50 protein-coding genes and 2 tRNA genes (2 of these 52 cut by a window edge) are annotated in these 56,968 nt (G+C 71.9%); 32 read left to right on the top strand and 20 right to left on the bottom strand.

Going from position 1 to position 56,968, the window contains the following annotated elements; all coding sequences use genetic code 11:
• Positions 1–431 carry the beginning of a MocR-like pyridoxine biosynthesis transcription factor PdxR gene (gene pdxR, locus ABZ806_RS00875; RefSeq protein ID WP_500214356.1) on the bottom strand. It extends 937 nt beyond the left edge of the window, so only the first 431 of its 1,368 coding nucleotides appear in the window; it begins with the start codon at positions 429–431; its stop codon lies off the left edge, out of view.
• A gap of 69 nt (positions 432–500) precedes the next feature.
• Here pdxR and ABZ806_RS00880 point away from each other — a divergent pair, with 69 nt between their 5' ends.
• The 5 genes from ABZ806_RS00880 to ABZ806_RS00900 all read left to right on the top strand — a co-directional run bounded on the left by ABZ806_RS00880 (position 501) and on the right by ABZ806_RS00900 (position 2,777).
• Positions 501–1,151, top strand: coding sequence for a pyridoxamine 5'-phosphate oxidase family protein (locus ABZ806_RS00880; protein WP_500214357.1), 651 nt, complete (start codon positions 501–503; stop codon positions 1,149–1,151).
• A gap of 53 nt (positions 1,152–1,204) precedes the next feature.
• Entirely contained in the window at positions 1,205–1,801 is a 597-nt protein-coding gene (orn, locus tag ABZ806_RS00885; protein ID WP_500214359.1) for an oligoribonuclease, read from the top strand.
• 54 nt (positions 1,802–1,855) lie between these two features.
• Positions 1,856–1,931: transfer RNA gene (locus tag ABZ806_RS00890), tRNA-His, on the top strand.
• Between the two features lie 121 nt (positions 1,932–2,052).
• Entirely contained in the window at positions 2,053–2,619 is a 567-nt protein-coding gene (locus ABZ806_RS00895) for a response regulator transcription factor (protein ID WP_500214361.1), read from the top strand.
• An 85-nt stretch (positions 2,620–2,704) separates the two neighbouring features.
• A tRNA-Lys gene (locus ABZ806_RS00900) sits at positions 2,705–2,777 on the top strand.
• 181 nt (positions 2,778–2,958) lie between these two features.
• Here ABZ806_RS00900 and ABZ806_RS00905 read toward each other — a convergent pair.
• Positions 2,959–3,627: a TetR/AcrR family transcriptional regulator gene (locus tag ABZ806_RS00905; RefSeq protein WP_500214363.1), complete on the bottom strand. Its 669-nt coding sequence runs from the start codon at positions 3,625–3,627 to the stop codon at positions 2,959–2,961.
• A 209-nt stretch (positions 3,628–3,836) separates the two neighbouring features.
• Between ABZ806_RS00905 and ABZ806_RS00910 the strand changes: the two genes are divergently transcribed.
• From ABZ806_RS00910 to ABZ806_RS00930, 5 genes are all read left to right on the top strand, one after another.
• Positions 3,837–5,090, top strand: a complete 1,254-nt coding sequence (locus ABZ806_RS00910; RefSeq protein ID WP_500214365.1) for an ABC transporter substrate-binding protein — start codon at positions 3,837–3,839, stop codon at positions 5,088–5,090.
• Positions 5,091–5,105: 15 nt separating this feature from the next.
• Positions 5,106–7,127 (top strand): branched-chain amino acid ABC transporter permease, encoded by a 2,022-nt coding sequence (locus ABZ806_RS00915; protein ID WP_500214367.1) that lies wholly within the window; start codon positions 5,106–5,108, stop codon positions 7,125–7,127.
• Positions 7,117–7,878 carry an ABC transporter ATP-binding protein gene (locus ABZ806_RS00920; RefSeq protein WP_500214369.1) on the top strand — a complete coding sequence of 254 codons (762 nt, stop codon included), beginning with the start codon at positions 7,117–7,119 and terminating at the stop codon, positions 7,876–7,878. The genes ABZ806_RS00915 and ABZ806_RS00920 overlap by 11 nt, the downstream gene beginning before the upstream one ends.
• Complete coding sequence (locus ABZ806_RS00925; RefSeq protein WP_500214371.1) at positions 7,875–8,585, top strand: ABC transporter ATP-binding protein; 711 nt, start codon at positions 7,875–7,877, stop codon at positions 8,583–8,585. Before ABZ806_RS00920 ends, ABZ806_RS00925 begins: the two co-directional genes overlap by 4 nt.
• 384 nt (positions 8,586–8,969) lie before the next feature.
• Complete coding sequence (locus ABZ806_RS00930) at positions 8,970–10,526, top strand: alpha-L-arabinofuranosidase B (protein WP_500214373.1); 1,557 nt, start codon at positions 8,970–8,972, stop codon at positions 10,524–10,526.
• Between the two features lie 70 nt (positions 10,527–10,596).
• Here ABZ806_RS00930 and ABZ806_RS00935 read toward each other — a convergent pair whose 3' ends face one another.
• The 7 genes from ABZ806_RS00935 to ABZ806_RS00965 all read right to left on the bottom strand — a co-directional run bounded on the left by ABZ806_RS00935 (position 10,597) and on the right by ABZ806_RS00965 (position 16,066).
• Positions 10,597–11,832 carry a styrene monooxygenase/indole monooxygenase family protein gene (locus ABZ806_RS00935; protein WP_500214375.1) on the bottom strand — a complete coding sequence of 412 codons (1,236 nt, stop codon included), beginning with the start codon at positions 11,830–11,832 and terminating at the stop codon, positions 10,597–10,599.
• A 17-nt stretch (positions 11,833–11,849) separates the two neighbouring features.
• Positions 11,850–12,443 carry a GTP-binding protein gene (locus tag ABZ806_RS00940; protein WP_500214467.1) on the bottom strand — a complete coding sequence of 198 codons (594 nt, stop codon included), beginning with the start codon at positions 12,441–12,443 and terminating at the stop codon, positions 11,850–11,852.
• A 46-nt stretch (positions 12,444–12,489) separates the two neighbouring features.
• A complete protein-coding gene (locus ABZ806_RS00945) occupies positions 12,490–12,831 on the bottom strand; it encodes a DUF742 domain-containing protein (RefSeq protein ID WP_500214377.1) in 342 nt (113 codons plus the stop codon).
• Positions 12,828–13,271 (bottom strand): roadblock/LC7 domain-containing protein, encoded by a 444-nt coding sequence (locus tag ABZ806_RS00950; protein ID WP_500214379.1) that lies wholly within the window; start codon positions 13,269–13,271, stop codon positions 12,828–12,830. The genes ABZ806_RS00945 and ABZ806_RS00950 overlap by 4 nt, the downstream gene beginning before the upstream one ends.
• Positions 13,268–14,293: a sensor histidine kinase gene (locus tag ABZ806_RS00955; protein ID WP_500214380.1), complete on the bottom strand. Its 1,026-nt coding sequence runs from the start codon at positions 14,291–14,293 to the stop codon at positions 13,268–13,270. Before ABZ806_RS00955 ends, ABZ806_RS00950 begins: the two co-directional genes overlap by 4 nt.
• Before the next feature lie 402 nt (positions 14,294–14,695).
• Positions 14,696–15,544, bottom strand: coding sequence for a peptidoglycan DD-metalloendopeptidase family protein (locus ABZ806_RS00960; RefSeq protein ID WP_500214382.1), 849 nt, complete (start codon positions 15,542–15,544; stop codon positions 14,696–14,698).
• 21 nt (positions 15,545–15,565) lie between these two features.
• The gene (locus ABZ806_RS00965; protein ID WP_500214384.1) at positions 15,566–16,066 is read right to left on the bottom strand and encodes an ArsR/SmtB family transcription factor; all 501 of its coding nucleotides are present in this window, start codon (positions 16,064–16,066) and stop codon (positions 15,566–15,568) included.
• 240 nt (positions 16,067–16,306) lie between these two features.
• Between ABZ806_RS00965 and ABZ806_RS00970 the strand changes: the two genes are divergently transcribed.
• The 6 genes from ABZ806_RS00970 to ABZ806_RS00995 all read left to right on the top strand — a co-directional run bounded on the left by ABZ806_RS00970 (position 16,307) and on the right by ABZ806_RS00995 (position 26,427).
• The gene (locus ABZ806_RS00970; RefSeq protein ID WP_500214386.1) at positions 16,307–19,495 is read left to right on the top strand and encodes a glycosyl hydrolase 115 family protein; all 3,189 of its coding nucleotides are present in this window, start codon (positions 16,307–16,309) and stop codon (positions 19,493–19,495) included.
• Positions 19,492–20,877 (top strand): glycoside hydrolase family 10 protein, encoded by a 1,386-nt coding sequence (locus ABZ806_RS00975; RefSeq protein WP_500214387.1) that lies wholly within the window; start codon positions 19,492–19,494, stop codon positions 20,875–20,877. The genes ABZ806_RS00970 and ABZ806_RS00975 overlap by 4 nt, the downstream gene beginning before the upstream one ends.
• Before the next feature lie 174 nt (positions 20,878–21,051).
• Entirely contained in the window at positions 21,052–22,833 is a 1,782-nt protein-coding gene (locus ABZ806_RS00980; protein WP_500214470.1) for a glycoside hydrolase family 15 protein, read from the top strand.
• A 21-nt stretch (positions 22,834–22,854) separates the two neighbouring features.
• Complete coding sequence (locus ABZ806_RS00985) at positions 22,855–23,907, top strand: glucose 1-dehydrogenase (protein WP_500214389.1); 1,053 nt, start codon at positions 22,855–22,857, stop codon at positions 23,905–23,907.
• Between the two features lie 129 nt (positions 23,908–24,036).
• Positions 24,037–24,993: a DUF5954 family protein gene (locus ABZ806_RS00990; protein WP_500214390.1), complete on the top strand. Its 957-nt coding sequence runs from the start codon at positions 24,037–24,039 to the stop codon at positions 24,991–24,993.
• Between the two features lie 138 nt (positions 24,994–25,131).
• Complete coding sequence (locus tag ABZ806_RS00995; RefSeq protein WP_500214392.1) at positions 25,132–26,427, top strand: phosphodiester glycosidase family protein; 1,296 nt, start codon at positions 25,132–25,134, stop codon at positions 26,425–26,427.
• A gap of 122 nt (positions 26,428–26,549) precedes the next feature.
• Here the strand turns inward: ABZ806_RS00995 and ABZ806_RS01000 are convergent, their stop codons facing one another.
• Positions 26,550–27,761 carry an NAD(P)/FAD-dependent oxidoreductase gene (locus ABZ806_RS01000; RefSeq protein WP_500214394.1) on the bottom strand — a complete coding sequence of 404 codons (1,212 nt, stop codon included), beginning with the start codon at positions 27,759–27,761 and terminating at the stop codon, positions 26,550–26,552.
• Between the two features lie 47 nt (positions 27,762–27,808).
• Positions 27,809–28,426 carry a GTP cyclohydrolase I FolE gene (gene folE / locus ABZ806_RS01005; RefSeq protein ID WP_500214395.1) on the bottom strand — a complete coding sequence of 206 codons (618 nt, stop codon included), beginning with the start codon at positions 28,424–28,426 and terminating at the stop codon, positions 27,809–27,811.
• 278 nt (positions 28,427–28,704) lie between these two features.
• Here folE and ABZ806_RS01010 point away from each other — a divergent pair, with 278 nt between their 5' ends.
• Genes ABZ806_RS01010 through ABZ806_RS01030 form a run of 5 tightly spaced genes read left to right on the top strand, consistent with a single transcriptional unit; the run spans position 28,705 to position 37,662 of the window.
• Entirely contained in the window at positions 28,705–30,252 is a 1,548-nt protein-coding gene (locus ABZ806_RS01010; protein ID WP_500214397.1) for a TIGR02677 family protein, read from the top strand.
• On the top strand, positions 30,249–31,415 hold the full coding sequence (locus ABZ806_RS01015) for a TIGR02678 family protein (RefSeq protein WP_500214399.1): 1,167 nt from the start codon (positions 30,249–30,251) through the stop codon (positions 31,413–31,415). The genes ABZ806_RS01010 and ABZ806_RS01015 overlap by 4 nt, the downstream gene beginning before the upstream one ends.
• Positions 31,415–35,494 carry a TIGR02680 family protein gene (locus ABZ806_RS01020; protein WP_500214401.1) on the top strand — a complete coding sequence of 1,360 codons (4,080 nt, stop codon included), beginning with the start codon at positions 31,415–31,417 and terminating at the stop codon, positions 35,492–35,494. Before ABZ806_RS01015 ends, ABZ806_RS01020 begins: the two co-directional genes overlap by 1 nt.
• Complete coding sequence (locus ABZ806_RS01025) at positions 35,491–36,714, top strand: TIGR02679 family protein (RefSeq protein WP_500214403.1); 1,224 nt, start codon at positions 35,491–35,493, stop codon at positions 36,712–36,714. Before ABZ806_RS01020 ends, ABZ806_RS01025 begins: the two co-directional genes overlap by 4 nt.
• Before the next feature lie 27 nt (positions 36,715–36,741).
• Positions 36,742–37,662, top strand: a complete 921-nt coding sequence (locus ABZ806_RS01030; RefSeq protein ID WP_500214405.1) for an SEC-C metal-binding domain-containing protein — start codon at positions 36,742–36,744, stop codon at positions 37,660–37,662.
• Positions 37,663–37,665: 3 nt separating this feature from the next.
• Here the strand turns inward: ABZ806_RS01030 and ABZ806_RS01035 are convergent, their stop codons facing one another.
• From ABZ806_RS01035 to ABZ806_RS01045, 3 genes are read right to left on the bottom strand one after another with little or no spacing between them, the layout of a single operon-like run.
• The gene (locus ABZ806_RS01035) at positions 37,666–38,436 is read right to left on the bottom strand and encodes an NYN domain-containing protein (RefSeq protein WP_500214407.1); all 771 of its coding nucleotides are present in this window, start codon (positions 38,434–38,436) and stop codon (positions 37,666–37,668) included.
• Positions 38,437–38,492: 56 nt separating this feature from the next.
• On the bottom strand, positions 38,493–38,699 hold the full coding sequence (locus tag ABZ806_RS01040; protein WP_500214409.1) for a DUF397 domain-containing protein: 207 nt from the start codon (positions 38,697–38,699) through the stop codon (positions 38,493–38,495).
• The gene (locus ABZ806_RS01045; protein ID WP_500214410.1) at positions 38,696–39,583 is read right to left on the bottom strand and encodes a helix-turn-helix domain-containing protein; all 888 of its coding nucleotides are present in this window, start codon (positions 39,581–39,583) and stop codon (positions 38,696–38,698) included. Before ABZ806_RS01045 ends, ABZ806_RS01040 begins: the two co-directional genes overlap by 4 nt.
• A 206-nt stretch (positions 39,584–39,789) precedes the next feature.
• On the opposite strand from ABZ806_RS01045, the gene ABZ806_RS01050 reads away from it, so the two are divergent.
• A complete protein-coding gene (locus ABZ806_RS01050) occupies positions 39,790–40,524 on the top strand; it encodes an ATP-binding protein (RefSeq protein WP_500214412.1) in 735 nt (244 codons plus the stop codon).
• Between the two features lie 209 nt (positions 40,525–40,733).
• Positions 40,734–41,201 carry a hypothetical protein gene (locus tag ABZ806_RS01055; protein ID WP_500214414.1) on the top strand — a complete coding sequence of 156 codons (468 nt, stop codon included), beginning with the start codon at positions 40,734–40,736 and terminating at the stop codon, positions 41,199–41,201.
• On the opposite strand, the gene ABZ806_RS01060 is transcribed toward ABZ806_RS01055, so the two are convergent.
• Together ABZ806_RS01060 and ABZ806_RS01065 are read right to left on the bottom strand one after the other, a co-directional pair.
• Positions 41,191–42,231, bottom strand: a complete 1,041-nt coding sequence (locus ABZ806_RS01060) for a phosphotransferase (protein WP_500214415.1) — start codon at positions 42,229–42,231, stop codon at positions 41,191–41,193. The genes ABZ806_RS01055 and ABZ806_RS01060 overlap by 11 nt on opposite strands.
• A complete protein-coding gene (locus tag ABZ806_RS01065) occupies positions 42,228–43,187 on the bottom strand; it encodes a DUF7064 domain-containing protein (protein ID WP_500214417.1) in 960 nt (319 codons plus the stop codon). Before ABZ806_RS01065 ends, ABZ806_RS01060 begins: the two co-directional genes overlap by 4 nt.
• A 160-nt stretch (positions 43,188–43,347) precedes the next feature.
• On the opposite strand from ABZ806_RS01065, the gene ABZ806_RS01070 reads away from it, so the two are divergent.
• The gene (locus ABZ806_RS01070; protein ID WP_500214419.1) at positions 43,348–44,478 is read left to right on the top strand and encodes an acyl-CoA dehydrogenase family protein; all 1,131 of its coding nucleotides are present in this window, start codon (positions 43,348–43,350) and stop codon (positions 44,476–44,478) included.
• Positions 44,475–45,374, top strand: coding sequence for an acyl-CoA dehydrogenase family protein (locus tag ABZ806_RS01075; protein WP_500214420.1), 900 nt, complete (start codon positions 44,475–44,477; stop codon positions 45,372–45,374). Before ABZ806_RS01070 ends, ABZ806_RS01075 begins: the two co-directional genes overlap by 4 nt.
• Here the strand turns inward: ABZ806_RS01075 and ABZ806_RS01080 are convergent.
• The gene (locus ABZ806_RS01080) at positions 45,358–46,929 is read right to left on the bottom strand and encodes a FadD3 family acyl-CoA ligase (protein ID WP_500214422.1); all 1,572 of its coding nucleotides are present in this window, start codon (positions 46,927–46,929) and stop codon (positions 45,358–45,360) included. The genes ABZ806_RS01075 and ABZ806_RS01080 overlap by 17 nt on opposite strands.
• A 49-nt stretch (positions 46,930–46,978) precedes the next feature.
• Positions 46,979–48,355, bottom strand: coding sequence for a GH1 family beta-glucosidase (locus tag ABZ806_RS01085; RefSeq protein ID WP_500214423.1), 1,377 nt, complete (start codon positions 48,353–48,355; stop codon positions 46,979–46,981).
• 105 nt (positions 48,356–48,460) lie between these two features.
• Here ABZ806_RS01085 and ABZ806_RS01090 point away from each other — a divergent pair, with 105 nt between their 5' ends.
• The 6 genes from ABZ806_RS01090 to ABZ806_RS01115 all read left to right on the top strand — a co-directional run bounded on the left by ABZ806_RS01090 (position 48,461) and on the right by ABZ806_RS01115 (position 55,025).
• Positions 48,461–49,084, top strand: coding sequence for a TetR/AcrR family transcriptional regulator (locus ABZ806_RS01090; protein WP_500214425.1), 624 nt, complete (start codon positions 48,461–48,463; stop codon positions 49,082–49,084).
• A gap of 81 nt (positions 49,085–49,165) precedes the next feature.
• Positions 49,166–50,833 carry an amidohydrolase family protein gene (locus tag ABZ806_RS01095; protein WP_500214427.1) on the top strand — a complete coding sequence of 556 codons (1,668 nt, stop codon included), beginning with the start codon at positions 49,166–49,168 and terminating at the stop codon, positions 50,831–50,833.
• Positions 50,830–52,071 carry an MFS transporter gene (locus tag ABZ806_RS01100; RefSeq protein WP_500214429.1) on the top strand — a complete coding sequence of 414 codons (1,242 nt, stop codon included), beginning with the start codon at positions 50,830–50,832 and terminating at the stop codon, positions 52,069–52,071. The genes ABZ806_RS01095 and ABZ806_RS01100 overlap by 4 nt, the downstream gene beginning before the upstream one ends.
• A 10-nt stretch (positions 52,072–52,081) precedes the next feature.
• Entirely contained in the window at positions 52,082–53,851 is a 1,770-nt protein-coding gene (locus tag ABZ806_RS01105) for a sulfatase (protein ID WP_500214430.1), read from the top strand.
• Positions 53,852–53,856: 5 nt separating this feature from the next.
• Positions 53,857–54,660 carry a formylglycine-generating enzyme family protein gene (locus ABZ806_RS01110; RefSeq protein WP_500214472.1) on the top strand — a complete coding sequence of 268 codons (804 nt, stop codon included), beginning with the start codon at positions 53,857–53,859 and terminating at the stop codon, positions 54,658–54,660.
• A 131-nt stretch (positions 54,661–54,791) separates the two neighbouring features.
• Positions 54,792–55,025 (top strand): hypothetical protein, encoded by a 234-nt coding sequence (locus tag ABZ806_RS01115; protein WP_500214432.1) that lies wholly within the window; start codon positions 54,792–54,794, stop codon positions 55,023–55,025.
• 85 nt (positions 55,026–55,110) lie between these two features.
• Here ABZ806_RS01115 and ABZ806_RS01120 read toward each other — a convergent pair whose 3' ends face one another.
• Positions 55,111–55,704, bottom strand: coding sequence for a TetR/AcrR family transcriptional regulator (locus ABZ806_RS01120; RefSeq protein ID WP_500214434.1), 594 nt, complete (start codon positions 55,702–55,704; stop codon positions 55,111–55,113).
• The gene (locus tag ABZ806_RS01125; RefSeq protein ID WP_500214435.1) at positions 55,694–56,473 is read right to left on the bottom strand and encodes an SDR family NAD(P)-dependent oxidoreductase; all 780 of its coding nucleotides are present in this window, start codon (positions 56,471–56,473) and stop codon (positions 55,694–55,696) included. Before ABZ806_RS01125 ends, ABZ806_RS01120 begins: the two co-directional genes overlap by 11 nt.
• Positions 56,474–56,655: 182 nt before the next feature.
• Here ABZ806_RS01125 and ABZ806_RS01130 point away from each other — a divergent pair, with 182 nt between their 5' ends.
• Positions 56,656–56,968 carry the 5' portion of a hypothetical protein gene (locus tag ABZ806_RS01130; protein WP_500214437.1) on the top strand. It continues 230 nt past the right edge of the window, so the window shows 313 of its 543 coding nt (coding positions 1–313); it begins with the start codon at positions 56,656–56,658; the stop codon falls past the right edge of the window.

The following is a 56,968-nucleotide window of genomic DNA, read 5'->3' on the forward strand; positions in this document are numbered from 1 at the left end:
GGGTCCTGGCGCTGCTGCGGGGGCATGCCGGCGGCCAGCCGCCATGCCCTGCGCCACGCGGGCGTGTCCAGGGCACCGATCCAGGCCATCCCCGGCCTCAGATCGATCTCGTGGGGGGTCGCCACCCTTCGCGCCTGCCTCGTCACCGGTTCCGGTGGCCTCGGCGCAGGCGCGGCGGCGACGCCTTCGGTCACGTACGTTCCGGACCCGTGCCGCCCTTCCAGCCACCCTTCCGCGTACAGCTGCTCGTAGGCTTCCGTCACCACCGTCCGGCTGACGCCCAGCAGCCTGCCCAGCGCCCTGCTGGACGGGAGGCGCTCCCCCGCGGCGAGCCGCCCCTCCGCCATCGCGTCCCGCAACTGGCCGACGAGCTGGGCGCTCATCGGCTCCTTGGCGTCCCGGTCAACGGCGAGGGGCAGATCGATCAGCAAAGTGGTCTCCGGCTATGCGCATCAAGTGGCCATACCGACCAGGCCACTTCCCTCCTAGCGTAAACCGGTATGAGCGCACTCTCCTCGACCGGCCGCACACGCCTCACCAGGCTCCCCGAGCGTTCGGGCACCGACCGCTCCGCCCTCTACGACATCCTGGACGCGGGCCTGGTCTGCCACCTCGGCCTCATCGTCGGCGGCGCACCGCGCGTCCTCCCCACCGGGTATGGCCGCCTGGACGACACGCTCTACATCCACGGCTCCACCGGAGCGAGCAGCCTCATGGCGGGGCCGTCCCAAGACGTCTGCGTCACCGTGACCCATCTCGACGGGATCGTCCTGGCCCGGTCGGTGTTCCACCACTCCGTCAACTACCGAAGCGCCGTCATCTACGGGACGCCCCAGTCGGTGACGGAAACCGACGCGAAGCTCACCGCGCTACGGGCCATCACCGAGCAACTGGCCCCCGGCCAATGGGACGCCACGCGCGCACCCACCCGCAAGGAGCTCGCCGCGACGACCGTGCTGGCGATCTCCCTCTCCGAGGCGTCCGTCAAGGTCCGCCAGGGCCCGCCCAGCGACGACGAACCCGACCACGCCCTCGACGTCTGGGCCGGCGTCCTGCCCGTCCACCAGGCGTTCGGCCCGCCGCGCCCCGACCCGCAACTCCGCCCCGGCATTCCCGTTCCGGGACATATCGCCCAGCGCGCGACCACCTAAATCCCTCCGGCTCCATGCCCCGCGCAGTCGTCCATGGCCGTAGGGTGAAACCCATGAACGAGCGGCTGGTCTGGATCGACTGCGAGATGACAGGACTCGACCTGCGCAACGACGCGCTCATCGAGATCGCCGCGCTGGTCACCGACAGCGAGTTGAACATCCTCGACGAGGGCGTCGACGTCATCATCAAACCGCCGCCCGAGACCGTGACGCAGATGACCAAAGTCGTCCGCGACATGCACACCACGTCCGGCCTCCTCGACGCCCTGCCGACCGGCATCACCCTCGCCGAGGCCGAGGACATCGTGCTCGGCTACGTCCGCGGCCACGTGAAGGACGCCAACAAGGCGCCCCTGTGCGGCAACAGCATCGCCACCGACCGCTCCTTCCTGGCCCGCGACATGCCCGCCCTCGACGGCCACCTGCACTACCGCATGGTGGACGTCTCCTCCATCAAAGAGCTGGCCCGCCGCTGGTACCCGCGCGTCTACTTCGCCAGCCCGGAGAAGAAGGGCGGCCACCGCGCCCTCGCCGACATCACCGAGAGCATCCAGGAACTGCGCTACTACCGCGCCGCCGTCTTCGTCCCGCAGCCCGGCCCCGACTCCGACACGGCCCGCTCCATCGCCGCCAAGGTCGCCTCCGGCTGACCCACCCCCGCGGAGCCGCTACACTACTGGGAGCCGGGAGCGATCCCGGCCACGGTGGGTGTAGCTCAGCTGGCAGAGCACTTGGTTGTGGTCCAAGATGTCGGGGGTTCAAGTCCCCTCACTCACCCCAGGTACGGGCCCCGGTCGATCGGCCGGGGCCTTCGTCGTGTGCGGCGCGGTCCATCGACTCTCGAAGATCGTCCCGTTATGCTCCGTCCCTATACATGTCAACGACACGTCAAGGGCAACGGATGAGTGTCGACGAGACGGCCGCACTGCGCGTCCTCGTGGTGAACGCCGATCCCCGGGTCCGCGCGGACGTGATCTCCCTACTGGACGGCGGCGACGAACTCCAGGTCGTCGCCGACACCCCCGACCCCGAGACCGCCCTCACCCTCGCCGCGCGGCTGCGCCCCGACATCGTCCTGCTCGACGCGCCCTCCGCGGCCCACACCGCGGCCCTCAGCGCCGCCTCCCGCGTCTTCCTCCTCTCCGACGACCGGCCCGCCGTCGAGACCGCCCTCCGCGCCGGCGCCAGCGGCCACCTCGTGCCCGGCTCCTTCACCGTCCGCGACCTCATCCGCGGCGTCCGCGACGCCTCCCGCACCACCCTCGGCCTGTCCGCCCGCGAATCCGAGGTCATGGACCTCATCGCCACCGGACGCTCCAACGGCGAGATCGCCCGCCAGCTCTTCCTGTCCGAGAAGACCGTGAAGAACCACGTCAACCGCATCTACGCCAAGCTCGGCGTCAGCTCCCGCGCCACCGCCATCGCCCTCTGGCGCGGCATGGTCAGCGTCCTGCCCGCGCGGGACTAAACCGATTCGCACAGCTCCGCGGCCCCTGGTACTGTTCTTCCTGTCGCAAGGGACCCCGGCCCCGGCCGAGGCCCCACACGAACAGGCGCCGTTAGCTCAATTGGCAGAGCAGCGGACTCTTAATCCGCGGGTTCGGGGTTCAAGTCCCTGACGGCGCACTCGCTCATCCTTGTTCGTAAGCCCCTTCGGGGCTTACTTACCCGGTCCTTGCCTTTATTGGGGGGACGACCCCCCCATACCCCCCGATCTGGGGGTCACCCCCCAGGCCCCCCACGTGGGGGCTTTTGTGAGGCTCGGCCCGCTCGCGTGGCTTCGGATCGCTTCTTGGGTGCCTTGCTTTTAGGGGTTGGCCTCGGTGTGCGGCGGGGCTTCGGTTGTCAGGCCCAGTGAGCGGATCCAGATCTTGTCGAGTGTGTCGATGAGGACTTCCGCGTCGTAGTCGACGCCTTCGTACGACCAGGCCATGACCACTCGTTCGACCATCAGGGTCAGGGCGTGGGCGGTGTGGCGCGGGTCCAGATCGCTGTAGGCGAGGCCGGCTTTCTGCCACTCGGCGATGGCGCGCGTGACCCTGCTCTGGAAGTGGTCGGCGACCTCGTCCCACTGGGCCTTCAGCCGCTCGTCCTCGTCGCGCGCCTGGTAGACGGCCTGGAGAACGTGGGCGTTGCGCCGGAACGCCTGGATGTAGACCCGGTTGACCTCTCGGACGCGGCGGGCGGGGTCCTGCTGCGCGCTGATGCGGTCGGCCGCGATCCCCGTCAACTCGGCGGAGATGCCCTTCATCAGCTCATAGAGCAGATCGTGCTTGGACCGGTAGTAGTTGTACAGCGTCCCCGATCCGACCTGCGCCTCAGTGCTGATGTCGGAGAGCCGGGCGTTGTGGAAGCCGTCCCGTTCGAAGACGACGCGCGCCGCCTCGCGAAGGCGCTGGGGCGTGGTCTCGCGGCGCCGGTCGACGCGGGTGCGGCCGCCGCTCGCTCCGCCGGCCTTGGCGGCGGGCTCGGGCACGCTGCACCTCTTTTCGGTGATCGCTGAAAGTAACGATCTTACCAGCCGCCGTGAGCACGGCCGAGGTCTCGTCCGAAAAACAGAGGTTGACCTCATTCTCAGTTTTTCGCTACCTTCAGCCCTGCGTGACACGGTTCACACCCCCGAGCTGCGGGCCTGCCGGGTTTTCACGGTCTGTGCGCATGCGAACCAGAGAAGCGAGGCCAGCGATGAACCTGGGTATGCACAAGGGCACGACTCTGCGGAAGGTCCTGCTCAGCGGTGGGGTGGGCCTGCTGCTCACGGCCGCCGCCTGTTCCGGAGGCTCCGACGACTCCTCCGACGACCCGGCCCTCACCGGCGCGCCGATCAAGGTCGGCCTGTTCAACCCGGACAAGGGGGCGGTGGCGGTCCCCGCGGTGAAGTCCGGGATGGACGCCGGCGTGAAGTACATCGCCAAGGAACTGAAGGGCGTGAAGGGCCGGCCGATCGTGGTCGAGTCCTGCTCGATCGACGGCACCCCCGAGTCCACGATCGGCTGTGCCAACAAGTTCGTCCAGTCCGGCGTCGTCGCGGCCTTCGACGGCTTCAACCTCAGCTCCAGTGCGGGCATCCCCATCCTCGAGGCGGCCAAGATCCCCCTGGTCGGCCAGATCCCGTTCGACCAGACCACCGGCAGCAAGGCGTCCGGACGCGTCTTCTTCGGCTCGCCCCAGGCGTCGTTCCTCGTCGGCGCCCTGCAGGGGTTCAAGGCCGAGGGCAAGACGTCGGCGACCCTGACGCTGGTGGACACCCCCGCCTCGCACAAGACCGTGGACACGCAGTTGAAGCCGCTGGCCGGAGCCATCGGGATCAAGGCGGACGGCCTGTACTTCTCGCCCACGAACCCGAACTTCAGCGCCCTGGCGGCCACGATCAACTCGACCAGGCCCGACGTCGCCGGCCTGATCGCCTCGCCGAACGCCTCGGTGTGCACCCAGCTGATCAAGAGCCTGCGGTCGGTCGGCTACAAGGGCGACATCTTCGTCGCCGCGTGCATGAACTTCATCAAGTCGGACCCGGCGAACGCGCCCGGGGCGACGCTGTACTCGTCGGTGTGGCTGCCCGGTACGGAGAAGTACGCGCCGAAGGCGGCGGCCGACAACCTCAAGGCGGCGACCGGATACATCTCGAAGACCAGCGGCCCCGCCGATTTCTACGCCTACGCCCAGTTCGCCACCGTCGTGGACTTCGCCAAGGCCCTGGCGGCCGCGCCGTCGCTCGACAACCTGACCGGGCAGACCGTGCTGTCCACGCTCAAGGGCCTGAAGGACTTCCCGGCCTTCCTCGGATCCCCGCTCACCTGCGGCAAGGAGACGACGCCGAACTGCACCACGCAGATGCTGCTGTTCTCCGTGCAGAAGGACCTCTCGCTCAAGCCCGTCACCGGTAACTGGATCACCCCGGCGCCGGCGATCCTGGCGAACATCCCCGGCGCCGGCTGAGCCCGCGAACCCGCTATGAACGATCTTCTGCAATTCGCCGTCATCGGCTTCTCCACCGGAGCCGTCTACGCGGTGCTCGGGGCGTCCCTCGTCAGCATCTACGTCGCCACCGGCGTCATCAACTTCGCCCAGGGGTCGGTGGCGCTGTGGGCGGTGTGGCAGACCACGGCGCTCTGCACGAACGGTGTCCTGGTCCTGCCGGTGGGAAGCGTGCGGCTGGGTTCCGGGCCGATGGACGTGTGGCCGGCGGTGCTCATCGGCGCCGCCGGCGGGCTGCTGTGGAGCCTGGCGGCGCACTTCCTGGTGTTCCGTCCGCTGCGCCGGGCCCCGGCCCTCGGGCAGGTGGTCGCATCGGTCGGGGTGATGCTGTTCATCCAGGCCCTGGTCCCGCTCCGGTTCAACACCGCGGCCCTCGGCACCGACCCCGGCGGCCTCCTCCCCCTCCCGGCGCTCACGGCCGGGACGTTCACGCTCGGCGGCGCGACGATCGCGGTCGGCAACCTGATCCTGGCCGCGGCCGCGATCGGGATCGCGGCCGCCCTGGCCGGCTACTTCCGGTTCACCAGGATGGGCATCGCCACCAGGGCGGGCGCCGAGGACGAGCAGGCCCTGCGGCTGATGGGGTACTCGCCGGACCGGCTCGCCGCGTTCGTGTGGGGCGCGACGGGCTTCGCCTCGGGGCTGATCGTGATCCTGGCGGCGCCCGCGATCGGCGGCCTGGACCCGACCAGCTACATGCTGTACGTCGTGCCCGCCCTCGCCGTCGCGCTGGTGGGCCGCCTGACGTCGATCGGGGTCGCCTGCGGCGCCGGCCTGGCCCTCGGCTCCGTCCAGCAGATCCTGCTGTTCCTGACGGCCAAGAGCTGGTGGCCGTCGTGGGCACAGGCCGGCGTCGGCGACGCGATCCCGTTCGTCATCGTCGTGGTGGCGCTGTTCCTGCTCGGCCGCGGCATCCCGGAACGCAGCGCCCACGACGCCGGCGCGCAGGCACCGGTGCGGATTCCGAAGCTCCGGCCGCTGTGGACCGCCGCGCCGGTCGCCGGCACGGCGGTCGCCATCGTCCTCACCACGGGCCAGTGGCGCTTCAGCCTGGTGATGTCGATCATCCTGACGCTGATCGCCGCGTCGGTCGTGCTGCTGACCGGCTACCTCGGGCAGATCTCGCTGACCACGATGGCCTTCGCGGGCGCGGCCGGGTTCGCGCTCTCGAAGCTGACGACCAACGCGGGCGTCCCCTTCCCGCTGTCGATGCTGCTGGCGGCCCTGACCGCGACGGCCCTCGGCATCGTGGTCGGCGTACCGGCGCTGCGGATCCGCGGCGCCCAGCTCGCGGTGGCCACCATCGCGGCGGCACTCGCGATCGAGAGCTTCGTCTTCAACAACCCGGCGATGACCCCCTACACGGGCAATCTGATCAAGGACCCGTCCCTGTTCGGGTTCTCGCTGGCCGTCCGCGAGGGCACCGACCTCATCACGCTGCGGTTCTCGTTCATGGTCCTCGTGATCGTCGTGGTGCTGCTGCTCCTCATGACGCGGCTGCTGTCGGGGGCCACCGGGCGGGCGTTCCTCGCCGTGCGGTCCAACGAACGCGCCGCGGCGGCGGCGGGCGTCAACGTCCCGGCGGTCAAACTGCTCGGCTTCGCGCTGTCGTCGTTCCTGGCCGGAATCGGCGGATGCCTGATCGGCTACAGCCGGGGCCAGCTCTCGGCCGCCTCGTTCACCGTCCTCGTCGGCCTGGCCGTCCTGGCGACCACCTACGTCGGCGACATCACCCGGGTCTCGGGCGCCGTCTTCGCGGGCATCGCCGGACCGCTCGGGCTGCTCTACCTGGTGTTCACCCAGACGATCGACCTGGGCCAGTACTACACGCTCATCGTGGCGGCCGCGATGCTGCTGCGCGTCGTCGTCTTCTCGCCGCACCGCGATGCCGTCCCCGAATGGCTCCTCGTCCGGCGGGCCCGGCGGGCCCGGTGGGCCCCGCCCGGCCCCGCGCAGCCGGCCGCCCCCGACGCGAAGGAGTCCGCCGATGCCCGGTGACCCGAGCCCGCTGCTGCTCACCCGCGACATCTCCGTGCGGTACGGAGGCGTCCGGGCCAACGACCAGGTGTGCATCGACGTCGGCGCCGCGGAGATCGTCGGCCTGATCGGGCCCAACGGCGCGGGGAAGACCACCTTCGTCGACGCCGTCACCGGCTTCGCGCCCCACAGCGGCACGATCGAACTCGGCGGCGTCCGGCTGGACTCGGTGCCCGCGCACCGGCGGCGCCGGCTGGGCCTCGCCCGGACCTGGCAGTCGGGGGAACTGTTCAGCGACCTCACCGTGGCGGAGAACCTCGCCGTCTCGGTCGATCCGCCCGGGTTGCGGGGCCTGGTGGCCGACCTCGGCCGGCGCCGGACGCGGGCCGGCGAGGACATCGAGAAGGCCCTGAGCCTGGTGGGCCTGGAGGCGATGGCCGGACGCCGTCCAGACGAGCTCTCGCTGGGCCGGCAGAAGCTCGCCGGCGTGGCACGGGCCCTGGTCGGCTCCACCCGCGTGCTGCTGCTCGACGAGCCCGCCGCGGGGCTGGACACCGAGGAGAGCGCCGAGTTCGGGCGCGAACTGCGCCGGATCGCGGACTCCGGTCCGGGCGTCCTGCTGATCGACCACGACATGACACTGGTCCTGGACGTCTGCGACCGGGTCTACGTCATGGACTTGGGCGCGATCATCGCCTCCGGCACGCCCGCCGACGTCAGCGGCGACGCCCAAGTGATCGCCGCCTACCTGGGAAGCCCGGTGACCCCGTGACCGAGACGACCGACGCGCTGGAGATCCGCGGGCTCAGCGCCGGCTACCGCGGGGTCCCCGCCATCCGCGACATCGACCTGACGGTCGCGGCCGGATCGATCCTGGCGCTTCTCGGGCCCAACGGCGCGGGGAAGTCCACCACGCTGCGCGCGGCCGCCGGTCTGCTGCCCGCGCTCGGCGGGACGGTGACCGCCGCCGGCACGCCCGTCACCGGGAGCGTCGAGCTCGCCACCCGGTCGGGGCTCTGCCTGATCCCGGACAACCGGGGGGTCTTCCACCGCCTGACCGTCGCCGAGAACCTCCGGCTGGCCAGGGCACGGGGCGGAGTCGAGCCGGCCCTCGACCGGTTCCCGCAGCTGCGGCCCCTGCTGAACCGGCGCTGCGGTCTGCTCTCGGGCGGGGAGCAGCAGCTCCTCGCGATCGCCAAGACCCTGCTGCTGCGGCCGAGGGTCCTGCTCATCGACGAGATGAGCATGGGGCTGTCCCCGGTCGCCGTCCAGCAGATCCTGCCGGAGCTGCGGCGGCTCGCCGACGAGGACGGCACGGCGATCGTGCTCGTCGAGCAGCACATCGACCAGGCGCTCGGCGTCGCCGACGAGGCCGTCGTGCTCCACCACGGCCGGGTGGCGCTCACCGGCCCCGCGGCCGATCTCCGCGAGGACCGGGACCAGGTCCAGCGAGCCTACTTCGGCGACAGGGAACGGTGACACGACCCTTAACGCCCGCCGGCGGGCGGCGGTTCTCCCGGCCGGCCGCCGCCGAGCGCCCCGGAAGTGCATGTTCGAAATCAAGCCTTGACACGGCTCGCGGCATGGTATGCACTCACACCACCGCCTCCTAACAACGACCCGCTCAGGGAGGACGATATCGGCAACTAAATGTTAGCGATAACATTTCATCCTGGTTCTTACTGGCCGCCAGGGGCGCGTATCCCTCTCCCATTGGCGCTCAGGCATGCACGTCGCCTCCTCCTCGATGACGGAGGTCATCGCATTGCCTATGTGAGCGCTAACTCACGACCGCTCCCGGTGCCACGGCAATGCCGCGTTCTCGCGAAATGAAGCCCAGCAGTAGGAAGGAAGGTCCGGACGATGATTCGGTTACTGCTCACGCGCTGGAAAAAGGCCGTGCTGTTCGCGGCGGCAATCGTCGCGCTCGGCGCCGCCAACGTGGTCGGGACGCCGGGTGGGGCGCTGGCGGCGGGGACGCTGCCGTGCGACATCTACGGCTCCGGCGGCACGCCGTGCGTCGCCGCGCACAGCACGACCCGGGCGCTGTTCGGCTCGTACGGCGGACGGCTCTACCAGGTGCGCCGCGCCTCCGACGGCGCCACCCGCGACATCGGCGTGCTCAGCGCCGGCGGCTACGCCGACGCCGGCTCGCAGGACTCCTTCTGCGCGGGCACCGCATGCGTGATCACGATCATCTACGACCAGACGTCCCGGCACAACGATCTGACCCCGGCGCCGCCGGGCGGCGTCGGCGGCCAGGACGACCCCGTGCCCGCGGACGCGCTGCCGGTCACGGCGGGCGGCCACACGGTCTACGGCGCGTCGTTCTCCGGCCGCATGGGATACCGCGACAACTCGACCTCGGGCATCGCGACCGGCAGCCAGCCGGAGGGGATGTACATGGTCACGTCCGGGACGCATTTCAACAGCGGCTGCTGCTTCGACTACGGCAACGCCGAGACCAACAACCTGGACACCGGCAACGGCCACATGGACGCCATCTACTTCGGCACCCTGTGCTGGTTCTCGCCGTGCAACGGGTCGGGGCCGTGGGTGATGGCCGACCTGGAGAACGGGCTGTTCCAGTCCGACAGCGGCGGCAGTGAGAACCCCGGTTACACCGGCAACCGGAATCCGTTCGTGACCGCGACACTGAAGAACAACGGGACGAACTACTTCGCGTTCAAGGACGGCAATGCCCAGACGGGCGGGTTGTCCACGCGCTACTCCGGTGCGCTGCCGACATCGCGTCCGGGCTATTCGCCGATGCACAAGGAAGGCGCGATCATCCTCGGCATCGGCGGCGACAACAGCAACAGCGCCATCGGCAACTTCTTCGAGGGCGTGATGACCTCGGGGCTGCCCGGCGACGCGGCGGAGAACGCCGTCCAGGCCAATATCGTGTCGGTCGGCTACGGCAGTCCGAGCCCGGTCGCGGCGGGCAGCCTCACCCCCGGCTCGACCATCTCGCTGCGCGCGACGACGGCCTGCTGCACCTCCCGCTACATCCGCCATCAGGACGACAACGCCGTCACCTCGGAGATCTCGTCCGGCAGTTCCGCGCTGGACAAGAACGACGGGTCGTGGATCGTGCGGCGGGGGCTCGCGAACAACTCGTGCGTGTCGTTCGAGTCGCGCAACTACCCGGGTGACTTCCTGCGGCATTACAACTACCAGCTCTACCGGCAGCCGATGGACGGAAGCGCGCTGTCCCGCGCCGACGCCACGTTCTGCCCGCAGGCCGGCAAGAGCGGGAGCGGGACGTCCTTCGCCTCCTACAACTACCCGGACCGCTTCATCCGCCATTACAACAACACCGTGTACATCGCCGGCAACGGCGGTTCCCACGACTTCGACGCGTCCGCGAGCTGGGCCGCCGACGTGACGTGGGCCGTCAGTTCTCCCTGGGCTCCCTGACCGGCCGAGACGACGAGAGCCGCCCCAGGCCCGGGGGCGGCTCTCGTCCTGTGCCCTACGTGTTCTCAGGTCACTTCTGGTCCATGACCGTGGCCAGGTACTCCTCGGTTTTGGCGGGGTCGAGAAGCCAGTTGGCGAAGTCGCCGGGATTGGCGTAGCCGTAGGCGAAGCGGTAGGCGACCGCCTCGTTCTCGGCGGCGATCGCGAGGACCTTCTGGACGTGCTCGGGCAGCGGCCCGAGCATCATGTTCGTGTAGGCGGTGGGGTACTGCGCGTACTGCCAGTAGGTCTCGAAGGTCTGCCGCATCCAGGCGGGGTCGAAGGGCCGGTCGCCGTGCCGGAGGATCGCCTGGAAGTAGGTCTCGGCGCACCGCACCGCGTTGTTGGAGCCTTGGCCGGTGCACGGATCGTTGGCGACGACGACGTCCGCCATGCCGAGGACGTGCGCGGTCGGCGACAGCGTCCCGACGGGATGCCGGACGACGGGTGCGTAGCCCCCGTACAGCGTGCAGCGCGCGTCGGTGGGTTCGGCGTCCACCGTGCGTTCGTACTCCCACGGCACGTACTGCCGCATGAGGTCGAGGGTGCGGGCGAGGTGGTCGGCGGGGCTCGGACGGTCGTCCCAGCAGTCGAACGGGCCGCCCGGGACCGCCTCCCACAGCAGGATGTCGCAGGGACCGCTGCCCGTGTAGCCCGGCATGAAGAACATTTCACCGACCCCGGGCGTGGCGGTGATGCGCACGTGCGGCTCGGGGTGGTCGGGCCACGGCGTCATCCCGTGCAGGTAGATGCACGACAGTTTCCGCTGCGGTCGGTCGTACGGCGAGCGGCTCGCGTCCCGGTCGAACAGCTCCACCAGCTCGCCCTTGCCCGCCGCGATGATCGTCAGGTCGTAGAGCGCGGCCAGGCCCTCCAGGTCGGACGTCATCACGCTGTGGTAGACGGCGGTGCCGCCGCGCTCCTCGAACAGCTCCAGCCAGCCGGCCATCTTGACCCGCTGGTCCACCGACTGCGCGTAGTGGTCCCAGCGCCCGAGGGTCTGGAACGCGCGGGTGCCGGGCGGGGCCGCGACGGTGGCGCGCTGCGCGACGATCCGGGGGGCGCGGTCCTCCCACAGGTTCAGGCCGCGGTCGCGCTCGATCTGGAGCTGCGGCCAGAAGATGCACTGCGTGGACATGATGCGGCCGCCGCGGATCTCGTCCGGCGTCCGCGCCGACATCACCGTGACCTCGTAGCCCTCGGCCTGCAGGCTCAGGGCCAGCTGCAGGCCGGCCTGCCCCGCTCCGACGATCAGGATCCTGCGCATTGTCTCCTCCTCGGGAGTCAGCGGGCGGCCGGCTCGCGGCCCGTGGTGCGGCCCGTGGTGCGGTCCAGGGTGTGGCCGAGCGTCCTGGTCAGGACGTCGACGGCCGAGGCCCGGTCGCGGGCGTCGCAGCTGACGAGGGGGACGTCCGCGTCCAGGCGCAGCGCCTCCCGCACCTGCCCGAGCGGGTGGGTCTGCCGCCCGTCGAACAGGTTCGCCGCCACGATGAACGGGACGTCGGAGTCGTTCTCGAAGTAGTTGACGGCCGCGAACGAGACGTCCAGCCGCCGGGTGTCGACCAGGACGACGGCGCCGCTCGCCCCGCGGCACAGGTCGTCCCACATGGGCCAGAACCGCGGCTGGCCGGGCGTGCCGAACAGGTACAGCACCAGGTCGGACGCCAGGGTGACGCGGCCGAAGTCCATCGCGACGGTCGTGGTCGTCTTGCCGGCGCCGCCACCGCCCCTGGCGCCGTCGTCGAGCGCGTCGACGGTCTTGGCCGCCTGCGTCATCCACGCCTCGGTGTTCACCGGCGGGATCTCCGAGATGGCCTCGACGAGGGTGGTCTTGCCGACGCCGAACCCGCCCGCGACGACGAGCTTCACCGAGGTCATGCCGCGGCGCGGCGCAATGCCGGGCGACGGCCTCGGCCCGGACGGGTCAGGCGAGCTCGCGTAGACCATCGATCACTCTTCCCAGGACGTGCGGGTCGTACGGCGAGGCGCCCTCCGCGAGGATCTCGATCCGGTCGCCGGCGGCCAGGTCGGCGAGGAGGACGCGGGTGACTCCGAGCGGCACCCCGCAGTGCGCGGACAGTTCGGCGACCGACTCGGCGACGGCGTGCACCCGCTCGTACAGCGCCCTGGCCTCGGGCAGCAGCCGCTCGGCGAACGCCGCGTCGTAGCCGCCGCCGGAGACGAGGGTGTGCACCAGCAGGTGGCGGCGGCCGCGCGTCCGCCCGCCGGTCAGCACGTAGGGCCGCACCCACGGGTTGGCGCTCATGACGTCGCCCGCTCGGTCATGCGGCGCAGGTCGTCGCGCATCTGCGGGGTGAGGACGTGCCCGACGGCGTGCACGAACTTGGTCATCTCGTGGGCGACGCCGCCGAGGTTCGCGCCCTCGCCGACCAGGACCACCAGGCCGGCGAGCTGCCCGATGCCCATGAACAGCAGGTGCCCGGACGCGAACTTCAGCATGACCTGGTCGCAGCCGCCCGCGCCGACGTGCTTGGCGATGTTGTTGCCGAGGCTGATCATGCCGCTGGTCAGCGCGGCCATCGGATCGACGAACTCCGACGGCATCGGGCCGGACTGGACGAGCGCGAGGCCGTCCGACGACACGATCAGCGCCAGCGTGACGCCGGGGGTCGCGGCGGCGAACTGCTCCAGCAGCCAGCCGAAGTCCTGGGGGCCCTTGGGCCCGGTGGCGGCGATGCTCGTCACTGCCGTCCTTCCTCCCGTTCGCCCGCGGCGGGCTCGTCTGCGTCACGGCGCGTCCCGGCGGAGAAGGCGTCCAGGTCGGCGGCGAACGAGCCGGCGCCGGACGCCGCAGGCCCGCCACCGGACGCCGCGTTCTGGGCTTGTGCGGGTCTCGGGCCGACCGGGCGCAGGCTCGCGCGTTCCCGCCGCGGCAGCCCGCCGAGATCGGTCGCCGTCCCGCCGACGGGGGTCGCCGCCTCCGGCTCCGGGCGTTCCGCGCCGCGCGCCATGGCGAGATGCGCCATCCCCGCGAACGCCTCGCCGGAGCGCGGGCCGGCGGAGGCGCCGGGCTCGTCCGCCGGGATCTCGCAGAGGAGCACCGGCGGGACGGTCACCATGGCGACGGTCCCGCCCGCCCTGGCCGCGAGCCGGACGCCGACGCCGTGCCTGCGCGCCAGCCGGTGTACCACGGGGAAGCCCGTGGACCGGGCGATCTCCCCCGTCATCGGTGGCACGGGCCCGGCGAGCGTGGCGTTCAGCCCGTCCAGCTGGGCGGGCGCCATGCCGATGCCGGAGTCCTCGATCCGGATCATGACGCCGCCGTCGTCGAGCAGGCGGGCGCTGACGGTCACGTTCCCCGGCGAGTACCTGGTGGCGTTGTCCAGGAGCGCGGCGACGAGGGAGGCGAGGTCCTCCGCCGCGTAGGCGGGGACCGCGAGGTCCACCACGCGCAGGATCGAGACCTGCCGGTACTGCTCGATGGACGATTCGGCCATCCGCACGACGTCCAGCAGGGAGGTGTCCGGGCCGGAGAGCGACTCGCCGTCCCGCCCGGCGAGCACCCGCAGGTCGCGGGCGGCACGCCGCATCCGGGTCACGCCGTGGTCGATCTTGTAGAGGGCCTCCAGGCGGTCCGGGTCCTCCTCGCTCTCCTCCAGCAGGTTCATCGCCGGGCGCATTTTCTCGGCGAGGACGAGGAAGTGCAGGCAGAATCGTTCGCACAACTCCGGCCACGCGTCCGGATCACTCTGCGGACCGGGAATCATGACGTCCGGAACCGCCATTTGCGGCGGCGGCGAAACGGGTTCCGGAGCGGGCGCGCGGTAATCGGGCGGCAGATGGACCGCCGGATATCCGGTCGCCGGCCTGCGCCTCCACCAGTTCACCGGCGCGCTCCGGCCGGTAAGGCGGACGCGTCGACGTACCGGCCGATCCGGCGTTTCCTCACAACGGCCTCTCCACCTGGGCGCGAGCAGCGGGCAGCACGGCAGGGGCGCGGTGGGGGCGAGCGGGAACCGCCGTCTGCCGGGGCACCGGTAAGAGTGGCACAACGGCGGCCGACGATCAACGCATTCGGGCGGCCTGAGCGTTATATACGGCAATTGGCGAAATCTAACGTTTGTCGCCCATAACCCCCGCCCGGAATGCCGAATCCGCAGGTAGTGCGCTCAGCGGCCGGGCGACAGCGACTCCGCACCCGTGGCGGTGAACGGGGCGCGGGCACTGGGGACGCCGGTCTCGGCCCGGCCGCCGGTCTCGTAGCGGAAGGCGAACGGGATGCCCGCCGCGGCGAGCGGCCCGGGGCGGTCCATGAGGTGGAAGTGCAGGTGCGGCTCGGAGGTGTTGCCGGAGTTGCCGACCTCGCCGAGCACGTCGCCCGCCCGGACGCGGTCGCCCTTCCCCACGCGGACGGACCCGCGGCGCAGGTGCGCGAACACCGCGTACACGCCGCCGCCCAGGTCGAGGGTGACGGAGTTTCCGACGACGAACCGCCCGCCCGACAGGGTCAGCAGCGAGAGCAGCTGCCGGAAGACCATGCCCTCGACCAGCAGGTACAGGAAGCCGGGCCAGGAGTTCCGGCTCCAGTGGTCGCGCTGCCATCCGCTCGCCTGGACGACGACGCCGTCCGCCGGGGCGTGGACGTCCTGCCCGAACGCCGGGAACGTCTCCGGGCGCGCCGCGAGCGGCCACCGGCGGAGCGCGGTCCACGCCCGTCCGGGATCGGGCACGTGGACGAGGTCGATCGCGTACGTCTGGCCCAGTTCGTGCGTCCCGTGGCTGGGCACCTTGTCGGCGGGGCTGTTGACCGCCGTCCAGCGTCCCCGCACCGGGCTGCGCACCACGACGGGCTCGCGGTCCGGGCCGCCGCCGGCCACGAAGAACAGCACGGTCCCCGCGACGATCAGGACGAGCCCGGCCCACCAGACCGCGCCGACGCCGTGCAGGGGTTCGGTGAAGCACACCAGCAGTCCGAGCAGCAGGAGCACCGTCCGGAAGCGGGCGATCGTCCTGAGCATCTGTCTTCTCCGATCGGTCGGTCAGCGGCGGGCCGCCGCCAGCACGGCGAGCAGCGGCACCACCCGTTCGCCCGGGACGCTGTACTGCCCGCGCGCGGTGGTGCGCAACCAGCCGGCCGCGACGAGCTGCCGCAGGTGGTGGTAGAGCTGGCCGGTCGTGCCGAGGCGTTCGTGCGCGGCCAGCTCGGCGGTGGTGCGGGAGCCCTGGAGGATCTCGCGGAGCAGCAGCAGCCGCACCGGATGCGCCAGCGCGCTCAGCGTCTCGGCGGCCTGCGACCAGTCGTCGGCCAGCAGGTCGTCCACCGGGTGGCCCTGCTGCCACTCGTAGTGCTCGCCGGCCGGCAGCGTCACCGCGCCGGTGAACAGCACGCCGCCGGGGTCGGCGACGCGGTCCTTCAGGCCGTCCAGCGCCCAGAAGGCGCCGTCGGGACGCTCCCCTTCGGCGGCCGGGCGCGGCCCTTCCAGCCGTGCCACCCGCTCCTCCAGGCGCGCGACGCGTTCCGCCAGGGTCTCCTCAGCCACGACTCCAATATTACGTAATTACGTAGAAGTGGCAAATCCAACGGCGGACGCGCACGGGCGGCGTCGTGATTCGAAATCTTTCGAAGTGATGATCAAGCTTCAGGGTTGTTTTGTGGCGTTCTGACCACTGAAAGCCGGTGGAAACGGTTGACGGTAGGGGCGCTCGGGGTTACTTTCCTGTCTACTCTCGAAAAGATATCGAAAAGTTTCGAGGCCGCTCCCCCACTGAGGAGACCGCCGATGGGCAGATCCCCGCGGACGTGGAAAGTCCTCCTGACCCTGGTCCCTACCGTCGTCGCCTTCACCGCCGTGCCCGCCGCCGCGATGGCGGCCGCCGGGCCGGCGGGCCGCGGAAAGCCCCGCCACGCCGATCCGGCGTCCTACATCTCGTTCCGCGACGGGCGCGGGTACTTCCCGCTCGTCGAGCACGGCAGGGCCGCGCCGCTGGTGGTCAGCGGCGCGGACTTCCCCGGCGTCGTGCGCGCCGTCGGCGACCTCCAGTCCGACATCGAGCGCGTGACCGGCGTGAAGCCGCAGGTCACACAGGACGAGACGCCGTCCGGGCGGGACGTCGTCATCGTCGGGACGATCGGCAGGAGCCCGCTCATCAACGACCTCGTCTCGTCCGGGAAGCTCGACGTGAAGGGCATCGCGGGCAAGTGGGAGACGACGCTCGAACAGGTCGTGGAGCACCCGATGCCGGGCGTGCGCCGCGCGTTCGTGATCGCCGGCAGCGACCAGCGCGGGACGATCTACGGCGCGTACGACGTCTCGAAGAACATCGGCGTCTCACCCTGGTACTTCTGGGACGACGTCCCCTCCCAGCACCGGCGCGCGCTGTATGTGAAGCCGGGGCGGCACACCCAGGGCACGCCCGCGGTGAAGTACCGGGGCTTCTTCATCAATGACGAGAACCCGGCGCTGAACCGGTGGGCGCCGAAGTTCTTCGGGAACGGCAAGGCGCCCGGCTATCCGAACGGCTTCAACCACGAGTTCTACGCCAAGATCTTCGAGACGATGCTCCGGCTGAAGGCCAACTACCTGTGGCCGGCGGTCTGGGGACGGGCGTTCGCCGAGGACGATCCGCTGAACCACGCGACCGCGAAGAAGTACGGCGTGGTCATGGGGACGTCCCATGAGGCGCCGATGATGCGCGGCATCGAGGAGTGGAACCGGCACGCCGTCCCGGCGCAACGGGACGCGGACGGCGACATCGTCAAGCCCGGCCACGACCCCTACGGGGGCACGGGCGAATGGAGCTACCGCCGGAACGCCGCCGCCATCGAGAAATACTGGAAAGACGGCGTCCAGCGGATGGTCGACGAGGAGTTCGAAGGCGTCGTCACGCTCGGCATGCGCGGGAACGGCGACGTCGGCCTCCCGGACGGCGACGGCATCGAACTGATGCAGAACATCATCGCCAAGGAGCGCGGGATCCTCGGCGAGGTCACCGGCAAGGACCCGGCCGCCACCCCGCAGGTGTGGACGCTCTACAAGGAGGTCCAGCGGTACTGGGACCGGGGGATGCGCGTGCCCGACGACGTCACGGTCGTCTTCACCGACGACAACTGGGGCAACATGCGCAAGATGCCCGACCGGAGCCTGCCGGCGCGCAGCGGCGGGTACGGGCTCTACTACCACTTCGACTACGTCGGCGGCGGCCGGAACTACAAGTGGGTCGACACCGCGCAGCTCGGCAACACGTGGGAGCAGTTGCACCAGTCGTACCAGTACGGCATCCGCAACCTGTGGGTGGCGAACGTCGGCGACATGAAGAACGACGAGCTGCCGCTCCAGTTCTTCCTCGACTACGCGTGGAACCCCGACAAGTGGCCGCTGCAGAGCCTCAGGGAATGGGAGCGGCAGTACGCGGCGCAGAACTTCGGTACCGAGCACGCGGACGAGATCGCCGACGTCCTCGACGAGTACGGGAACCTCCAGGCGCTGCGCAAGCCGGAACTGCTGAACCGCCGCATCACCGTCGACCCGGACAAGGACCTTCCGACCGACTCCAGCGCGGTCGTCTACGACGACGAGCAGACGCCGTTCTACCTGAACCAGTACCGAGAAATGGCGACTGTCACCGCCCGGTGGAAGCGGCTGGCAGCGCAAGCTGAACAGATACGGGAACGGCTGCCCGACGCATACCAGGACGCCTACTACCAGCTCGTCTACTACCAGGTGAAAGCGACCGCGAACCTGTACGAACTGCGGGACGCCGAGTTCACCAACATCCTCTACGCGAAGCAGGGGCGGGCGGCCACCAACGAGTACGCCGACCTCGCCGAGGCCCGTTTCGCCGACGACCAGGCGATGTCGAACCACTACAACACCGGGCTCGCCGGCGGGAAATGGGACGGCTTCCAGAGCCAGCCGCACATCGGCTACGGCGACGTCGAGCGGTACGGCCCGAACGCGCCCTGGCAGCAGCCCGAGCGCGACAACGTGGCCCTGCCGGACGAGATCTTCCCCAAGCTCCAGCGGATCGACGTCCCGGACGGCGCCGACATGGGCGTCGCCGTCGACGGCTCCGGCGACTGGTGGCCGAACGCGAAGTCCGAGGCCGTCCTGCCGGAGTTCAGCCCCTACCAGAGCGGCCCCGCGCAGTACATCGAGGTGTTCAACCGCGGGTCCGACCCGTTCCAGTACCGGATCACCCCGGGCGAGCCGTGGGTGCGCGTCACCCATGACAGGGGCCGCGTCGACAAGCAGATCCGGGCGACGGTGTCGATCGACTGGTCGCGCGCGCCGAAGGGGACCAGCCGCGTGCCCATCGAGATCTCCGGACCGGACGGCCGCACCGTGACCGTCCAGGCCGTCGTGAAGAAGCCGGAGTCCTATAGGGCGCACGGTTTCGTCGAGGCCGGCGGCTACGTCTCCATGAACGCCGACCATTACAGCCGCGCGACCGACACGCGAGCGGCGCAATGGAAGCGCGTCCCCGGAGTGGGCCGCACCGACGCCGGAATGGAACCGTTCCCCGTCACCGCGTCCAGCCAGCAGCCCGGTAAGGGCCCGCGCCTCGAATACGACATGACGCTGACCACCACCGGCCCGGTGAAGGTCTGGGTCTACATGTCGCCGAGGAACAGCGTCCTCTCCACCGAGGGCCTGAAATACGCCGTCTCGCTCGATGACGAAGAGCCGCAGGTCGTGAACGCCACGACGCAGACCGGCGCGAACGACACCACCATGAACAAGCAGTGGGAGCGGAACACGTCCGACAACGTGAACCGCACCGTCACGACCCACACCATCACCGAATCGGGGACGCACACCCTGAAGCTCTGGATGGTCGATCCCACGGTCGTCGTGCAGAAGATCGTGGTCGACACCGGAGGACTCAGGACCTCTTATCTCGGGCCCCCGGAAAGCCGGCGGGCCGGGTTTCGCTCGACCCCCACTCTCCTAGGAGGAACGAAACCATGAGAAAGGCACTCACCGCGGTGCTGGGAGCAGTGTCGCTGCTCCTCGCGATGCTGGTGGCCGTCGCGCTCCCCGCGTCGGCGGCCCCCGGCACGCTCGGCGAGGCGGCCGCCGCCAAGGGCCGCGTCTTCGGGACCGCCACCGCCCAGGGCCACATGGGCGAGTCGGCGTACGCCGCCACGCTCGACCGCGAGTTCAACCAGCTCACGCCCGAGAACGAGATGAAGTGGGACACCACCGAGCCGTCCCGCGGCTCGTTCAACTTCAGCGCGGCCGACCAGCTCGTCAGCCACGCGCAGGCGCACAGCATGAAGATCCGCGGGCACACGCTGGTGTGGCACAGCCAGCTGCCGGACTGGGTCGGCAACATCTCCTCCCGCGACGACCTGCTCGGCGTCATGCGCAACCACATCGCGAAGGAGGCCGGCCACTTCGCCGGGAAGATCAGCTACTGGGACGTCGTGAACGAGGCGTTCCAGGACGGTTCCGGCGCCCGCCGCGACTCGGTCTTCCAGCGCGTCATCGGCGACGGCTACATCGAGGAGGCGTTCCGGGCGGCACGCCAGGCCGACCCCACCGCCAAGCTCTGCTACAACGACTACAACATCGACGGCCAGAACGCGAAGAGCAATGCCGTCTACTCCATGGTGAAGGACTTTAAGGCGCGCGGCGTCCCGATCGACTGCGTCGGGCTCCAGGCGCACCTGACGCTGGGCAACGTCCCGTCCGACATGCAGGCCAACATGGAGCGGTTCGCGGCGCTGGGCGTGGACGTCCACATCACCGAGCTCGACATCCGCATGAACACCCCGGCGGACGGCTCCAAGCTCGCCACCCAGGCGAACGACTACAAGAAGGTCGTCTCCGCCTGCCTCGCCGTGTCGCGCTGCACCGTCATCACCGTGTGGGGCATCACCGACAAGTACTCGTGGGTCCCCGACACGTTCCCCGGCGAGGGCGCCGCACTGCTCTTCGACGACAACTACAACAAGAAGCCCGCGTACGACGCGGCCCTCGAAGCGCTGGGCGGCACCTCCGACGGCGGCGGGGACGACGGGGGCGGCGATGACGGGGGCGGCGACGGCACCGTCACCTGCGCCTACACCCGCACCTCGCAGTGGAACAACGGCTTCAACGGCCAGGTCGTCGTCACCGCGGGCAGCAGCGCGGTCAGCTCCTGGACGGTCGTCATGACCCTGAACTCCGGCCAGACGATCTCCGCCCTCTGGAACGGCAGCGCCAGCACCAGCGGCAGCGTCGTCACCGTCAAGCCGGTCGGCTGGAACGCGAACCTGGCGCCGGGCAGCTCCGCGTCGTTCGGCTTCACCGCGAGCGCGCCGGGCGGCAACGTCTCCAACCCGTCCATCACCTGCGGTACACCCTGACCACTGCCAACACCCTGACAACTGTGGACGCCGGCACGGCGGCAGCTCCCAGGCCGCCGTGCCGGACCGTTTCCGGAGCCGTTCCCCGGAATCTCTGACGGCCGGGACATACATGCACTATCACGGGTAGGTCGAAGTAAGCCGCGACCAACAGTGAGGATGCGCGTCTTGGCACTGAGGATCGAGGACTACGGACTGCTCGGGGACACCCAGACGGCGGCGCTGGTCGGCAAGGACGGATCGGTCGACTGGCTGTGCCTGCCGAGGTTCGACTCCCCCGCCTGCTTCGCCGCGCTGCTCGGCGACGAGCGGGCCGGGTTCTGGCGGCTCGCGCCCGCGTCCGGCGGGCTGTGCACCCGGCGCCGGTACCGCGGCGACACGCTGATCCTGGAGAGCGAGTGGGACACCCCGGACGGCACCGTCCGGATCATCGACTTCATGCCGCCGCGCGGCGAGGCCGCCGACGTCGTCCGGATCGTGGAGGGCGTCAGCGGGCGCGTCCCCATGCGCACCGAACTGCGGCTGCGGTTCGACTACGGCCGGATCGTCCCGTGGGTGCGGCACCGCGAGGGCGAGCGCAACGCGATCGCGGGCCCGGACGCGGCGTGGCTGAACACGCCCGTCGCGATGGAGGGGCACAACCTCGCCACCTACGGCGACTTCGCCGTGTCGGCGGGCGAGCGGGTGCCGTTCGTGCTGACCTACAAGCCGTCGCACCTGCCGCGTCCGAAGGCGGTCGAGGCCGAGCAGTCGCTCACCGACACCGAGACGTTCTGGTCCGACTGGATGGGGAGCTACGACTACGAGGGCCGCTGGGACGAGGCCGTCCGCCGGTCGCTGATCACGCTGAAGGCGCTCACCTACGCGCCGACGGGCGGCATCGTCGCCGCCGCGACCACGTCCCTGCCGGAGCAGCTCGGCGGCCCCCGCAACTGGGACTACCGGTTCTGCTGGCTGCGGGACGCGACGTTCACCCTGCAGGCGCTGCTCGGCACCGGGTTCGCCGCCGAGGCCAAGGCGTGGCGCGAATGGCTGCTGCGCGCGGTCGCCGGCGACCCCGCCGACCTGCAGATCATGTACGCCATCGACGGCACCCGGCGGCTCACCGAGTTCACGCTGGACTGGCTGCCGGGGTACGAGGGGTCGGCGCCCGTCCGGGTCGGCAACGCCGCGTCCGACCAGTTCCAGCTCGACACGTGGGGCGAGGTCCTGGACGGCCTGCACCTCGCGCGGACCGCCCGCATCGACACGGACGAGAACGCCTGGGACATGCAGCTCGCCCTGATGGACTTCCTCGAAGGGCACTGGAGCGACCCGGACAACAGCCTGTGGGAGGTGCGCGGCGACCGGCGCCACTTCGTCCACTCCAAGGTGCTCGCGTGGGCCGGCGTCGACCGCATGGTGCAGGGCGTCGAGCGGCACGGCCTGGAGGGGCCGGTCGACACGTGGAAGGCGCTGCGGCGGGAGATCCACGAGGACGTGTGCGCGAAGGGGTTCGACACCGACCGCGGCACGTTCACCCAGTTCTACGGCTCGCAGGGCCTGGACGCGGCACTGCTGCTCATCCCGCAGGTCGGGTTCCTGCCGTGGAGCGACCCGCAGGTGGCCGGCACGATCGACGAGGTGCAGCGCGAGCTGTACCGGGACGGGTTCATGCTCCGCTACGACACGGGCGCGGACGGCGGCGTCGACGGCCTGCCGGGCGACGAGGGCTCGTTCCTGGCCTGCACGTTCTGGCTCGCGGACGCGCTGCACGGCATCGGCCGCACCGAGGAGGCGACCGACCTGTTCGAGCGGCTGCTCGGCCTGCGCAACGACCTCGGCCTGCTCAGCGAGGAGTACGACACGGCCACCGGGAGGCAGATCGGCAACACCCCGCAGGCGTACTCGCACGTCGGACTCGTCAACACCGCGCGGCACCTGAGCCGCACCCGTCCCGCCGTCCGCCGGCCCTGACCGCTGGAGAAGGAGAGACCCATGCGCGCTTTGACCGTCGTCCCGGAGAAGGGCGGCTCGCTGGCCGTCACCGACGTCCCCGACCCGGAGCCCGGGGAGAACGACCTGCTGGTCGACGGGCTCGCGGTCGGGGTGTGCGGCACCGACCGGGAGATCGCCGCCGGCGACTACGGCTGGGCGCCGCCGGGGCACGAGCGGCTGGTCATCGGGCACGAGTCGCTCGGCCGGGTGCGGGAGGCGCCGTCCGGCAGCGGCTTCGCGCCCGGCGACCTCGTCGTCGGCGTCGTCCGGCGGCCGGACCCGGAGCCGTGCGGGGCGTGCGCGCACGGCGAGTTCGACATGTGCCGAAACGGCCGGTACACCGAGCGCGGCATCAAGGAGATCGACGGGTACGCGAGCCAGGCGTGGCGGGTCGAGGCCGACTACGCGGTGACGCTGGACCCGCGGCTGGCCGAGGTCGGCGTGCTGATGGAGCCGACCACGGTCGTCGCCAAGGCGTGGGACCAGATCGAGAAGGTCGGCGCGCGGGCCTGGTTCGAGCCGCGCCGGGTGCTGGTGACGGGCGCGGGGCCGATCGGGCTGCTCGCCGCGATGCTGGGCGCGCAGCGCGGGCTGGACGTGCACGTCCTCGACCGGGTGGCGGACGGGCCGAAGCCGCAACTGGTCGCCGACCTCGGCGCGACCTACCACCACGAGGGCCTGGAGAAGGCGGTCGAGGGCTGCGAGCCGGACGTGGTGATCGAGGCGACCGGGGTGTCCCAGCTGGTGTTCGGCGCGATGGCGAACAACGCCGCGTACGGGATCGTGTGCCTGACCGGGGTGTCGCCGACCGGCCGCATGCTCGAGATCGACGCCGGTGGCCTCAACCGCGACATCGTGCTGGAGAACGACGCGATCATCGGGTCGGTCAACGCGAACCTGCGGCACTACGCCGAGGCGGCGCGGTCCCTGGCGGAGGCCGACCTGGACTGGCTCGGCCGGCTCATCTCCCGGCGCGTCCCGCTGGAGCGCTACGCGGAGGCCTTCACCCCGCACCCGGACGACGTGAAGGTCGTCATCGGCCTGGACGGCTGACCACCGGAAAGTCCGCCCGCATTTATTTCCCGAGTAAAGGCGGATAATTGCGGGCATTGGGGGCGGCTCCGGCGCGGGAATGCGGGAAAAGGCGTGCGCGGGAACCGGGCGTCCGGCCAGGATGCGGGCATGACCTTCGCGTTGATGCGCGGGTACGACCACATCAACGTGGTCGCCCGCCTCGATCCGGTCGCGGCGGTGCGCGACCGGGAACTCGGCGACCGCATTCTGCGCTACCCGAAGATCTACTCCATCGGCTCCCCCGATTTCGGCCACGCGGTCCAGACCGGGAACGAGTGGCGCATCGGCTCACTGGGGGCGGACGACCCGACGGCCGCCCGGTACAACCTCGCCATCGACCTGCGGACCGCCGCCGAGGGCGAGTCCAGTGCGGCGACCGCCGCGGCCATGCGCGCGGCGGCCGGCCGGCTCGACCCGGAGGACGGCGAGCAACTCGCCAAGGACGAATGGGAGATCGGCGACCGCCGGTACCGGATCGTCCGGGTGGAGCGATTCGTCCAGTTCGGCGACCGGGTGCTGGAGCCGCCCCGCGCCACCGACGCCGACATCGCGGCGGACGGCCTGCTGCGCGACCATCCGATCGACCCGGCGGCGCCGTGCGGGCACTGGGAGGCGCAGCTGCGGCTGAACCTCGTCGCGTTCATGGCGGCGTCGGGCGACATTCCCGACATCGTGCGCACCGAGGCACGCCACGCGATCCACGCGCATCCCGGCGTCGTGGTGCTGCCGCCCACGTTCATGGTGGTGGAGCTCGAGGGCGACGGCTGGGGTCCGCTGACCGGCGGCGACACCCCCGAGGACGCCCGCGACGGGCTGGCGCGGCACTTCACCGGGCGGCTGCCGAGGCTCCGCGAGTTCGGCGGCGACCCCGCCTCACCGGACGAGCTGGCCGAATGGTGCGCGATGGCCGCGGAGATCAGGGCCACGCCGGGCCACTCGTTCAGCGTCCGGGGCCGCGAGTTCCGCACCGTCCGCGTGGCGCGCATGCTCCGCCTGGGCCGCGACGGCCCCGAATCCCCCCGCCCCTCCGACCACCAGCACTACGACCACCCCGCCGAAACCTGACCACCACCACCCGCAACGCCTCCCCTACCTGCGGCGTGTAACGCGGTCTTGCGCGAGTGTTCACTCCCGGCGGGTGGGCGCTTCACCGGGCGCGAGACATGATCATCGGGCTGGTGATCGCGGAGAGGGGCGTCGTTGATGCGGTGGATCGTGGCCGGGGTGCTCGTGGTCGGGCTGACGGGGGCGGGGGCCGTTCCGGCGGGTGCGGGGCCGGGGCCGCCGCCGGGGGTGGACGGGGCCGGGTCCGGGGAGCGGGCGGATGCGCGGGTGCGGGCGCTAGCGCCGTCCGCCGAGGTCGGGGAGGTGCGGTTCACCTCGTCCGAGCGGACCGCGCCCGGGGTGAGGGTTCGGACGTTCGAGACGTCCGGGACCGGCGGGCGCGTGCTCGGCAACCTGGTGGACGTCGATCTGCGCAGCCCGAAGGTCTCCGTCGGGCTGCTGCACCCGCCGGTGGTCGCCGCGCGCCGGACGGTGTCGCAGATGGCGGACGCGCAGCGGGCGGTGGCGGGCGTGAACGGCGACTTTTTCAACATCAGCGAGACCCACCCCGGAGTGACGCCGACCGGGTCGTCGTCCGGCCCGGCGGTGGACGGCGGCCGTCCGCTCAAGGGTGCGGTGCCGGACGGGCAGCGGTTCGGGCCGGCGCTGCCGCCCGGCACGTCCACCGAGGACGTCATCGGCGTCGGCCGCGACCGGCGCGGGCATGTCGCACGGCTCCACCTGACCGGCACCGTCCGGTCGGGGAAGAAGTCGATCGCGTTGCGCGGGCTCAACCAGTACGCGCTGCGCGTCGGGGGCGTCGGCGCGTTCGACTCGCGGTGGGGTGATGTCTCCCGGCAGCGCGCCGTGTGCGGGACGGACGAGGCCCGCAACGCCCCGTGCAGCACCGACACCGCCGAGGTGACGGTGCGGCGGGGCGTGGTGACGGGTGTGTCCGACGCGGTAGGCGCGGGTGCGATCCCGGCGGGCACGACCGTGCTGGTCGGGCGGGAGAAGGGCGCCGACGCGCTGCGCCGGCTGCGGCCGGGCGACCGGGTGCGGGTCTCCTACCGCTTCACCGGGCCGGTCCGCTTCCGGTTCGCGGTCGGCGGGTTCCCGATCCTGCGGGACGGGGAGCCGCTGGACGGCCTGAGCCCGAACGGCCCGGCCCCGCGCACCGCCGCCGGGGTCAGCCGCGACGGGCGCCACTTCTACCTCCTCGTCGCGGACGGCAGGTCGGAGCGGAGCGGCGGCCTGACCGTCGCCGAACTCGCGGACCTGCTGGACGAGGTCGGCGCCGACGACGGCGTGAACCTGGACGGCGGCGGCTCCTCGGCCCTGGTCGCCCGCGCCCCCGGCGCGCCGTCGGTGACCGTCCGCAACACCCCGTCGGACGGCACCGAACGCGCCATCGCCAACGGCATCGGCGTCTTCCACAAGCCCACCCCAAACTAAACGCGTCCCACACCCCCACCCGCACGAGACACGTTGATCTGCGGCGTGTTGTTGTTATGAGGCGCTTCATAACAACAACACGCCGCAGGTGAACGGGGTTCGGGCGGGTGGGTGGGGTGGGGTCAGGGGGTGGGGGTTAGTGCTTCTAGGGGTTCGGCGGTCAGGGTCTTGGCGGTTGCGGGGGCTCGGGTGTCTACCAGGGACTGGAGGGTGTCGCCGTGGTCCCAGGAGTTGACGTTGAGGGCCGCGGTGACGTGGCCGTCGCGGAGCCAGAACGCTAGGAACTCGCGGGTGGACGGGTCTCCGCGCACCACCAGTTCGTCGGTTTCCGGGTCGGCGAGGCCCCGGTACTCGCAGCCCAGGTCGTACTGGTCGGAGAAGAAGAACGGGCTGGCGGTGTAGGGGTCGTCGCCGTCCAGCAGGTTGCCGGCCGCGTGCGTGCCCTGGCGCTTGGCGTTGTCCCAGTGCTCGACGCGTACGCGGCCCTCGTAGCGGGGGTGGTCGTGCGCGGCGATGTCGCCGGCGGCGAAGATGTCGGGGGCCGAGGTGCGCAGCGCCGCGTCGACGGCGACCCCGCCCGCCGCCAGGTCCAGGCCGGCCTGTTCGGCCAGTTCGATGCGGGGGACGGCGCCGACCCCGGCGACCACGACGTCGGCGGGCAGTTCGGTCCCGTCGTCCAGCAGTACCACGCGGGTGTCACCGCGAGTGTCGATGCCGGTCGCCTTGACGCCGAGCCGCAGCGTGACTCCGTGGTCGGCGTGCAGGTCGCGGAACACGGTCGCGACCTCGGCGCCGAGCACCCGCTGCAGCGGCAGCGGCAGCGGGTCGGCCATGCTCACCCGTGCCCCGTGGGTGCGCGCGGCGGCGGCGACCTCGCAGCCGATCCAGCCGGCGCCGAGGATCACCACCCGCGCGTCGGCGGTCAGCTTCTCGCGCAGCGCGAGCGCGTCGTCGAGGGTGCGCACCAGGTGCGCGCCGTCGAAGCCGGGCAGGGTGCGCGGACGGGAACCGGTGGCCAGCAGCAGCCGGTCGTAGCGGTGCTCGGCGCCGGTGGCGTCGACGGCCGCGTGGTCGGCCGGGCGCAGCGCGGTGATCTCGGTGTGGCGCAGGTCGATCCCGTGGTCGGCGTAGTGGCCCGACTCGGCCACCCAGTCCGGCTCGTCGGTCTTGCCCAGCAGGACGCCCTTGGACAGCGGCGGCAGCTCGTAGGGGGCGTGGGGTTCCCGTCCGAACAGCGTCACCTCGCCGTCGAACCCCCGTTCGCGGAGCGCGATGGCCGCCGACGCACCGGCCAGCCCTGCTCCGACGATCACGATCCGCCGCGGTGTGCTCATCCTGTGCCTCCAACTCGTCCTGTCTCGGTGATCCACGGCGGGGCGCGCTACCGGCCCACGCCCGTGAGGGCCAGGAACTCCTGCCGGGACGCCGGGGCGTCCCGCAGGGTTCCGAGCAGCGTGGAGGTGACGGTCCTGGACCCGGTGGCCCGTACCCCGCGCAGGGTCATGCAGGTGTGCTCCGCCTCGATCACGACGCCGACTCCCGCCGGGTCCAGCTGGGCCTGCAGCCAGTCGGCGACCTGCTTGGTCAGCCGCTCCTGGACCTGGGGACGGCGGGCGAAGTGCTCCAGCACCCGGGCCAGCTTCGACAGGCCGAGGATCCGCCGGCCGGGCAGGTAGCCGATGTGCGCGGTGCCGACGAACGGCAGCAGATGGTGCTCGCACACCGACCGCAGCGGGATGTCCCGGGCCAGGACCAGCTCGTCGTAGCCGTCGTCGTTGGGGAAGGTCGTCAGGTCGAAGGAGGGGGAGGTGAACAGCTCGGCATAGGCGCGGGCCATCCGCCCGGGGGTGCCGCGCAGGCCCTCGGAGTCGGTGCCGACGCCCAGCGCCCGCAGGAAGTCCCCGGCGGCCAGCTCGGCGGCCGCCAGGTCCATCTCGCCGGGCCGCCCGGTGACCCGGACCGGGTCGATCGGTGAGACAGCGAGTGCGGCGACATCCATGACTACTCCATGCACGTAGGCGACGTCCGACGTCTATTTCACCAACAAGTTTTAGTCTTATTGCCGACATCGGTCAAGCGTGCCTGCTCAGAAGCATGCCAGAACTGCAGCGACCAGTAATGCGAGTGTTAGGATGGTGCCCGATCGGTCGCCGCGGATAGCCGGTCTGCGGTGCGGACGCCGCGCTCGGGGCCGTCCGCGCACGGGCGGACCGACCGGACCCGGACGGATGGCGCATGTCGGCGCCCCCTGTCCCGTCCAGACACCACAATGGGGCCGTGACTCATCTGGACTCGGGGCCGGACGGACCACAGCCCTTCGCCCATCTGAGCGTGCCGAACGCGCCCCTCTACCGGGACGTCCTGCTCGCGTTCGCGCGCGCCAAGGAGCGGTTCATCGTCCATCTGCGTCCCGAGGACGTGGCGGCCGAGCTGCGCCGCGACGGCGACGAGCAGCTGACGCAGGCGCTCGACAAGCTCGTCGACTGGGGCAACCTGCGCGCCGACGCCGACACCGGCCGGGTGACCACCGTGGAGGACTTCCACCGCAAGCGGTTCCTCTACCAGCTCACCCCGGCCGGTCACGCCGCCGAGCAGGCCATCGCGTTCTACGAGGAGGCGATCGGCCGGCGCGGCGTGCTGCAGTCGGTGGCGCTCGCCGACATCGCCGACCGGCTCGCGGCGCTGGCGGCGCTCGCGGACGCGCCCGATCCGGACCCGGCCAAGGTCCATCTGCTGCTGCTGGCGCTGGCCGAGCGGTTCTCCTCGCTCGCCGACAACGCGCAGGCGTTCATGGCGTCGCTGCGCCGCGCGATCGACTTCTCCGACGGCGACGTCGACGGCTTCATCGCCTACAAGGAACGTCTCATCGACTACATCAACCGGTTCATCGCCGATCTCGCCAACTCGGGCGCGCGGATCGCGGCGCTGCTGGACGACGTGGAGACGCGCGGGCACGAGCGGCTGCTGACGGCGGCGGCGCGGCGGGAGGCGTCCGACGCGGTGCCGGAGGGCGCGGACGCCGCCGAGGCGTTCGGCCGCGCCGAGGCCGCCGCGCTGGAGTCGTGGCGCAACCGGTGGCGGGGCCTGCGGGACTGGTTCGTGTCCGGCGGGACGGCCCGTCCGTCGCAGGCGCGGCTGCTGCGGCAGGCGGCGGTGACGGCGATCAAGCAGCTGGTCGACACGGTCGGGCTGCTGAACGAGCGGCGGTCGGGCCGCTCGGACCGGTCCGCCGACTTCCGCGCGCTGGCCCGCTGGTTCGCGGAGGCACCGGACGACGCCGCGATGCACCGGTTGTGGCGGGCGGCGTTCGGGCTGACGTCCGCGCGGCACCTGACCGTCACGGCCGCGACCGTCGCGGCGTGGGACGAGGAGGCGCCGCAGGGGATGCCGTGGGCGGACGCGCCACCGGTGCGGATCTCGCCGCAGCTGCGCCGGACGGGCTCCTACGAGCGGCGCGGCAAGCCGAACCGCGTCCAGGACCGGTCGGAGCTGCGCCGCGTGCTGCGCGAGCGGGCCGACCGGGAGGCGGCGGAGACGGCGGCGGCGCGGGCGCGGCTGCGCACCGGCGGGCCGGTGCTGCTGTCGGAGCTGGGCATGCTCGACCCGCGGGCGTTCCGGCTGTTCCTGGCGCTGCTCGGGGACGCGCTCGCCGCGCGGCTGCCGGGCGACACCGAAGTGAAGGCGATCACCGGGGACGGGTCGATGGAGGTGCGGCTGTCGCTGGTGCCCGGCGGCGGCGAGGCGCGGATCGTGACCGAGGACGGCGTGCTCACCGGGCCCGAGCACGTCATCGAGATCACCGACCTGAGCGGGGGCGGGACGTGAGCGACGACGACCTCGCGCGGCGCCGGGCCGCGCTGCGGGCGCTGCTGCGGCGGCCGCTGCTGACGGTCGAGTCCGATCCGGAGGACCTCGTCCTCGTCCGCCGCCACCAGGCGGAGCTGCGGGACTGGCTGAGCCGGGAGACGGGCTGGCGCCTCCAGGTGGACGCCGAGACCGCCCGCTTGTTCAAGACGGCGCCGACCCTGGACGACGGGACGCATCCGGCGCGCGGCAAGGCCGGGGAGGCGTTCGGCCGGCGCCGCTACGTGGTGCTGTGCCTGGCGCTGGCGGTGCTGGAGCGCGCCGACGCGCAGACGACGCTCGGGCGGCTGGCGGAAGAGGTGCTCAACGCGGCCGCCGAACCCGATCTGGCGTTCCCGTTCACCCTGGACAGCCGGGCGGAGCGCGCCGACCTGGTCGCGGTGGTGCGGCTGCTGCTCGGCTGGGGCGTGCTGCGGCGGGTGTCGGGGGACGAGGAGTCGTACCTGTCGGCGACCGGGGACGTCCTGTACGACGTGCGCCGGGTCGTCCTCGCGGCGCTGCTCACCGGGATGCGGGGGCCGTCGACGGTGTCCGCGGAAGGGTTCGAGGAGCGGCTCGCGGAGCTGACCGACGAGCCCGTCCCCGACACCGACGAGCTGCGCAACCGGGCGCTGCGGCGGAGCCTGACCCGGCGGCTGCTGGACGACCCGGTGATCTACTACGACGACCTGGACGGCGCCGAGCGCGCGTACCTGGTGTCGCAGCGCGCCGCGATCACCCGCCGGATCGAGGAGGCGACCGGGCTCGTGCCGGAGCTGCGCGCCGAGGGCGTCGCGATGGTCGACCCGGACGACGACCTCACCGACGTGCGGATGCCGGAGCAGCGCACCGACGGGCATGCGACGCTGCTGGTCGCCGAGTACCTGGCGGGACGTGCGGAAGCCGGGCGGGGCGAGCTGGCGGTGTTCGTCCGGGACGCGGCGGAGCGGCACAGGTCGTTCTGGCGCAAGGGCATGACCGAGCCGGGCGCCGAGGAGGACCTGCTGGACATCGCGCTCGGCAAGCTGACGGCGCTGCGGCTGGTGGAGGTCCTGCCGGACGGCCGGGTGCGGGCGCGCCCGGCGATCGCGCGCTACGCGGTGGAGGAACCGACCGTCCGGGAACCGAAGGGGGCCGTGAGGTGATGGGGGGCCGTGAGGTGGCGGGGACGCCCGTTCCGACGTCCGAGCGCTGGAAGCCGCTGCGCGCCGGGCTCGTCGACATGTTCTACTACGACGCCGAGGAGTTCCGGTTCCATGACGGGCGGCTGCTGCTGCGCGGCAACAACGGCACCGGCAAGTCGAAGGTGCTGGCGCTGACGCTGCCGTTCCTGCTGGACGGCGAGCTGTCCCCGCACCGCGTCGAGCCGGACGGCGACCGGCAGAAGCGGATGGAGTGGAACCTGCTCCTCGGCGGGAAGCACCCGCATCCGGAGCGGCTCGGCTACACGTGGCTGGAGTTCGGCCGCCTCCACCCGGACGGGACGCCGGAGTACCGGACGCTCGGCTGCGGGTTGAAGGCGGTGAAGGACCGCGGCATCGTCCGGCACTGGTTCTTCGTCACCACGCGCCGCGTCGGCGCCGACCTCGCGCTCGTCTCGGAGACCGGCGTGTCGCTGACGCGGGAGAAGCTGCGCGAGGCGGTGGACGGCCACGGCCTGGTCTACGACCGGGCGTCCGACTACCGGCGCGCCGTGGACGACGCGCTGTTCGGGCTGGGCGAGCACCGCTACGAGGCGCTGGTCAACCTGCTGATCCAGTTGCGGCAGCCGCAGCTGTCGAAGAAGCCGGACGAGCGGCTGCTGTCGCGGGCGCTGACCGAGGCGCTGCCGCCGCTCAGCCCCGCGCTGATCACGACGGTCGCGGAGGCTTTCCGGGGCCTGGACGAGGAGCGGGACGCGCTGCGGGCGCTGGAAGAAGCGCACAAGGCCGCCACCGACTTCCTCGGGCACTACGTCCGGTACTCCCGGATCGCCGCGAAGCGGAAGGCGGCCGGGCCGCGCCTCACGCAGAGCAGGTACGAGCACCTGAACAGGGACTTCACCGAGGCGGAGACGCGGTTCACGGCGGCCGAGACCGAATTGGCCGCGGCCGCACGGCTGCTGGCGGAGCTGGCCGGCGAGAAGACCCGACTGGAGGCGCGCCGGAAGGCCCTTGAGGCCAGCCCGGAGATGCGCGACGCCAAGCGCATCGAGGAGATCGGCGAGGAGGCGCGCCGCCGCGACACGTACGCGACCCGGCTCGAACGCGACCTCAGCGGCCTGTCCGGCGAGGTCACCCGCAAGCAGGCCCGCGCCGACAAGGCCCGTTCGGGTGCCGCCCACGCCGAAACGTCCTTCGCCTCGGCCTGGGACCGATCGGTGGCGCTGGCCCGGCTCGCCGGATGCGGCCCCGCCCACAACGAGGCGATGGAGCGGTGGGAGGCCGATCCGGCCGGGACGCGCCGCGAGGTCGGCGCACTCGCCGAGAACAGGTCCCGCGCGCTCACCCGGCTCGACCAACTGATGTCGGCGGTGACCGCCGCCCGGACCCGGCTGGACGCCGCCACCGCCGAGGCGGAACGCCTGGTCGGCGAGTTGCAGGCCGCGGCCCAGCGGATCGCGGCGGCCGAGGCGCGGACGCACGCCGGCGCGGCGGAACTACTGAACGCATACGTCACCTACCTCGCCGGGCTCGTCCAGATCCAGGTGGACGACCCGGACGCGGTCCTGGCAGAGCTGGAGGAATGGGCCCAGACCGCCGAGGGGCAGAACCCCGCCGCGACCGCCGTGGACGACGCCGCCCGTGCGGCGACGGCGTCGCTCGGCGGGCGGGAGGCCGACGCGGGATCCCGGCTGCGGGCCGAGCGTGAGCGCGAGACATCGCTCGGGGAGGAGATCGAGCGGCTGGAGTCGGGCGGCCACGACGTCCCGCCCGTCCCCTACACGCGGTCCGGCTCCCGGGCCGGCCTGCCGGGTGCGCCGCTGTGGAAGGTCGTCGACTTCGCCGGCGCGGTGCCCGCCGACCACCGGGCCGGGCTGGAGGCCGCACTGGAGGCGTCCGGCATCCTGGACGCGTGGGTGACGCCGCAGGGCGCACTCCTCGGTGCGGACGACACGTTCGTCCTGACCGGCGAGGCCGTCGAAGGGCCGTCGTGCGCGCTGGTGCTGCGTCCCGCCGTCGACCGCGCCGACCCGCGGGCCGCCGCGCTGTCCGACGACGCCGTCCGGGCCGTCCTCGCCGGGCTGGGTCTCGGGCCGGGCGCGCGGACGTGGGTCGCGGTGGACGGCCGGTGGGCGAACGGCGTCCTCGGCGGTTCCTGGCACAAGGACACCGCCGGCTTCATCGGCGAAGGCGCCCGCGAGGCGGCCCGCCGCGCCCGCATCGCCGCCCTCCGCGCCGACCTCGGCGAGACGCGGGCCCGGATCACGGCGATCGGCGAGGAACTGACCGAGCTGGCCGCCCGGCGGGAGTCGCTGGCCGCCGAGCACCGCGCCGTCCCGCGCGACACCGGCCTGCGCGAGGCTCACGTGCGGCTCGCCGGGGAGCACCGGCGCCGCCGCGACTCCGCCACCGAGCACGGCCATGCCCTCGCGGCCGTGAACCGGTGCCGCGCCGAGGCGTCCGAGGCCCGGGAACGCGCCGGGGAGTTCGCCGCCGACGTCGGCCTGCCGACCGGAGAGGCCGAACTCGCCGAGGTCCGGACGGCGGTCACCGACTACCGGCTGGCGCTGGCCGAGCTGTGGCCCGCCGCGCAGGCGCTGCTGTCGGCACGGGACGCGGCACGCGAGGCCGCCGAGGAACTCGCGCTCGTCCGGGAACGCCTGGACGAGGCGGCGGAAGAGGCCGCCGAGGCGCGCGGGCAGGCCGAGTCGGCGGCCGAGCAGCACCGGGCGCTGGTCGAGACGGCGGGCGCCGCCGTCGACGAGCTGTTCCGGCGCCTGAACGAGGTGAAGCAGTCCCTCCGCGAACGGGACGCGGCCGAGTCGGCGGCCCGCGACCGGGAACGGTCCGCGCTCGGCGAGCGCGGCGAGGCGAAGGGGGCGTGCGACCGGCTGCGCGGCGAGATCCAGGAGGCCGCGACCGTCCGGGACAAGGCCGTGGGCGACTTCCGCGCGTTCGCCGCCACCGGACTGCTGACCGTCGCGGTGCCCGGCCTTTCCGTCCCCGACCCGGCGCAGGAGTGGGCGGCCAACCCCGCCGTGCAGCTCGCCCGCGCCGTCAACACCGAACTCGACGCGGTGGACGACGGCGACAACTCGTGGGACCGCGTCCAGAGGAAGGTCTCCGAGGAGCACAAGCTGCTGTCGGACGCGATGTCCCGGCACGGGCACTCGGTCGGCCTCACCGTCCACGACGGGATCATGGTCGTGGACGTGGTGTTCCAGGGCCGCGCCCGCGACGTCCCCGGGCTGGCGGACGCCCTCGAAACCGAGACGGAGCAGCGCGCACGCCTCCTGTCGGCCCGCGAGCGGGAGATCCTGGAGAACCACCTGCTGAACGAGGTCGCCGGCACCCTCCAGGAGCTCATCGCCGCCGCCGAGGACGAGGTGCGGGAGATGAACGCCGAGCTGACGTCCCGGCCCACGTCCACCGGGATGCGGCTGCGGCTCGTCTGGAAGCCCGCGAAGGACGCCCCCGACGGGCTCGACCGCGTCCGGGAGAAGCTGCGGCAGACCATCGACGCCTGGTCGGTCGACGACCGCGCCGCCGTCGGCCGGTTCCTGCAGGAGCAGATCGCGCGCGAGCACGCCGACAACCCGGCGTCCGGCTGGACGGAGCAGCTCACCCGCGCGCTGGACTACCGGTCGTGGCACGCGTTCGCGATCCAGCGTCTCCAGGACGGGCAGTGGCGTCCCGCGACCGGCCCCGCGTCGGGCGGGGAACGGGTGCTCGCCGCCTCCGTTCCCCTGTTCGCCGCCGCGTCCGCGCACTACAAGTCGGCGGGCAACCCGCACGCGCCGCGCCTGGTCGCGCTGGACGAGGCGTTCGCCGGCGTGGACGACGACTCCCGCGCCAAGTGCCTCGGCCTGCTCGCCACGTTCGACATGGACGTGGTCATGACGAGCGAACGCGAGTGGGGCTGCTACCCGCAGGTGCCGGGCCTGTCGATCTGCCAGCTGTCCCGCCGCGACGGCATCGACGCCGTCCTGGTGACGCCGTGGCGCTGGGACGGCCGCGAACGCACCCGCGCCGACCTGCCCGAACCCGAACCGGCGTCCGGTCAGACGGACATCTTCGGATGACGGCGGACCTGGCGCGGCTCCGGCGGCTGCTGGGCGGGCCGGACACCGCCTGGCTGGTGCGGCGCGTCCGGTCCCGCCTGGAACGCGGCGGCGCGCTCACCGGCAAGGTCACGCTGACCGAAGCGACCCTCCCGCAGCGGCGCGCGATCGAACTCCTGCTCGGCCGCCGCGCGGGCATCGGGACGTCCCTCTCCGTCTCGCTCACCGAGGTCGACGGTGTCCTGCGCACCAGCGGCGCGTCCCCGCACGGCCTCGCCGCAGCCGTCGAACTCCTGGACGGCCCCGTCCGCGACCTGGCCCGGGAGAACGCCGAAACGGCCGCCGCCTGGGCCTCGGCCTCCGCCCCACTGGACGAGGCCCTCATCTCCCGCCCCGAACTGGCGGAGTGGCGCGCCTGGCTGGACGCGACCGGCCTGGTCCGGCGTCTGACGTCCGGCCCCGCCGAAGCCGCACACGTTCTGCGCTGCCTCGCCGCCGTGGTGAGGCGCCTGCCGTCCCCCGACATGCCCCTAGGCCGGTTCGCCGCCGAGACCTGCGGCCACGCCCACGCCCTGGACGAAGGCCCGCTCGCCACCCTGGCCCTCTCCTCTGCCCGCGCCCTCGCCGGCCTGCCGTTCCGCGCCGACGGCGGCGCTGAATCCCGCCGCGAAACCTGGGCGGCGGTCGGCGTGCACCTGGACGAGCTCTCCTCGACGGTCCTGTGCCTGGGCCTGCCCGGCGACGCGGTGACCCCCACCGGCCGGATGCTCGCCACCCTGCGGGGCGAACCGGCGTCCCTCACTCTCCGCCAGCTTCGCCGCCACACGTCCCCCATCCAGGCCGGCCTGGTCCGCATCTGCGAGAACCCGGTCGTCGTGGCCGCCGCAGCCGACGCCCTGGGCCCGTCCTGCCCGCCCCTGGTCTGCTGCAACGGCCGTCCGTCGACAGCGGTCTGGCGCCTCCTGGAACTCCTGGCCGAAGGCGGCGCCGAGTTCGCCTACCACGGCGACTTCGACTGGGGCGGCGCGGCGATCGCCGCCGCCGTCCACGCCCGCGTCGGCTGGCGCCCCTGGCGCTACGACGCGACGGCCTACCGCGCGGCGACCTCGACCACACCCCTCACGGGCCGTCCCGTCCCGACCCCCTGGGACCCAACCCTGGCCACCGCAATGAAGGACCGCGCCGTCCGCGTAGAAGAAGAACAGGTCCTCACCGACCTCCTCACCGACCTGGCCTCCTGAGCGAACCGCCTCTTATACGGTGACCTGGTGACGGACTCCAGGCCCAAGGCGCGGCGGCTCGCCGAGGAACTCGAACGCGACGCCGCGGAGCACCCGGACGAGCGCACGGAGATCCTGCTGGAAGCGGCGGGGCAGTGGTCCCTGGCGGGCGAGCCCGAACGGGCGCTGCAGATCTACGACGACGTCATCGCCATGGACGCGGGCCTGGACTCCCAGTTCGCCACCGCCGAACGGATCTCCCTGCTCACCGAATCCGGCCGCACCGACGAGGCCGACGCGGAGATCGCCCGGCTCAGCCGCTCGCACGTCGACCCGGGGCCGGCCGACTTGATCGCGGAATTGCTGGAGTCGCAAGGACGCCTCGACGAAGCCCTCACCTGGTTCAACATCGCCTGCCGGGACCTGATGGCCGACGATGACGAACTTGCCGAGTCCAGGCTGTTCGTCCGGCCCGAACTACGGGGACGGCAGCGCGTCCGCCGAGCCCTCGGCCTCCCGCCCGACGTCCTCGACCTGCACACCGAGGACGAGCAGGCCGAGATGGCCGAACTCTTCGCGCGGCGCGAAGCCCCGGCCCCGCCGCCCGCCGGCTCGTTCTTCGTCCGCGCCGACGTCGACCGCGCCTTCGCCGAGGGCCTCGTCCACGGCACCGCCCCCACCGACCCGGCCTCCTACTTCCGCGACGTCGAGCGCGGCTGGCGCGCCTCCAGCGACGAGATCGGCGCGTCCGGACTCCGCGTCCTTCCCACACCGGTCGACGACCTCCTCGAGTACGCCGAGGCCCACGACCGCGACCCGAAGGACCAGCAGACCCGCGCCGACCACCTCATGGACCGCATCCGCAAAGGCGCCCAAACCCTCGCCTGGCCCCCGGAACGCAACGCCCCCTGCTGGTGCGGCTCAGGCCGCAAATACAAGAAATGCTGCGGCTCCCCCGCCAACCGCTGAAGCTCAGGCGCCGGGCTTCTTGTCCTGGTGGCGCTTGTCGCGGACGTACATGATGGCCGCCTTGCCGTCGCCCGGGCTGCGGCGGTCGAGGACGAACAGCGTCGTCGCGGCGATCAGCTCGTTGAGCTTCGCGTAGCCGTAGTTGCGGGAGTCGAACTCGGGGCGCTGCTTGGTGATGATGTGGCCGACGGACGCCAGCGGAGCCCATCCGTCCTCGTCCGAGGCGGCCTCGACGGCGTTGCGGAGCAGGTTGACGAGCGAGGTGTCCTGCTTGAGCTTGGCGGCCGAGGTCGGGGACGCGGGCGTCGCGGCGGTCGGCGCGGCCGAGCCCTGGTCGTAGGCGAGGTTCTCGATGTAGATGAACTTGTCGCACGCCGCCACGAACGGCTTGGGCGTCTTGCGCTCCCCGAACCCGTACACGGTCAGGCCCGACTCGCGGATCCGCGCGGCCAGCCGGGTGAAGTCGCTGTCGCTGGAGACGAGGCAGAACCCGTCGAACCGGTCGGAGTACAGCAGGTCCATGGCATCGATGACCATCGCCGCATCGGTGGCGTTCTTGCCGGACGTGTAGGCGAACTGCTGGATCGGCTGGATCGACTGGTCGAGCAGATGCTCCTTCCAGCCCCGCAGGTTCGTCCCCGTCCAGTCGCCGTAGGCGCGCTTGACGTGAGCGGTCCCGTACTTGGCGACCTCGGCCAGCAGGCCCTCGACGATCCCGGGCTGAGCGTTGTCGGCATCGATGAGCACCGCCAGCCGAACGGCGTTCTCACTCACTCGCACGCCTCCCCAAGATCACCGAGCCACCCGCCCACCGGGATCCGCCCAGTACATCAGAGGTCGTACGCACCCCGCTTGATCTGCGCCACCATGGCCGCCCACGCACCCCGCCCCAGTGCCAGGACGTCGCCCCCCGGGTCCTTCGAGTCCCGCACAGCCTTCGCGGCCCCCACCCGCGCCACTTCAACGCACTCACCGCCGGTGCTGCCGCTACGGGAGCTCTTGCGCCAGACCGTGTTGGAACGCGCAGGGTCCGTCATGGGTTCGACCTCGTCTCGTGTTGTTCCAGCTCTGCAGCCGTCTTGTCCATGAGAGCCATGGACTCTCGCGGGTTCAACGCCTGCGCCCGCAGGGAATCGAACGCCAGTCTATGAGTTTCCACCTCCTTGATCTTGTCCATAAGCAGTGAACCCGCCCGGTTCTCGACATATGCGTACTCAGAGACTGCGGCCTCCCCAAGGTCCAATGCAAGCAGGGTGAAGGAACCGCAGGTCCCAGGGTGCGCTCCCGCATCGAAGGGCAGAACCTGCAGTTTCACGTTGCGCCGACGCGCTCTGGTTGCGAGAAACCGCAACTGTTCGCGCATGACTTCCGGGCTACCGACCGTCCTCCGCAGGACAGCCTCGTTCAGCACCACCCAGTACTGGAGTGGGCCGTCCCCGTCCAGGATGGCCTGTCGCGCGAGCCGTGCCTCCACGCGGGCCTGGATCTCCTCGTCCGAGGGCGGACGAGGCTCTACAGACATGATCGCCCGAGCGTAGTCCGGCGTCTGCAGCAGACCGGGCACCCACTCACTGGCGTACATGTCGATCTCCGTGGCCTCGGCCTCCAGGCCGAGGTACAGCTCGAATCCGGGGTGCAGGACCTCGCCGTAGCGCTGCCACCAGCCGCGCTGCCGCGCCGCCTTGGCCAGCTCGGTGAGCTGCGCCGTCTCCTCCGGCGTCGCGCCGTACAGTTCCACGAGCCGTTCGAGGACGCGGGCGGGCACGGAGGTCTGGCCCGTCTCCATCCGGCTGATGGTCGAGTCCGTCCGGGCGATGTGGCGGGCCGCGTCGTCCGCCGCGACGCCGGCGCGGGTGCGCAGCGCGCGGAGCCGGATTCCCAGCATGATCCGGCGGACGGTCGGGCTCTCGGGGCGGGGCATGGGGGTACCTCCTCGACGGTCGGTCGCCATTCTGCCCTCTCATGCTCACCTTGCGTGGCCGATTCTGCACAGACAGTTCATTTCGGTCACTTCATATGAGTTTTCGAAACGGGATTGCATCCTAATCGTGCGTCAGTCAGTATCGAGCCGTCCGCACGACATGTGACACGCTGCACACGCATCGTGATCATCGATAGGAGGTCTCGATGGAGGTCAAGGGGGCGTGGGGGCTGGTGAGCGGGGGGTCCTGCGTATGGCGGCTGCCCGCGGACGAGGGCGGACCGGCGGCGGCGCGGCGGCTCGTCCGGCAGACGATGTCGGAGTTGCGGCTCGATGGGGACGTGATCGAGGACGGCAGGCTCGCCGTGTCCGAGACCGCGACCAACGCGCTGCGCCACGCCCGCGGCGGCCGGCCGGAGCTGTGGATCTGGGCGCGGACCGTCCCGTCCCCGCAGCTCGTCGTCTCGGTCTTCGACGGCGCGCGAACGTCCACGCCGCACGCGTCCGGGGCCGGGCTGCTGGACGAGCACGGGAAGGGTCTCGGACTCGTCCGCGAGGTCACGGCCGACTGGGGCAGTACGCCGACGCGCTCCCGCGTCAGCGGCGCGCCCGTCCGCGGCAAGGCGGTCTGGTTCGCGCTACCGCTCCCCCGCGACTGGCCCGGCCTGCACTACCGGGTCCGCCCGGACACGGCCGCGCGGTGCCTGCTCCTCAACCTCACCCGGCGCGGCTTCAAGGGCGCGCGCAGCACCGCCGAGGACGGCATGTCCCTCCTGATGCTCCCCAGCCTCACGGTGTGGGTACACCGCCGGACGTTCTGCTGGTGGTCCTCCCCGCACCGCTACACCCGCCGCCCCCTCATCGACCTCCAGGACACCACCGAACTCCTCGTCCACCACCTGGACACCACCCCCACCCACCCCTGCTCCCCCAACCCCTGAGAACCCGCCCCCGTCCCGCCTTCAGCCCGCTTGCCGCGCGCAACAACTCGTCCGTCGGCAGCCTGCGGGCCGACCCGGAGCCCCCTGGACATCGGCGTGAGCGTCGGGTCCTCGGCGGGATCGGGAATGAACCTGGGGTGATCGGCGGGAGTCTGAGTTAGGAAGCGGTCGTTTCTTTGGCCGCGCCGCCGAGCCGAGGACGGATGCACATGGCCACGCCTGACGCAGGAGAGCGCGACCGCGGCTGGATCGTGTTCGGTGTGCTGTTCCTCTGCACGGTGCCGTTTCTGCTCCTCGCCGCCGCGGGGCTGCTGAGCTTCGGACGGGAATGGGCAGCGACGTACGGCGCGTCCGGTAATGCCGGGACTTTGACCGTCACGCACACGGCCCAGGTCGGTGGCGGGTGGCGATCCCCGCGGAATTGCTACGGGGACTTTCACTCTGATCGGGGTGCGCGCACACCTGATGTCAAGGTGAAGCACTCGGGCTCCTGCGACCAGGGCCGCCGGATACCGGTACGGCTCGCGGACGGAACGGCCTATGAGCGCGGAATGTGGAGTTGGGCTCGCCTTGGGGCGACCGTGTTCGTCACCGCCCTCTTCCTTGTCTGCGGTTATGCGGCGTTCGGTTTCGGCACGGTGTTCGTGAAGTTCGGCCTTCGGTGGGTCAGGGGATGAGGGCGAGGGAGTTCAGGTCCAGGGCGTGGTGGGCGTGGCGGGTGGTCATGGTGCAGAACATCTCGTCGCCGCGCGGGGTGCGCTCGACCAGCATGGAGGCGCCGATCGCCATGACTATGCCGTGGAAGGCGTGGTGGCGGTAGGACGTCCAGCAGTCGTCCCAGGTGAGGGTGACGCCGCGGGTTGTCAGGGCCGCGTGGTAGCTCTGGACGAGGTCCTGTTCGTGGGTGCGGCGGGCTTCGGTTGGGAGGCTGGAGCCCAGGAAGTAGGAGAGGTCGGCGAGGCCGGGGCCGTAGGCGCAGGTCTGCCAGTCGAGGACGGCGGTGCGGGGGCCGCCGAACAGCAGGTTGTCGGCGCGGAAGTCGCCGTGGGACAGGGTCTGCGGGCCTTCGCGGGCGGTCAGGTAGGCGGGCAGGGAGGGGAGGAAGTCCTCGATCAGGGCGATGACGGCGGGGCCCAGGTCGGTGGCGTAGCGGTCCTTGAAGCCGGTGTAGAGGTCGGTGACCATCGCGGCGGTGAAGGCCGCCGCGTCGGCGTCGTGGCGGTTCAGCCAGGGCAGGGCCGCCAGGTCGGGGGCGTCCCAGCCCGCGGCGTGGAAGGCGGCCATCTCGGTGATCGCGGCGGCGGCGTCCTCGGGGGCGATGCCCGCAAGCTGGTCGCCGGGCCGCGCGGGGGCGAGGTCGGCCAGGAGGACGGTGTACTCGTCCGGTTCGGCGGCGTAGGCAGAGAAGTAGCAGGTGGGGACGCCCGCGTCGAGGCGTTCGGCGAGTTCGGCGTAGAAGTGCGCCTCGACCTCGTAGGTGCGGATGGCGCGGGCGGCGGCGCGGCTGGACGGGTCGGCCGCCGGGACCTTCGCGACCATGGTGGGCGGGAGGGGCGTCTCGTCCGCGTAGGTGAGGAAGAGGCGGAGGCTGTCGGAGACCTGGCCGGTGCCGACCGGCTCGGTGCGGACGGCGGCGACCTTCGTCCCGAGCGCGTCCGAGAGCCAGGACGCGGTCAGCGCGCCGGCTCCGGAGACCGGCCCGGTCACGCGGTCTCCTCGGCGAGGTGGGTCCAGCCGTGGTCCTGCCAGCCGGGCGGCTGGTGCCATTCGGTCCAGCCGTGGCCGGTGCGTCCGTCCTCGGTCTCGAAGCGGCACAGGGCGCGCGGGAAGTCGGCGTCGCGGCCGTCGGGGGAGGTGATGGAGACCGGTGCGAACGCCACCGGCGTCACGGTCATGGGCGCGCCGGGGAAGCGGAGGTCGGAGCGGGCGGGCAGGCCGTCGGCGAAGGTCGTCTCGGCGGAGAATCCGGCGCGGTGCTCGATGTCGCCGTCCGGCGGGACGGCGAAGCACGGCCACGGCAGCGGGAAGCCGACGTTGGCCTGCATGCCGTGGACGAACGTGCCGTCGTCGAGGCGGCCGGACGTCCACAGCCAGGAGACCTTCCACCAGTCGCGCTCACCCCAGCTGTGGTCGCGCTCCCCGGGCGCGTCGATGGCGATCTTCTCGCCGCCGACGCTGACCAGGCCCGTGACGGTGCAGGGGATCTCGTAGCGCGGGATGTCCTTGTAGGGGTAGACGCCGCTGACGGTGTCCCAGCGCAGGTCGAAGGAGAGTCCGGTGGTCTCGGTGGCGGCGCCGGCCGGGTCGGGGAGGACGGACGCGCGCCCCTGCAGGGTGACCCGGGCCGGGCCGAAGGGGTGGGGGATCTCCTGCGTCGCGGTATAGGCGTCGGCGTGGACGTCCGCCGTTCCGGGCTTGGGCAGCGGCGCGTTGTTGTCGGCGATCAGGAGCAGCGGGCGGCCCGGCCGTACGAGCGCCGCCCAGTACCAGGCGCGGTCCCAGTTCGGGTAGAGGCCGAGCCGCACGTAGCCGGCGATGGAGCCGTCGGGGGCCGCGAAGTCGAAGTAGTAGGACTCGTTCCACAGCGGCTCGGGGCCGGGTTCGTGCAGCCCCTCGTCCTCGGGCGTCAGGTTCCAGGTGCCGTGCTCGACGATCCTCGCCATGGACCCTCCGAAGGTTCCGAACGCGGTTCTAGAGCGTGATCTTAACCACGTCCGCCCATGGTGAGCCAGCCGCGCGGCGGGGATCTCACTGGGCGGGAGGGGGCGGCGGCAGTTCGGAAGGGCGGTTACTCTACCAAACAGTTGTTAGAAAGAGGTTCTCATGGATCTTGAGTTCGGGACGGCGGACGAGGCGTTCCGCGCCGAGGTGCGGGCGTGGCTGCGCGCGCACGTCCCGGCGGAGCCGCTGCCCTCGCTGGAGACCGAGGAGGGGTTCGCGGCCCACCGGGAGTGGGAGCGGACGCTCGGCTCGGCGCGCCTCGGGGTGGTGTCGTGGCCGCAGGAGTACGGCGGCCGCGGCGTCTCGGTGCTGCGGTGGCTGATCTTCGAGGAGGAGTACTACGCGGCGGCCGCGCCCGGCCGGGTCAGCCAGAACGGCATCAACCTGCTGGCGCCGACGCTGCTGAAGCACGGCACGCCCGAGCAGCTCGCGCGGATCCTGCCGCCGATGGCGGCGGGCGAGGTCATCTGGGCGCAGGCATGGTCGGAGCCGGGCGCGGGCAGCGACCTCGCGGCCCTGCGCGCCACGGCGACGCGGACGGACGGCGGCTGGCTGCTGGACGGGCAGAAGACGTGGAGTTCGCGGGCCGCGTTCGCCGACATGGGGTTCGGGCTGTTCCGGTCGGATCCGGAGTCGGAGCGGCACAGGGGCCTCACGTATCTGATGTTCCCGCTGGACGCCGAGGGCGTGACCGTGCGCCCGATCGGGCGGCTGGACGGCAAGCCCGCGTTCGCCGAGCTGTTCCTCGACAAGGTGTTCGTCCCCGACGCGGACGTCATCGGCGCGCCCGGCGAGGGCTGGCGGGTCGCGATGGCCACGGCGGGCAACGAGCGGGGCCTGACGCTGCGCAGCCCCGGCCGGTTCACGGCGGCGACCGAGCGGCTCGTCGAGCTGTGGAAGGAGCGCGCCGACCCGTCCGACACCGGGCTGCGGGACCGGGTCGCGGACGCCTGGATCAGGTCGCGCGCCTACCGGCTCAAGGGCTTCGAGACGATCTCGCGCGACGACGACATCGGCGCCGAGTCGAGCCTGAACAAGGTGTTCTGGTCGGAGCTGGACGTCGCGCTGCACGAGACGGCGCTCGACCTGCTCGGCCCGGACGGCGAGCTGGAGTCGGAGTGGCTGGAGAACTACGTCTTCTCGCTGGCCGGCCCGATCTACGCCGGCACCAACGAGATCCAGCGCAACGTGATCGCCGAGCGGCTGCTCGGCCTGCCGAGGGGATCTCGATGAAGTTCGTGTTGGACGCCGAGCAGCGGATGTTCGGGGAGACGTTGCGGCGGCTGCTGGGCGATGCGGGTACGCCGAAGATCGCGCGGGCGTGGGCGGCCGGGGACGCCGGGCCGGGGCGGGCGCTGTGGGCGTCGGTCGCCGAGGCCGGGGTGTTCGCGGTCGCGGTGCCGGAGGAGTTCGGCGGCGCCGGGCCGCTGCCGGTCGAGCTGGTCGTCGCGGCCGAGGAGCTGGGCCGGGCCGCGGCTCCGGGGCCGTATGTGGAGACGCTCGCGGCGGCCGAGCTGCTGGGCGAGTCGCCGTGGCTGGCGCGGATCGCGGAGGGCGAGGCGATCGTGTCGCTGGCCGTCCCGCACGCGCTGGACGCCGACGTCGCCGACCTCGTGCTGACCGCGGACAAGGTGGAGCGGAAGGCCGGCGCGGCGCTCGCGTCGCTCGACCCGGCGCGGCGGCTGTTCCGCGTCGAGGGCGGCGGCGGGTTCACCGACTTCGGCGTGCTGCTGTGCGCGGCGCAGCAGGTGGGGGTCGGGCGGGCGCTGCTGGACGTGTCGGTGGAGTACGCCAAGACGCGGCAGCAGTTCGGCCGGCCGATCGGCGAGTACCAGGCGATCAAGCACCATCTGGCGAGCGCGATGGTCGAGCTGGAGTTCGCCCGGCCGCTCGTGTACGGGGCGGCGCTGTCGTACGGGACGCCCGACTTCGCCCGGGATGTGTCAGCGGCGAAGGTCGCCGCGTCGGAGGCGTCCTACGGGCTGGCCAAGACGGCCCTGCAGGTGCACGGCGCGATCGGCTACACCGACGAGTACGACCCGTCGCTGTGGATCCGCAAGGCGCGCGCGCTGTACTCGGCATGGGGTTCGGTGGCCGAGCACAGGGCCCGCGTCATCGCTGCTCTGTGAAGTCCTTGAGCTCCACGCGGCGGACCTTGCCGGACGCGGTCTTCGGGAGGTCGTCCACGAAGACGACCTCCCGGGGGACCTTGAAGTTCGCGAGCCGCTCCCGGCAGTGCGCGATCAGCTCGTCCGCCGTGGCGCTCCTGCCCGGGCGGAGCCGGACGTAAGCGCGGGCGACCTCGCCCATCCGCTGGTCGGGGACGCCGATGACGCCCGACTCGGCGACGGCGTCGTGGCGGGCGAGGGCGTCCTCGACCTCGGCCGGATACACGTTGAACCCGCCGACCACGAACATCTCCTTGGTCCGCCCGGTGATGGCGAGGTTGCCGCGCTCGTCGACGCGGCCCCGGTCGCCGGTGTCGAGCCAGCCGTCGCGGATCGCCTCGGCCGTCGCCTCCGGGTCGCCGAGGTAGCCCTTCATGACGTTGTAGCCGCGGACGAGGATCTCGCCGTCGGTGCCCGCCGGGACCGGCTCGCCCTTCTCGTCGACGATCTTGACTTCGACGTCGTCGATGGCCCGGCCGGAGGTCGTCGCGATCGTCTCGTCATCGTCGTCCACCGAGCAGGCGGTCACGGTGCCGGACGACTCGGTCAGCCCGTAGGCGGTGACGACCTGCGGGAACAGCTCCTCCTTGATGCGGCGCACGAGCGCGACGGGCACGTCTCCCGCGCCGGTCACGGCCAGCCGGAGGGAGGAGAGGTCCCGCTCGTCGCGGCCGGGCGCGTCCAGCAGCGAGGTGTAGATGGTCGGCGGGCCGGGCAGCACGGTGATCTTCTCCTGCTCGATCAGCCGCAGCGTCTCCGGGACGTCGAAGGTGCGCTGGAGCACCATCGCGGCGCCCTTCATCACGCACGCCAGCACGCCCGCCTTGTAGCCGAACGTGTGGAACATCGGGTTGACGATGAGGTAGCGGTCGCCGGCGTTCAGGCCGGTCCGGCTCGTCCAGGCCGCGTAGGTGCGGACGTTCTGCTCGTGGGTGACCACGACGCCCTTGGCCCGGCCGGTCGTCCCGGACGTGAACAGGATGTCGGCGACGTCGTCCGCCCGGACGGCCGCCGTCCGCGCGTCGGCCTCCGCCGCCGGCACCGCCTTGGCGGTGAACCGGCCCCAGTCGTCGACGCCGGGCCGCGCGGGGCCGTTGAACGTGACGATGCCCTGGAGGGCGGGCAGCCCGGGGACGGCGCCCGACGCGTCCAGGCCGAGCATGCCGGGGTAGTCGATGCCGAGGAACCCGTCCTCCACGAAGAGGAGCTTCACTTCGGCCTTGGTGAGCGGCCAGCGGGCCTCGTCGCCCTTGTACCGGGTGTTCAGCGGGACGAGCGTCGCGCCCGCGCCCATGGCGCCGAGCACGGTGACGATCCAGCGGAGGCCGTTGGGCGCCCAGATGGCGATGCGGTCGCCCGCGCCGACGCCGGCGCCGATGAACGCGGCCGTCGCCTCCCGCACCTGCTCGCGCAGCTCCGCGTAGGTCACCCGGACGTCGCCGTCCACGACCGCCTCGGCGTCCGGAGAGTCCTGCGCGGCCCGCTCCAGCAGACCCGGAATCGTCAGCTCGCTCATAACCCTCCATGATGGGTGCGGCGGGGGCCGCCGGGCCAGGGCGTCCCGCTCACCGGTACCGGGCCAGTTCCCCGCGCAGCCAGTGGTAGGACGCCTTCGGCGTGCGGCGCTGGGTGGCGTAGTCGACGTGGACGAGGCCGAACCGCTGGTCGAAGCCCTCCGCCCACTCGAAGTTGTCGAGCAGCGACCAGACGAAGTAGCCGCGGACGTCCACGCCGTCGCCGATGGCGCGGTGCAGTGACCGGAGGTGGCCGTCGAGGTAGTCGATCCGGTCCTGGTCGGTGCGGCCGGGCTCGTCCGGCGCCGAGCAGCCGTTCTCGGTGATCAGGATCGGCGGCAGCGCGTCCCGGTAGGTGTCGCGGAGGCCGGTCAGCAGCTCGTGCAGGCCGTCCGGGACGACCGGCCAGCCGAACGCCGTGACCGGGTGGCCGTCGATCGGCACGTCCTCGAAGGGCAGGCCGGCGCCGTCGAGATGCCGCTCGACCTCGCGCAGGACGGACGCGCCGCCGGAGGTGGCGGCTCCACTGCGGGGAGCCGCGACCTTCGTCGGGCTGTAGTAGTTGACGCCGAGCAGGTCGAGCGGCGCGGCGATCGCGGCGAGGTCGCCGTCCCGGACGAACGGGAGGCCGGCCACACCGTAGGCGCCCAGGTCCGGGTAGCGGCCCAGCAGGAGCGGGTCGGTGAACAGGCGGTTCTGCAGGGCGTCGAACGCGGCCGCGGCGGCCCGGTCGGCGGGCGTGTCGCTCGCGGCCCACACCGGGCTGTAGTTGTTGGTGATCGCGACCTGGCCGGACGTCCGCTCGTGCAGCACCGGGACGGCGAGGCCGTGGCCGAGCAGCAGGTGGTGGGCGGCGGGCAGGGCGTCCAGGAGGAGCGCCTCGCCGGGCGCGTGGGTCCCGATGCCGTAGCCCTCGGTCATGTGGACGAACGGCTCGTTCAGCGTGATCCAGGCGCCGACGCGGTCGCCGAGCCGGTCGGCGACGAGGGCGGCGTACTCGGCGAACCGGTGCGCGGTGTCGCGGTTCATCCAGCCGCCGGCGTCCTGGAGCGCCTGCGGCAGGTCCCAGTGGTAGAGGGTGAGCGCGGGCAGGATGCCCCGCTCGGCGAGGGCATCGACGAGCCGGTCGTAGAAGTCGAGGCCCCTGGGGTTCGCGGGGCCGCGCCCGTCCGGCTGGACGCGCGGCCACGCCACCGAGAACCGGTAGGCGTTCACGCCGAGGCCGGCCATCAGCGCGACGTCCTCCGGCCAGCGGTGGTAGTGGTCGCACGCGACCTCGCCGGTGTCGCCGTTCTTGATCCGGCCGGGCTCGGCGCAGAAGGCGTCCCAGACGCTGAGGCCGCGTCCGTCCTCCTTCACGGCGCCTTCGATCTGGTACGCCGCCGTGGCCGTACCCCACAGGAAGCCCTCGGGAAAGCGGGGAAGCACGCGCGTCTCCTCTCCTAACATGAGTGGACGTCACATTAAAACATGAACATGTGTCATGTTCGGTCGGGGCGGCCGGGATCGGGACGGCCGGGATTCGGAGGGGCGATGACCGACGGGGTGCGCCGCAGGCCGACGCAGCGCCGCAGCGCGGAGCGGTTCGAGCGGCTGCTCGACGCCTGCGCGGAGCTGCTCGCCGAGACCGGGCACGACGCGCTGACCACGCGGGAGGTCGCCCGCCGGGCGGGCGTCCCGATCGGCACGCTGTACCAGTTCTTCGACGGCAGGTCGGGGCTGCTGTACGAGCTGGCCATGCGGAACCTGGCGATCCTGCTCGGGCGGGTCCACGAGCGGCTCACGACCGAGCCGGTGCGGACGTGGGCGGACGCGGCCGTGCTCGTCTACGACGAGAGCCTCGCGCTGCGCCGCAGCGTGCCGGGCTTCTTCATCGCCGACTTCCGCGACACCGGCGCCATCGACCAGGGCCTCGTCCGCCGGATCGACACCGAGATGGCGGCGCGCATGTACGAGCTCGGCACGCAGAAGGCGGGCCTGCCGCCGCTGCCCGACCACGAGCGCGTCCTGCTGGTCGCGATCACGGCGTCGGACGGCCTGCTCCGGCTCGCCTACCAGTCGGCCGAGGACGGCGACCCGGCCGTGGTCGCGCTCGGCGCGCGGCTGCTGCGGGCGTACTTCACCGACCTCGCGGCGGATCCCGTGCCAGATCCATAACATGAGCCTTGTTCACTTTTTCCTCGATCGGTGATATCACTCAGCTCAGATCCGTGGCCCCCACCCCGGTCGAGGTGCCCCATGACGTTCCGACGCTCCCTCCGACGTACCGCCTGCATCCCGCTCGTCCTCGCCCTGCTCGCCGCGCTCGCCTCCGGGCTGGCCGCCCCGCCGGCCGCCCGTGCCGCGTCCCCGTCCGCGCTCCCGTCCGCGTCCCCCTACGCGTCCCCGTCCGGCGGCGGCGGTGAGGTGCGCGGCTACATCGACGCCCACAGCCACCTGATGTCGTACGAGGCGTTCGGCGGGCAGCTGCTGTGCGGCAAGCCGTTCGACCCGGACGGCATCCAGGCGGCGCTGCGCGACTGCCCCGACCACGCCGCGAACGGCGCGTTCGCCTTCTTCGAGAACTTCACCCGGCACGGCAGCCCGTTCGGCACCCACGACCCCACCGGCTGGCCGACGTTCAAGGACTGGCCCGCCTGGGACTCCCGCACCCACCAGCAGGTCTACTACGCCTGGCTGGAGCGGTCCTGGCGCGCCGGGCAGCGCGTCCTGGTCAACCAGCTCGTCGCCAACCGGCAGCTCTGCGAGATCTACCCGCTGAAGCGCAACGCGTGCGACGAGATGGCGATCATCCGGCTCGAGGCGCGGCGGATGCGCGAGATGGAGTCCTACATCGACGGGCTCAGCGGCGGGCCCGGCAAGGGCTGGTTCCGCATCGTGCGGGGCCCCGAGGAGGCCCGCCAGGTGATCGGGCAGGGCAAGCTCGCCGTCGTCCTCGGCATCGAGACGTCCGAGCCGTTCGGCTGCCGCGTGATCGGCGGCGTCGCGCAGTGCACGCGCGCCGACATCGACAAGGGCCTGGACGAGATGCGAGAACTCGGCGTGTCCTCGATGTTCCTGTGCCACAAGTTCGACAACGCCCTGTGCGGGGTGCGGTTCGACGGCGGCACGACCGGCGCCGTCATCAACGCGGGCAACTTCCTCGGCACCGGCCGGTTCTGGCAGGCCGAGACGTGTACCGGCGCCGCCCACGACAACACCATCGCCCCGGCCGGCGCCGTCGACGGGCAGGTCGCCGAGTTCCTGCGGCTGCTCGGGCAGGCCGGGATCACGCTGCCGCTGTATCCGCCCGCGCCGCACTGCAACCTGCTCGGGCTGACCGACCTCGGCGCCTACATGGTGCAGGGCCTGATGAAGCGGCACATGCTCGTCGAGATCGACCACATGAGCGTGAAGGCCGCCGACCAGACGCTGCGCCTGCTGGAGGACGCCGGGTACTCGGGCGTCGTCTCGTCCCACAGCTGGACCGACGAGACCTACATGCGGCGCGTCTACCACCTCGGCGGGATGATCACCGGCTACGGGAACTCCGCCGACCGGTTCGCCGCCGAGTGGCGGCGCAACAAGAGCGCGAGCGACCCGCGCTTCACGTTCGGCTACGGGTACGGGCTCGACGCCAACGGCATGGGCCCGCTGCCCGCACCGCGCGCGGACGCGAAGGAGCACCCGCTGAGCTACCCCTTCACCTCGCCGGTCGACCCCGCGGTGAAGCTCGACCGGCTCCGCACCGGTCAGCGCACGTGGGACCTGAACACCGACGGCGTCGCCAACTACGGGCTCGTCGCCGACTGGATCGCCGACATGCGGAGCTACGGCGGGCAGGCGCTCATCGACGACATGGCCCGCGGCGCCGAGGCGTACCTGGAGATGTGGGGCCGTGCCGAGACCTGGACGGGCGGCGCGTGACCGAACTGACGACCGCCCGCCGCCCCGGCGAGCGCGACACCGCGGAGGTCGGGCGCAGCTGGCTGCTCGGCTACGCCGCCACGTGGTTCGGGTACTGGCTGGTGATCCTGCTGCCACCGCAGTTCATGACGCCGCACCTCATCGGGCGCATCGCGGCGGAGGACAAGGTGGACGTGCTGTCCTACCTGCTGGTCCAGAACTCCGTGGTGGTCGTGCTGTGCGTGCCGCTCGCCGGGATGGCCTGCGACCGCACCCGGACCCGCTTCGGCCGCCGCCGCGTCTGGGCGCTCGGCGGGTTCGCGGTCGCGGCCGTCCCGTACGCGCTGATCGGGACGCAGACGAGCTGGCCGGTCGTGGCGGGCCTGATGGTCGTCGTGTCGATGGGCGCGGCGGCGGTGCTCGCCGCGCTCAGCGCCGTGATCGCCGACCGGGTGCCGCACCACCAGCGGGGCGCCGCGTCCGCCGCGATGGGCGTCCCGCAGGTCGTCGCGCTCGTCGTCGGCATGGTGCTGGTGACGATGGTGGTCACGTCCGTCGCCGGCATGTGGGCGCTGATCGCGGTGCTGGCGGTCGTGTCGGCGCTGCCGTTCTTCCTCGTCCGGACGCGGACGCGCCCCGCCCTCCAGGCCGGCGGGCCGGCACCGGGCGCGGGCGTGCGGGTCCCGTTCCCGCGTCCGCGCCGGCACCCGGACTACTACTGGGCGCTGCTGTCCCGCGTGCTGATCAACGCCGGGAACCTGGCCGGGACGACGTACCTGCTGTACTTCCTCACCGACGTCCTGCACCGGCGCGACCCCGACGGGTCGCTGCTGATCCTCACGCTGATCTACCTGGTGTGCTGCGCGGCGACCGGCTGGCTCGGCGGGCGGGCGTCGGACGCGCTAGGCCGCCGCCGGGACCTCATCGCGGTCGCCGGCGCGCTCCAGGCCGGCGCGGCGGCGCTGCTGGCGATCGCGCCGGCCTGGCCGTCCGCCATGGCGGGGGCGGTGCTGCTCGGGGCGGGCTACGGCGCCTTCCTGTCGGTCGACCAGGCGCTCGTCACCGACGTGCTGCCCGACCAGCGCAGCCGCGCCCGCGACCTCGGCGTCATCAACGCGGCGCAGAACGTCCCGCTGGCCTTCGGCGTCGCCTGGTTCGTGCTCACGTTCGTCGGCGGCTACCGCGTGCTGTACGCGGTGTCCGCCGTGATCATGCTGCTGGGTTCCGCCTCCGTGTACCGGATCAGGAGTGTCCGTTGAAAGGTGTTTCGTGAAAGCGGTCATGGTCATGTTCGACACCCTCAACCGGCGGTTCCTGCCGCCGTACGGGGCATCGGACGTGCACGCCCCGAACTTCGCGCGGCTCGCCGAGCGCACCGCGACGTTCGACAACTGCTACGGCGGGAGCATGCCGTGCATGCCGGCGCGGCGCGAGATGCACACCGGCCGCCACAACTTCCTGCACCGGGGATGGGGGCCGCTGGAGCCGTTCGACGACTCCGTCCCGGAGATGCTGAAGGAGAACGGCGTCTACACCCACCTGGCCACCGACCACCAGCACTACTGGCTGGACGGCGGCGCGACCTACCACCCGCGCTACAGCACCTTCGAGTTCTTCCGGGGGCAGGAGGGCGACGAGTGGAAGGGGCATGTCGCCGATCCCGAGATGCCCGACTCCGTTCCGCATACGGCGAACCCGCTGCGCCGCCAGGACTGGGTGAACCGCCTCTACATGAAGGACGAGGCCGACCACCCGCAGACGGGCACGTTCGACGCGGGCGTGGACTTCATCAGGACCAACCATGCCGAGGACGGCTGGTTCCTCCAGATCGAGACGTTCGACCCGCACGAGCCGTTCTTCAGTTACGACCACTACAAGAAGCTTTATCCGGACGACTACGACGGCCCGCACTTCGACTGGCCCGACTACCGGCGGGTGACGGAGAGCCCCGAGCAGGTCGAGCACCTGCGCAACCAGTACCTGGCGCTGCTGTCCATGTGCGACCGGTCGCTCGGACGCGTCCTCGACCTGATGGACGACCTGTCCCTGTGGGACGACACCCTCCTGATCGTCTGCACCGACCACGGCCTGCTGCTCGGCGAGCACGACTGGTGGGGGAAGAACGCCCCGCCGTTCTGGGACGAGACGATCCACACCCCGCTGTTCATCTGGGACCCGCGCAGCCGGGTCGCGGGGGAACGGCGGTCGAGCCTCGTCCAGACCATCGACTTCGGGCCGACGCTGCTGGAGTTCTTCGGCGTCGAGCGCACCCCCGACATGCTGGGCGTCCCGCTGCGGGAGACCGTCGCCCGCGACTCCCCCGTCCGGGAGGCGGGCCTGTTCGGCTGCTTCGGCGGGCACGTCGGCGTCACCGACGGCCGTCACGTCTACATGCGCGCCTGCGCGGAACCGGGGAACCGGCCGCTGGCCGAGTACACGCTCATGCCCACTCACATGCGCGGCCGCATGCCGGTGGAGACGCTCCGGGACGCGACCCTGGCATCCCCGTTCTCCTTCACGAAGGGCGTGGCGCCACTCCGCCTCCCCGGCTTCTCCTACACCGACCCGCACGCGTTCGGCACCCTCCTCTACGACCTGGCGACCGACCCCGAACAGCTCTCGCCGCTCATCGACGACGGCCTGGAGCTGCGCATGGCGGCCTTGATGGTCGACTTGATGCGCGCGAACGACGCTCCGCCGGAGCAGTACGAGCGTCTCGGGCTTCCGGCGGAGGGCCCGGTGACGTCCGGGCACCTGCTCGTCCGGAGGCAGTGGGAGCAGGTCGTGGCGTCGGAGCGTCCGCCGCCGGCCGCCGCCGAGTTCCCCGCGTCCCGGCTGTCGGTGACGACGCCGACCCGGCTCCTGGTCGCGGACCCGGCCGCCGAGGCGGTGCTCCGCAAGCATCTGGGCGCGCTCATGGACAGCCCGCTGCTGCCCGAGGCGATGCCGTTCTCCCTGCTGGAGATCGCCGGCCTGGCGGTCGGCGTCATCGACCGGGAGACCCTGCACGCGATCGCCGGCGACCTGGCGGCCCTGTGACCGCGCTGAAACGCCTCCCCGGCGGGACGTTCCCGATGGGCGGCGACGACCCGGACGCCAATCCCGGCGACGGCGAGGGCCCGGTCCGCGAGGTCACCGTGGCCCCGTTCGCGATCTCCGCGTACACCGTCACCAACGACGAGTTCGCCGCGTTCGCCGACGCGACCGGCCACCGCACCGACGCCGAGCGGTTCGGCTGGTCGCACGTCTTCGCGGGCTTCCTGCCGGGCCGTCTGCGCCGCGTCTCCCCCCGAGCCGGCCGCGCCCCGTGGTGGTGTGCCGTGCGCGGCGCGGACTGGCGGCAGCCCGAAGGGCCGGGCTCGTCCCTCGACGGGCGCGCGGACCATCCCGTCGTCCACGTGTCCTGGAACGACGCCGCCGCGTTCTGCCGGTGGGCGGGCGTCCGGCTGCCGACGGAGCCCGAGTGGGAGTACGCGGCACGCGGCGGCCTGACCGGGAAGCGCTACCCGTGGGGCGACGACCTCACCCCTGACGGCGTGCACATGTGCAACATCTGGCAGGGCCACTTCCCCACCCGCAACACGGCCGAGGACGGCTACAAGGGCACGGCCCCCGTCACCGCCTTCCCGCCCAACGGCTACGGCCTGCACAACATGGCCGGGAACGTCTGGGAATGGTGCGCCGACCCCTGGGGGGACGGCGACAGCGACGGGGACGGCAGGGCGCTGCGCGGCGGGTCGTACCTGTGCCACGCGTCCTACTGCAACCGCTACCGCGTCGCCGCCCGCACCGCCAACTCCCCCGACAGTTCCTCGGGCAACACCGGCTTCCGCTACGCCGCCGACTAGAGGAGCGGAGGCGAAGGCCCGGTTCGCCGCCCGCATCCTGTGGTGACAGTACGTAGTTTCCCGGATACCTCTCCCATGAGCCCCAACACACAATGTGACTGTTCAGTCGCACTACGCACACGGGAGGGCTCATGAAAATCCGAAAGGCCGCCGTCGCCATGGCGGTCGCGGGCTCGGCGCTGACGGTCGCCGCGACCGCCACTCCGGCGCTCGCCGCCTCATGGCACAACACTGGCCAGACCTTCTACTGGTACTCCAGCTGCGAAGCCGCGGGCAAAGCCGGCATGCAGTCCGGCTGGCAGGCCTACGACTGCAAGGGCAGCTCCGCCCCCTGGGCCAGCTACGAGCTGTGGGGTCTGTACTGACCCGCACCGGTCGCTGACGTCGCCGCCCCCGCCGCTCCGGCGAGGGCGGCTTCAGCCGTCCGGGACGGGTGGGACGGACGGCCGTTCACGGCCGGAGCGAGCGCCAGATGCGGGACGGCAGGACGGCGGCGGCCTCGTCCAGGTCCACGGCACCCGGATCGGCCAGCCAGCGCCGCGCCGTCTCGGCGACCGGCCCGATCAGGAGCATCTCCATCATCACCGGCGACAGCCGCGCGACCCGTCCGTCCGCCACATGCGGCACCATCCAGGCGACGAGCTTCGCGATGCGCGGCGTCTTCAGTTCCGCGATGACGGCCGCGTGCTCCGGCAGGAACGCCGCGTAGGCCGACGAGTGGATGAACCGTGCCGCGTCACTGCGCTCGCGTGTGAAGCCCAGGTACGCCCGTGTCGCCGCCTCGACGCCCGCTTGCGCGTCGGTGACGCCGTCCAATGCGTCCAACAGGGTGTCGAGCAGGTCGGCCATGCAGCGCGCGTAGAGGGCGGCGGCGAGGCCGTCGAACGAGCCGAAGTGGTGGTAGAGGCTGCCGCTGCTCATCCCGGTGGCCGCGATGACGGCCTTCATCGTGAAGCCCTCGTGCCCGCGTTCGGCGTGGACTCGGAGCGCCTCGGCCAGGATCCGCGCGACGGTCTCGTCCGTGCCCTGGTGCTTAGGGGACATCGAGCACTTTCTCGGCGTCGGCCCAGAGCCTCGCCGCCAGGGGCCCGTCCAGGGCCCTCGGCTTGAGCGGCTTCTCCTTCCGCACCTGGAAGTACCGGCCCGTCCCGTCGGCGGTGATCAGGTCCGCGACGGGCGGGCCGCTCATCCGGACGGGCTTCAGCGCCCACTTCATCGTCCGCAGCAGGAACCCCCGGACGCCGGGACGGGAGCCGAGGTCCGTCCGCAGCACGCCGGGATGCACCGCGTCGATCGTCACCCCGGCGTCCCTCCACCGCTCGGCGAACAGCGGGACCATCATCAGGTTCGCCAGCTTGGTGCCGGCGTAGGTGTTGACGAGGTGGAAGTCCTGCCCCGTGGGCGTCCGGTCGGGGTCCACCCGGCCGGTGACGTAGAGGGCCGCGCTGACCTGCACCACCCGGCGCAGCCGCTCCTCCAGCAGCCGGTTCAGCAGGAACGGCGCGAGATGGTTGGTGAAGAACGCCTGCTCGAACCCGTCCTCGGTGAGCACGCGCCGGCTGGGCCAGACCCCCGCGTTGTGGACGAGCACGTCGACATCGGACAGCTCACCGGCCAGCTCCCGGACGGCCCGCACGGACGACAGGTCGCCCACGACCAGCTCCGCGCCGATCTCGCGCGCGGCGGCCGCCCCCGCGTCCGGACGGCGCGCCACGATCACCACCCGGTGCCCCCGCCGGGCGGCCTCGTCCGCCACCGCGCGCCCGACTCCCCGGTTCCCGCCGGTGACGGCGACCCGCAACGCCTCGCTCATGCCGGGCACCCTAGCGATTTCCAGAGAGCTTCTCTAGAGAACTCCTCCAATACCTCGCCCGTGGTATCGCCCACCGGCCCCGCTGCGCCGCCCGTCGTACGCGCGATGCCGCCGCGCACGTGACGACACCCCCCGAACCCGACCGGCATCGTCATGGCAGACGCACAGAAGGGACCGTGGACATGGCGATACAGGAACACACCCGCGCGCCGCGGGACGGCCGCTTCCACCTCGGCAGGCGCTGGCGCAGGACGACGCTGATCGTCCACATCGTGTCCGCCGGGGCGTGGATCGGGATCGACGTCATCGTGGCCGTCCTCGTCCTGACCGGCCGGTTCGGCACCAGCGACGACGTCCGCGGCCTCGCCTACCGGGCGCTGGCGACCTTCGTCGTGTGGCCGATGCTGACGTCCGCGCTCATCTGCCTGGTCACCGGCCTGGTCCTGGGCCTCGGCACCCGCTGGGGCCTGGTGCGCTACTGGTGGGTGGCGGTCA

Origin of the sequence: Spirillospora sp. NPDC047418, assembly GCF_040643275.1 — a bacterium.
Classification (GTDB): Bacteria; Actinomycetota; Actinomycetes; order Streptosporangiales; family Streptosporangiaceae; genus Spirillospora.

Coding starts and splice junctions, on each gene's coding strand:
- ABZ806_RS01070 (WP_500214419.1), top strand. CDS start 43,348: ATGGATCTTGAGTTCGGGACGGCGGACGAGGCGTTCCGCGCCGAGGTG.
- ABZ806_RS00915 (WP_500214367.1), top strand. CDS start 5,106: ATGAACGATCTTCTGCAATTCGCCGTCATCGGCTTCTCCACCGGAGCC.
- ABZ806_RS01090 (WP_500214425.1), top strand. CDS start 48,461: ATGACCGACGGGGTGCGCCGCAGGCCGACGCAGCGCCGCAGCGCGGAG.
- ABZ806_RS01045 (WP_500214410.1), bottom strand. CDS start 39,583: ATGCCCCGCCCCGAGAGCCCGACCGTCCGCCGGATCATGCTGGGAATC.
- ABZ806_RS01000 (WP_500214394.1), bottom strand. CDS start 27,761: ATGAGCACACCGCGGCGGATCGTGATCGTCGGAGCAGGGCTGGCCGGT.
- ABZ806_RS01040 (WP_500214409.1), bottom strand. CDS start 38,699: ATGACGGACCCTGCGCGTTCCAACACGGTCTGGCGCAAGAGCTCCCGT.
- ABZ806_RS00910 (WP_500214365.1), top strand. CDS start 3,837: ATGAACCTGGGTATGCACAAGGGCACGACTCTGCGGAAGGTCCTGCTC.
- ABZ806_RS00955 (WP_500214380.1), bottom strand. CDS start 14,293: ATGATTCCCGGTCCGCAGAGTGATCCGGACGCGTGGCCGGAGTTGTGC.
- ABZ806_RS01125 (WP_500214435.1), bottom strand. CDS start 56,473: ATGAGCGAGGCGTTGCGGGTCGCCGTCACCGGCGGGAACCGGGGAGTC.
- ABZ806_RS00995 (WP_500214392.1), top strand. CDS start 25,132: ATGCGGTGGATCGTGGCCGGGGTGCTCGTGGTCGGGCTGACGGGGGCG.
- ABZ806_RS00945 (WP_500214377.1), bottom strand. CDS start 12,831: ATGAGCGCCAACCCGTGGGTGCGGCCCTACGTGCTGACCGGCGGGCGG.
- ABZ806_RS00940 (WP_500214467.1), bottom strand. CDS start 12,443: ATGACCTCGGTGAAGCTCGTCGTCGCGGGCGGGTTCGGCGTCGGCAAG.
- folE (WP_500214395.1), bottom strand. CDS start 28,426: ATGGATGTCGCCGCACTCGCTGTCTCACCGATCGACCCGGTCCGGGTC.
- ABZ806_RS01050 (WP_500214412.1), top strand. CDS start 39,790: ATGGAGGTCAAGGGGGCGTGGGGGCTGGTGAGCGGGGGGTCCTGCGTA.
- ABZ806_RS00935 (WP_500214375.1), bottom strand. CDS start 11,832: ATGCGCAGGATCCTGATCGTCGGAGCGGGGCAGGCCGGCCTGCAGCTG.
- ABZ806_RS01115 (WP_500214432.1), top strand. CDS start 54,792: ATGAAAATCCGAAAGGCCGCCGTCGCCATGGCGGTCGCGGGCTCGGCG.
- ABZ806_RS01075 (WP_500214420.1), top strand. CDS start 44,475: ATGAAGTTCGTGTTGGACGCCGAGCAGCGGATGTTCGGGGAGACGTTG.
- ABZ806_RS00930 (WP_500214373.1), top strand. CDS start 8,970: ATGATTCGGTTACTGCTCACGCGCTGGAAAAAGGCCGTGCTGTTCGCG.
- ABZ806_RS00975 (WP_500214387.1), top strand. CDS start 19,492: ATGAGAAAGGCACTCACCGCGGTGCTGGGAGCAGTGTCGCTGCTCCTC.
- orn (WP_500214359.1), top strand. CDS start 1,205: ATGAACGAGCGGCTGGTCTGGATCGACTGCGAGATGACAGGACTCGAC.
- ABZ806_RS01065 (WP_500214417.1), bottom strand. CDS start 43,187: ATGGCGAGGATCGTCGAGCACGGCACCTGGAACCTGACGCCCGAGGAC.
- ABZ806_RS01095 (WP_500214427.1), top strand. CDS start 49,166: ATGACGTTCCGACGCTCCCTCCGACGTACCGCCTGCATCCCGCTCGTC.
- ABZ806_RS01080 (WP_500214422.1), bottom strand. CDS start 46,929: ATGAGCGAGCTGACGATTCCGGGTCTGCTGGAGCGGGCCGCGCAGGAC.
- ABZ806_RS00960 (WP_500214382.1), bottom strand. CDS start 15,544: ATGCTCAGGACGATCGCCCGCTTCCGGACGGTGCTCCTGCTGCTCGGA.
- ABZ806_RS01120 (WP_500214434.1), bottom strand. CDS start 55,704: ATGTCCCCTAAGCACCAGGGCACGGACGAGACCGTCGCGCGGATCCTG.
- ABZ806_RS00880 (WP_500214357.1), top strand. CDS start 501: ATGAGCGCACTCTCCTCGACCGGCCGCACACGCCTCACCAGGCTCCCC.
- ABZ806_RS01020 (WP_500214401.1), top strand. CDS start 31,415: ATGGGGGGCCGTGAGGTGGCGGGGACGCCCGTTCCGACGTCCGAGCGC.
- ABZ806_RS00895 (WP_500214361.1), top strand. CDS start 2,053: ATGAGTGTCGACGAGACGGCCGCACTGCGCGTCCTCGTGGTGAACGCC.
- ABZ806_RS01055 (WP_500214414.1), top strand. CDS start 40,734: ATGGCCACGCCTGACGCAGGAGAGCGCGACCGCGGCTGGATCGTGTTC.
- ABZ806_RS00985 (WP_500214389.1), top strand. CDS start 22,855: ATGCGCGCTTTGACCGTCGTCCCGGAGAAGGGCGGCTCGCTGGCCGTC.
- ABZ806_RS00990 (WP_500214390.1), top strand. CDS start 24,037: ATGACCTTCGCGTTGATGCGCGGGTACGACCACATCAACGTGGTCGCC.
- ABZ806_RS01025 (WP_500214403.1), top strand. CDS start 35,491: ATGACGGCGGACCTGGCGCGGCTCCGGCGGCTGCTGGGCGGGCCGGAC.
- ABZ806_RS00970 (WP_500214386.1), top strand. CDS start 16,307: ATGGGCAGATCCCCGCGGACGTGGAAAGTCCTCCTGACCCTGGTCCCT.
- ABZ806_RS00920 (WP_500214369.1), top strand. CDS start 7,117: ATGCCCGGTGACCCGAGCCCGCTGCTGCTCACCCGCGACATCTCCGTG.